Annotated in this window: 54 protein-coding genes (2 of these 54 cut by a window edge); 27 read left to right on the forward strand and 27 right to left on the reverse strand. The window is 64.5% G+C overall.

What is annotated here, in order from left to right:
- The 10 genes from HRU71_06020 to HRU71_06065 form a co-directional block, all read right to left on the reverse strand.
- On the reverse strand, positions 1 to 163 hold the start of the coding sequence (locus tag HRU71_06020; GenBank protein ID QOJ04934.1) for a 6-carboxytetrahydropterin synthase. The gene continues 245 nt to the left of window position 1, outside the view; only the first 163 of its 408 coding nucleotides appear in the window; its start codon is at positions 161 to 163; its stop codon lies off the left edge, out of view.
- 508 nt (positions 164 to 671) lie between these two features.
- Complete coding sequence (locus tag HRU71_06025; GenBank protein QOJ04935.1) at positions 672 to 1,184, reverse strand: NADAR family protein; 513 nt, start codon at positions 1,182 to 1,184, stop codon at positions 672 to 674.
- 97 nt (positions 1,185 to 1,281) lie between these two features.
- A complete protein-coding gene (locus HRU71_06030) occupies positions 1,282 to 1,452 on the reverse strand; it encodes a hypothetical protein (GenBank protein ID QOJ03067.1) in 171 nt (56 codons plus the stop codon).
- A gap of 84 nt (positions 1,453 to 1,536) precedes the next feature.
- Positions 1,537 to 2,004 carry a hypothetical protein gene (locus HRU71_06035; GenBank protein QOJ03068.1) on the reverse strand — a complete coding sequence of 156 codons (468 nt, stop codon included), beginning with the start codon at positions 2,002 to 2,004 and terminating at the stop codon, positions 1,537 to 1,539.
- A gap of 17 nt (positions 2,005 to 2,021) precedes the next feature.
- Entirely contained in the window at positions 2,022 to 2,465 is a 444-nt protein-coding gene (locus HRU71_06040; GenBank protein QOJ03069.1) for a DUF1320 domain-containing protein, read from the reverse strand.
- A gap of 147 nt (positions 2,466 to 2,612) precedes the next feature.
- Entirely contained in the window at positions 2,613 to 3,527 is a 915-nt protein-coding gene (locus HRU71_06045) for a Mu-like prophage major head subunit gpT family protein (GenBank protein ID QOJ03070.1), read from the reverse strand.
- A 54-nt stretch (positions 3,528 to 3,581) separates the two neighbouring features.
- Positions 3,582 to 4,337, reverse strand: coding sequence for a hypothetical protein (locus HRU71_06050; GenBank protein QOJ03071.1), 756 nt, complete (start codon positions 4,335 to 4,337; stop codon positions 3,582 to 3,584).
- A gap of 97 nt (positions 4,338 to 4,434) precedes the next feature.
- Positions 4,435 to 5,415 (reverse strand): hypothetical protein, encoded by a 981-nt coding sequence (locus HRU71_06055; GenBank protein ID QOJ03072.1) that lies wholly within the window; start codon positions 5,413 to 5,415, stop codon positions 4,435 to 4,437.
- Between the two features lie 75 nt (positions 5,416 to 5,490).
- Complete coding sequence (locus HRU71_06060; GenBank protein ID QOJ03073.1) at positions 5,491 to 6,834, reverse strand: DUF935 family protein; 1,344 nt, start codon at positions 6,832 to 6,834, stop codon at positions 5,491 to 5,493.
- Positions 6,835 to 6,933: 99 nt separating this feature from the next.
- Complete coding sequence (locus tag HRU71_06065; protein QOJ03074.1) at positions 6,934 to 8,319, reverse strand: hypothetical protein; 1,386 nt, start codon at positions 8,317 to 8,319, stop codon at positions 6,934 to 6,936.
- Between the two features lie 408 nt (positions 8,320 to 8,727).
- Between HRU71_06065 and HRU71_06070 the strand changes: the two genes are divergently transcribed.
- The gene (locus HRU71_06070; GenBank protein QOJ03075.1) at positions 8,728 to 9,528 is read left to right on the forward strand and encodes a DUF1264 domain-containing protein; all 801 of its coding nucleotides are present in this window, start codon (positions 8,728 to 8,730) and stop codon (positions 9,526 to 9,528) included.
- A gap of 358 nt (positions 9,529 to 9,886) precedes the next feature.
- The gene (locus HRU71_06075; GenBank protein QOJ03076.1) at positions 9,887 to 10,204 is read left to right on the forward strand and encodes an RNA-binding protein; all 318 of its coding nucleotides are present in this window, start codon (positions 9,887 to 9,889) and stop codon (positions 10,202 to 10,204) included.
- A gap of 207 nt (positions 10,205 to 10,411) precedes the next feature.
- Here HRU71_06075 and HRU71_06080 read toward each other — a convergent pair whose 3' ends face one another.
- From HRU71_06080 to HRU71_06090, 3 genes are all read right to left on the reverse strand, one after another.
- A complete protein-coding gene (locus HRU71_06080) occupies positions 10,412 to 11,191 on the reverse strand; it encodes an enoyl-CoA hydratase/isomerase family protein (protein ID QOJ03077.1) in 780 nt (259 codons plus the stop codon).
- Between the two features lie 227 nt (positions 11,192 to 11,418).
- Positions 11,419 to 12,279: a 3-hydroxybutyryl-CoA dehydrogenase gene (locus tag HRU71_06085; GenBank protein ID QOJ03078.1), complete on the reverse strand. Its 861-nt coding sequence runs from the start codon at positions 12,277 to 12,279 to the stop codon at positions 11,419 to 11,421.
- Positions 12,280 to 12,566: 287 nt separating this feature from the next.
- The gene (locus tag HRU71_06090; protein ID QOJ03079.1) at positions 12,567 to 13,781 is read right to left on the reverse strand and encodes a glycosyltransferase; all 1,215 of its coding nucleotides are present in this window, start codon (positions 13,779 to 13,781) and stop codon (positions 12,567 to 12,569) included.
- A gap of 237 nt (positions 13,782 to 14,018) precedes the next feature.
- Between HRU71_06090 and HRU71_06095 the strand changes: the two genes are divergently transcribed.
- Entirely contained in the window at positions 14,019 to 15,512 is a 1,494-nt protein-coding gene (locus tag HRU71_06095; GenBank protein ID QOJ03080.1) for a hypothetical protein, read from the forward strand.
- Here HRU71_06095 and HRU71_06100 read toward each other — a convergent pair.
- From HRU71_06100 to HRU71_06110, 3 genes are all read right to left on the reverse strand, one after another.
- Complete coding sequence (locus tag HRU71_06100; protein ID QOJ03081.1) at positions 15,487 to 16,206, reverse strand: cytidylate kinase-like family protein; 720 nt, start codon at positions 16,204 to 16,206, stop codon at positions 15,487 to 15,489. The genes HRU71_06095 and HRU71_06100 overlap by 26 nt on opposite strands.
- A gap of 232 nt (positions 16,207 to 16,438) precedes the next feature.
- On the reverse strand, positions 16,439 to 16,894 hold the full coding sequence (locus HRU71_06105) for a DUF4440 domain-containing protein (protein QOJ03082.1): 456 nt from the start codon (positions 16,892 to 16,894) through the stop codon (positions 16,439 to 16,441).
- 19 nt (positions 16,895 to 16,913) lie between these two features.
- Positions 16,914 to 18,131 (reverse strand): ABC transporter permease, encoded by a 1,218-nt coding sequence (locus HRU71_06110; GenBank protein ID QOJ03083.1) that lies wholly within the window; start codon positions 18,129 to 18,131, stop codon positions 16,914 to 16,916.
- A 291-nt stretch (positions 18,132 to 18,422) separates the two neighbouring features.
- On the opposite strand from HRU71_06110, the gene HRU71_06115 reads away from it, so the two are divergent.
- Positions 18,423 to 20,471, forward strand: coding sequence for a thioredoxin domain-containing protein (locus HRU71_06115; GenBank protein QOJ03084.1), 2,049 nt, complete (start codon positions 18,423 to 18,425; stop codon positions 20,469 to 20,471).
- Between the two features lie 7 nt (positions 20,472 to 20,478).
- On the opposite strand, the gene HRU71_06120 is transcribed toward HRU71_06115, so the two are convergent.
- Complete coding sequence (locus HRU71_06120) at positions 20,479 to 21,240, reverse strand: glycosyltransferase (protein QOJ03085.1); 762 nt, start codon at positions 21,238 to 21,240, stop codon at positions 20,479 to 20,481.
- On the opposite strand from HRU71_06120, the gene HRU71_06125 reads away from it, so the two are divergent.
- The 7 genes from HRU71_06125 to HRU71_06155 all read left to right on the forward strand — a co-directional run bounded on the left by HRU71_06125 (position 21,229) and on the right by HRU71_06155 (position 31,287).
- Complete coding sequence (locus HRU71_06125; protein ID QOJ03086.1) at positions 21,229 to 23,739, forward strand: glycosyltransferase family 1 protein; 2,511 nt, start codon at positions 21,229 to 21,231, stop codon at positions 23,737 to 23,739. The genes HRU71_06120 and HRU71_06125 overlap by 12 nt on opposite strands.
- A 114-nt stretch (positions 23,740 to 23,853) precedes the next feature.
- Positions 23,854 to 24,642: an acylneuraminate cytidylyltransferase family protein gene (locus HRU71_06130; protein QOJ03087.1), complete on the forward strand. Its 789-nt coding sequence runs from the start codon at positions 23,854 to 23,856 to the stop codon at positions 24,640 to 24,642.
- A 54-nt stretch (positions 24,643 to 24,696) separates the two neighbouring features.
- Complete coding sequence (locus HRU71_06135) at positions 24,697 to 26,379, forward strand: hypothetical protein (protein ID QOJ03088.1); 1,683 nt, start codon at positions 24,697 to 24,699, stop codon at positions 26,377 to 26,379.
- Entirely contained in the window at positions 26,376 to 27,161 is a 786-nt protein-coding gene (locus tag HRU71_06140; protein QOJ03089.1) for a sulfotransferase domain-containing protein, read from the forward strand. Before HRU71_06135 ends, HRU71_06140 begins: the two co-directional genes overlap by 4 nt.
- A gap of 3 nt (positions 27,162 to 27,164) precedes the next feature.
- Entirely contained in the window at positions 27,165 to 28,688 is a 1,524-nt protein-coding gene (locus tag HRU71_06145) for an FkbM family methyltransferase (GenBank protein ID QOJ03090.1), read from the forward strand.
- The gene (locus tag HRU71_06150; GenBank protein ID QOJ03091.1) at positions 28,688 to 29,776 is read left to right on the forward strand and encodes a polysaccharide deacetylase family protein; all 1,089 of its coding nucleotides are present in this window, start codon (positions 28,688 to 28,690) and stop codon (positions 29,774 to 29,776) included. The genes HRU71_06145 and HRU71_06150 overlap by 1 nt, the downstream gene beginning before the upstream one ends.
- 29 nt (positions 29,777 to 29,805) lie before the next feature.
- A complete protein-coding gene (locus HRU71_06155; protein QOJ03092.1) occupies positions 29,806 to 31,287 on the forward strand; it encodes a glycosyltransferase in 1,482 nt (493 codons plus the stop codon).
- 12 nt (positions 31,288 to 31,299) lie between these two features.
- Here HRU71_06155 and HRU71_06160 read toward each other — a convergent pair whose 3' ends face one another.
- Positions 31,300 to 31,644, reverse strand: a complete 345-nt coding sequence (locus HRU71_06160) for a BlaI/MecI/CopY family transcriptional regulator (protein QOJ03093.1) — start codon at positions 31,642 to 31,644, stop codon at positions 31,300 to 31,302.
- Positions 31,645 to 31,984: 340 nt separating this feature from the next.
- Between HRU71_06160 and HRU71_06165 the strand changes: the two genes are divergently transcribed.
- Positions 31,985 to 32,515 (forward strand): peptide chain release factor-like protein, encoded by a 531-nt coding sequence (locus HRU71_06165; protein ID QOJ03094.1) that lies wholly within the window; start codon positions 31,985 to 31,987, stop codon positions 32,513 to 32,515.
- 25 nt (positions 32,516 to 32,540) lie between these two features.
- Here the strand turns inward: HRU71_06165 and HRU71_06170 are convergent, their stop codons facing one another.
- On the reverse strand, positions 32,541 to 33,599 hold the full coding sequence (locus HRU71_06170) for a PD40 domain-containing protein (protein ID QOJ04936.1): 1,059 nt from the start codon (positions 33,597 to 33,599) through the stop codon (positions 32,541 to 32,543).
- Between the two features lie 170 nt (positions 33,600 to 33,769).
- On the opposite strand from HRU71_06170, the gene HRU71_06175 reads away from it, so the two are divergent.
- Complete coding sequence (locus HRU71_06175) at positions 33,770 to 34,603, forward strand: YmdB family metallophosphoesterase (GenBank protein QOJ03095.1); 834 nt, start codon at positions 33,770 to 33,772, stop codon at positions 34,601 to 34,603.
- A 314-nt stretch (positions 34,604 to 34,917) separates the two neighbouring features.
- On the opposite strand, the gene HRU71_06180 is transcribed toward HRU71_06175, so the two are convergent.
- Positions 34,918 to 35,415 (reverse strand): VanZ family protein, encoded by a 498-nt coding sequence (locus tag HRU71_06180; protein ID QOJ03096.1) that lies wholly within the window; start codon positions 35,413 to 35,415, stop codon positions 34,918 to 34,920.
- A 403-nt stretch (positions 35,416 to 35,818) separates the two neighbouring features.
- Here HRU71_06180 and HRU71_06185 point away from each other — a divergent pair, with 403 nt between their 5' ends.
- The 5 genes from HRU71_06185 (at position 35,819) to HRU71_06205 (ending at position 41,480) form a co-directional block, all read left to right on the forward strand.
- A complete protein-coding gene (locus HRU71_06185) occupies positions 35,819 to 36,346 on the forward strand; it encodes a GNAT family N-acetyltransferase (protein ID QOJ03097.1) in 528 nt (175 codons plus the stop codon).
- 57 nt (positions 36,347 to 36,403) lie between these two features.
- Positions 36,404 to 38,125 carry an exodeoxyribonuclease VII large subunit gene (xseA, locus tag HRU71_06190; protein QOJ03098.1) on the forward strand — a complete coding sequence of 574 codons (1,722 nt, stop codon included), beginning with the start codon at positions 36,404 to 36,406 and terminating at the stop codon, positions 38,123 to 38,125.
- A gap of 50 nt (positions 38,126 to 38,175) precedes the next feature.
- Positions 38,176 to 38,406, forward strand: a complete 231-nt coding sequence (gene xseB, locus HRU71_06195; protein QOJ03099.1) for an exodeoxyribonuclease VII small subunit — start codon at positions 38,176 to 38,178, stop codon at positions 38,404 to 38,406.
- 80 nt (positions 38,407 to 38,486) lie between these two features.
- Positions 38,487 to 39,500 (forward strand): polyprenyl synthetase family protein, encoded by a 1,014-nt coding sequence (locus HRU71_06200; GenBank protein ID QOJ03100.1) that lies wholly within the window; start codon positions 38,487 to 38,489, stop codon positions 39,498 to 39,500.
- Positions 39,501 to 39,536: 36 nt separating this feature from the next.
- The gene (locus tag HRU71_06205; GenBank protein QOJ03101.1) at positions 39,537 to 41,480 is read left to right on the forward strand and encodes a 1-deoxy-D-xylulose-5-phosphate synthase; all 1,944 of its coding nucleotides are present in this window, start codon (positions 39,537 to 39,539) and stop codon (positions 41,478 to 41,480) included.
- Between the two features lie 9 nt (positions 41,481 to 41,489).
- Here the strand turns inward: HRU71_06205 and rpoN are convergent, their stop codons facing one another.
- Positions 41,490 to 43,043 carry an RNA polymerase factor sigma-54 gene (rpoN, locus tag HRU71_06210; protein QOJ03102.1) on the reverse strand — a complete coding sequence of 518 codons (1,554 nt, stop codon included), beginning with the start codon at positions 43,041 to 43,043 and terminating at the stop codon, positions 41,490 to 41,492.
- Between the two features lie 279 nt (positions 43,044 to 43,322).
- Here rpoN and HRU71_06215 point away from each other — a divergent pair, with 279 nt between their 5' ends.
- The gene (locus HRU71_06215) at positions 43,323 to 43,817 is read left to right on the forward strand and encodes a DinB family protein (GenBank protein QOJ03103.1); all 495 of its coding nucleotides are present in this window, start codon (positions 43,323 to 43,325) and stop codon (positions 43,815 to 43,817) included.
- 42 nt (positions 43,818 to 43,859) lie between these two features.
- Here HRU71_06215 and HRU71_06220 read toward each other — a convergent pair whose 3' ends face one another.
- On the reverse strand, positions 43,860 to 45,008 hold the full coding sequence (locus tag HRU71_06220) for a glycosyltransferase (GenBank protein ID QOJ03104.1): 1,149 nt from the start codon (positions 45,006 to 45,008) through the stop codon (positions 43,860 to 43,862).
- A gap of 157 nt (positions 45,009 to 45,165) precedes the next feature.
- Here HRU71_06220 and guaB point away from each other — a divergent pair, with 157 nt between their 5' ends.
- The 4 genes from guaB (at position 45,166) to HRU71_06240 (ending at position 48,006) form a co-directional block, all read left to right on the forward strand.
- Entirely contained in the window at positions 45,166 to 46,677 is a 1,512-nt protein-coding gene (guaB, locus tag HRU71_06225) for an IMP dehydrogenase (GenBank protein ID QOJ03105.1), read from the forward strand.
- Position 46,678: 1 nt separating this feature from the next.
- Positions 46,679 to 47,299: a hypothetical protein gene (locus tag HRU71_06230; GenBank protein ID QOJ03106.1), complete on the forward strand. Its 621-nt coding sequence runs from the start codon at positions 46,679 to 46,681 to the stop codon at positions 47,297 to 47,299.
- Positions 47,300 to 47,441: 142 nt separating this feature from the next.
- Positions 47,442 to 47,675, forward strand: a complete 234-nt coding sequence (locus HRU71_06235; GenBank protein QOJ03107.1) for a hypothetical protein — start codon at positions 47,442 to 47,444, stop codon at positions 47,673 to 47,675.
- Positions 47,676 to 47,760: 85 nt separating this feature from the next.
- Positions 47,761 to 48,006 (forward strand): CDGSH iron-sulfur domain-containing protein, encoded by a 246-nt coding sequence (locus tag HRU71_06240; GenBank protein ID QOJ03108.1) that lies wholly within the window; start codon positions 47,761 to 47,763, stop codon positions 48,004 to 48,006.
- A gap of 111 nt (positions 48,007 to 48,117) precedes the next feature.
- Here HRU71_06240 and HRU71_06245 read toward each other — a convergent pair whose 3' ends face one another.
- Entirely contained in the window at positions 48,118 to 49,455 is a 1,338-nt protein-coding gene (locus HRU71_06245; protein QOJ03109.1) for an amino acid permease, read from the reverse strand.
- Positions 49,452 to 50,402, reverse strand: coding sequence for a phosphoribosylaminoimidazolesuccinocarboxamide synthase (locus tag HRU71_06250; GenBank protein ID QOJ03110.1), 951 nt, complete (start codon positions 50,400 to 50,402; stop codon positions 49,452 to 49,454). The genes HRU71_06245 and HRU71_06250 overlap by 4 nt, the downstream gene beginning before the upstream one ends.
- 245 nt (positions 50,403 to 50,647) lie before the next feature.
- Here HRU71_06250 and HRU71_06255 point away from each other — a divergent pair, with 245 nt between their 5' ends.
- On the forward strand, positions 50,648 to 50,935 hold the full coding sequence (locus HRU71_06255; GenBank protein ID QOJ03111.1) for an HU family DNA-binding protein: 288 nt from the start codon (positions 50,648 to 50,650) through the stop codon (positions 50,933 to 50,935).
- Between the two features lie 102 nt (positions 50,936 to 51,037).
- On the opposite strand, the gene HRU71_06260 is transcribed toward HRU71_06255, so the two are convergent.
- Both HRU71_06260 and radA read right to left on the reverse strand, forming a co-directional pair.
- Entirely contained in the window at positions 51,038 to 53,590 is a 2,553-nt protein-coding gene (locus HRU71_06260; GenBank protein QOJ03112.1) for an O-antigen ligase family protein, read from the reverse strand.
- The gene (radA, locus tag HRU71_06265; protein ID QOJ03113.1) at positions 53,568 to 54,938 is read right to left on the reverse strand and encodes a DNA repair protein RadA; all 1,371 of its coding nucleotides are present in this window, start codon (positions 54,936 to 54,938) and stop codon (positions 53,568 to 53,570) included. Before radA ends, HRU71_06260 begins: the two co-directional genes overlap by 23 nt.
- 485 nt (positions 54,939 to 55,423) lie before the next feature.
- Between radA and HRU71_06270 the strand changes: the two genes are divergently transcribed.
- From HRU71_06270 to rplL, 3 genes are all read left to right on the forward strand, one after another.
- Positions 55,424 to 56,113 carry a 50S ribosomal protein L1 gene (locus HRU71_06270; protein ID QOJ04937.1) on the forward strand — a complete coding sequence of 230 codons (690 nt, stop codon included), beginning with the start codon at positions 55,424 to 55,426 and terminating at the stop codon, positions 56,111 to 56,113.
- A 17-nt stretch (positions 56,114 to 56,130) separates the two neighbouring features.
- Positions 56,131 to 56,670 (forward strand): 50S ribosomal protein L10, encoded by a 540-nt coding sequence (locus HRU71_06275; protein ID QOJ03114.1) that lies wholly within the window; start codon positions 56,131 to 56,133, stop codon positions 56,668 to 56,670.
- A gap of 174 nt (positions 56,671 to 56,844) precedes the next feature.
- On the forward strand, positions 56,845 to 57,267 hold the full coding sequence (gene rplL / locus HRU71_06280; GenBank protein QOJ03115.1) for a 50S ribosomal protein L7/L12: 423 nt from the start codon (positions 56,845 to 56,847) through the stop codon (positions 57,265 to 57,267).
- Positions 57,268 to 57,327: 60 nt separating this feature from the next.
- Here the strand turns inward: rplL and addA are convergent, their stop codons facing one another.
- On the reverse strand, positions 57,328 to 57,671 hold the 3' portion of the coding sequence (addA, locus tag HRU71_06285; GenBank protein ID QOJ03116.1) for a helicase-exonuclease AddAB subunit AddA. 3,532 nt of this gene lie beyond the right edge of the window; only the last 344 of its 3,876 coding nucleotides appear in the window; its start codon lies beyond the right edge, outside the window; it ends in the stop codon at positions 57,328 to 57,330.

A 57,671-nucleotide genomic window follows, 5' to 3' on the forward strand; every position in this document is an offset into this window, starting at 1 on the left:
CCGTCAACTCCCCCCCCACCGTCACCCGCACTTCGTAATTGTGTCCGTGACCGTTGGGATTATTACATTTGCCGAACACTCGCCGATTCGCCTCGTCCGACAACGACGCCACGTGCAGCCGATGCGACGCCGAAAACTCAAAACTCTGCGTCAGTTCCACCATGCCCGGTCGCCTCCCGTCGATCCGACTCGACAAATACGGCGTCGCCGCCAGCATCAGCGACTCCAGCCGACACCCGCCCGGAACCCGACCCGATACATCCGCGTATATCTCCGAAAGCAGCCGCTCGATCGTCAGCGACACGCCGCGAACCGCCAGCGCCCGCGCCGCCGCCGGGATCGCATACCGCCGCAGCAACTCATCCAGCACCTGAATATTGACAAGATACCCCGTTGTCGCGTCCGGCTCGCCGCTCACCACGATCCGGAGCTTCAGGTACGGCGCGACCCCCACCGCCGAGGGCCACCCCCCCCACGAATTCGTCACCGGCAACGCGCCCTCAAACCCGCTCGCCCCGTGCGCGGCACGCGCCCAGTCGCGATCGATCGAAAACCGAATCTCACGCATCAGGCAAATCGGGCCAGACAGGCGAACCGGATGAAATGATTCGGGCATGGACATCACGCTCCATTCTATGGACGCCCTTCCCCCGATGCCACCGATCCGCGCTTCAACCGCCCCCTTTACCCCGGCGAAGCTCCGACCGTACCTTCATCAGGATCTTGCCAAGATGGTTTTCTCCCCGGCCCTCACAAACGCCCCAGAACCGATCGCCCCAGTCGTTCCCCTCGACCAGTTCGGCCTCGCCCGTCGCCAGCAGCTTCGCACCCAAATCAGCGTGATTCAGAAACTTGTCGCGAACACACTGCTCCATCACACCGAGCTTCACCTGCTCCCAGTCGACGCGCACCCTCAATCCACGCCCGGCACGCTTGGCCTCCGATGCCGTCGCCAGCCCCGCGATTCGCGCCCGCTCACCAACATCGAGCGTCTTCGCCGCCTGGTACGCATGCTCAACCGACGGATACCGCTTCCCCTCATACGTCACGGCCGCCAGCCAAAAATTAGACAAATAACGATACTCACCGGAAAACGAATCAATCGCAGCCGCCCCCACGCCCGCCGATCCATCAATCGTCGGAACCCGCGCGGATTGAACACAAGGCCGGGCCACGCAGCCCATGAGGCCGCTGACACCCAGTCCGACCAGCGCTCCCGTAACCCGCCGCCGGACTGTGAATCCCTGCCAAACCGCTCGCGTGAGTCCCGCGCCGGTCATCTTACTTCTTCGGATAATCCCGCGGGTCCATCCCCTGGCGAATCATTTCCATCCGTTCGCGATGCTTGTGGCTCATGCTGACGAGTTGACGCACAATTCCGCCCGCCAGAACCACCACCGCGATCCACGCATACCAGGGCATGGCGTTGAGTAGCTGCTCAATCCCATTCATGCTCGCACACTCCTCTCGCGGGCGAATCACTCACGCTCCCGACGTATTGTGCGGCCCCCTGCCATTATTTCCACCACCGATCCCTTACCCCGGAATGGGTGTCGCCTCGAAGAACGGATACACACGATACATCAATTCGTAAATCACCGACCGATCATCCGCGTACTCAAAACTCACCGACAGACTGTTCAACTGGCTCAACCCGTCGGGAATGAAATTGTCCAGCGCCACCCGCACATGATCAATCAACGCCAGACCCCCCGGCGTCGAACCATCCTCCACCCGCGGGTCTGAACCCACCCGTAGCGTCCGCGCCGCCACCAGCACCGAATAAACCGGCCCGATCCGCAGAATGTTCGTCTCCGGAGCCGTCGGCTCGAACGTGAACCCCACGTACGCCCCCGGCAGCGCCTCGCGAAGCAATGCCTCCCGCAACGCCGGCCGCGCCCCACCGCTCACCCCGCGCACTGTCTTGAACACCGACTCGCCGCTGATCTTCAACAACGACAACTGTTCGACGATCGCCGCCTCCCAATCCCCCAACCGCGACATGCTTCACCCCCCGCCGCTCACAGCCCGTTCAGACTCTCGCGCGTCATCGAGCGATCCGGTCCCGCCGATTCGCCGCCGATTCCCAACGCCGAATTCTCACGCAGCGCCAGACTCGACGGCAACTGAACCAGCCCCGATGCCACCCGCGCAAACCACGTCACCGCCTCCTCACGACGTCTCACCACATCGCCCGGCACCGGCGGCTTGCGGCTGTGCAACCGGTACGCCGCGAGGTCCAGCACAAAGCACCGCAACACCGACCCAACCTCCGGCTCCGAGGTCAGATCAACCGGCACCGCGTACCGCGCCGCCAGGTAACTGTTCGCCTCGCCCTCCGCGCCCAGCCGCGCCTCGTCCACCCGCGACGTATTCGCCGTACCACTCCCGTCGTCATCGGTCAACTGAACGTACGCCGCCGGCCCGATCCACGACTCGATGTCGCCGTTCGTGATGTATGCCATCGCCCTTGCTCTCCGTTCCACCCAGCCAATGGGAACGGCCGGTCGGTGACCGATCACTCCGACACCGTACCGGCCGCGCACCGTCGCCGCTCCCCTTCACCGGCGACCCCCTCCTCCGCACGACTTCACTCCCTCAAGCCTCACGGCTCAAACAAAATCCGTCCGCACCGCGTACTGCCAGTACCCGTACGTCATCCGATACCGCGCCCGAACGCCGTACAGAAACTTCTCGCGCCGAAACGCCTCTTCCGAATCCTCCGACAACGCGCTGAACTCGATCGGTTCGCGATCCTGAAAGATGAACGGCCGCACCACGCCGTCCGTCTTCAACAGGTACCACTTCGACAGATCCGTCAGCCACGGCATTGAGACAACCTTCGCGATCCCCGCCAGCGCGTTGCTTGTATTATCTACTACCGTCGAATTGATCGCCTCCGTCGCCGTGAACAGCATCGTCGGCGGCACGACGCACACCAGCCCCGTCGTGTCGATCAGCATCGGCTCGCCCTGGTCATCCTTGAACGCCAGCATCGCCCCGATCGCCGCCTTCAACGCCTCCTTGAACTCCGCGACCGTCGGAGCATCCTCGTTCTGCGCCGACGCCGTCAGCAGATTGCCCTGGCTGCCCGAATCGCCCGACGCGTGCGCGCCATTGAAAAAGCTTACCCCGTCGTAGCTGTTGTTCCCGCTCGTCTCTCCCCCGATCAGCAATTGCGCGATCAGGTAATCCTTGTGCGTCGCCGCCCGCTGCGCCAGCTCCGCCACCCGCAACCGGATCTGGCCCGTCTGGTCATCCGCGATCTCGTCGCGATCCACCTCGATCGTCGCCTCGTACTTCAGGTTCGACACCGAGTAGCTCTCGCTTCGCAGCCCCTGCGTCAGCCGACCGCTGCCCCATTCGCGCAATTTCGGAACCGTCCCCAGCCACCGATACGTCTCGTGATCGCTCGTCGACACGATCCGCGTCGACAGCTCCCCGAAATGCGTCCGCGTCGCGCCGAACCGATTGAAAAACTCGCTCCGCAAACCCTTCGTCAACAACCCCGTATTAATCACCGCCATGGCTCACACCCCGCTTTTTCTTCGTCCCCGTTCCCTGTTCCTTCGTCTCCACGCTCACGGCAGCTCAATGAACCGCACCGTCAGCACGCCGCCCACGCCAGCCGTCGTCGTCGCCTGGCCCACCTTCGCCCAGATCCGCTGATTCTTCGACACGTCGCGCGTCTCCAGCGTCAGCACCGTCGGCGTATTCGCCGACAGCGTCGTCAGGTTGAACGCGTCGATCACCTCGTCCGGATCGCTGTTGTCCGTGCCCACGTCCAGCACCCCCGCACCCGGCACCGTGTTGAAACTCACCTGCGCCGTCAGGATGCGAATCGCCCGCTGCGTAATCATCACCGGATTCACCGTCGCGCCGGACAGCGAACTCGCCAGCGGCACGCTGATGAGCTGCTCCACGCGCGAACCCCCCAGCGGGTCGATCCGCACGATCCCCTTGCCAGACGACACCATCGACACCAGCGCCCCGCAATAGCTCCCGCCCGCCAGCGGGTTCACCGTCGTCGATTCGTTGTCCTGCGCGTACACCGTCACGCCCGCCAGCGCGGCCGCCACCCCGCTCACCGGCAGCACAAAATCGCCTTGTGTATACACGCGGACCGTCCGTGCACCGCCCGTGCCGCCGCTGTTGTCCACCTCCTCGTACGACACCCCCGCGAACGAATCCCCTGCCACGAGGTTCCGTACATGCCCCGTCGTCCGGTCGATTCCCAGCAACGCCCCCTTCCACACATGCGCCGACGCCGCCACCGAATAGCTTCGCAACTCCTGATCCACGTAACGACTCAACTCCCGATTCGCCGTTATCGCCATCGTCGCCTCGCTCCCTTCTCACGCTTCTCACGCGCTGAACAAACCACCCTTGCCCGTTGCCGAATTCCCCGGTTCATAAATTATACACTTGACTATACTACCCGCCATTCGCACGCCCGACTCGCACCGCCTCCGCCACATACGCCTCCTCGCTGCACAGCCGCTCCAGGAACGACCGATTCGCCCGATACTCCGCACGTGCCGACGCCTCGATCGCCGGCGGCCTCGCCTGCGTCGCGCATCCGACTCCCAATCGCGCAGAGGCGAACCGACCCATCGGAACCACCACCGGCGCTGACTCCGCCCACTTCCTGAACTCCTCCGGATCGCGCAGCGCCAACTCGAACGCCCACGACCGCTGCGACGGAGCGAGCTTCCCGGACGACGACGCCTCCGCCACCAGCGCCGCCGCCGCGCGACGCGCTTCCACGTCCTCCAACTGGGCGATCCGATCCGCTGCCGCGATCAGCACCACGTCCTGCGTCGCCGATTCATCCAGCACCAGCATCCGCCGCAGCCGCTCCCCCGCGGCGCCATCCCCGGCCCCCCCGTTCACCACCGGCTGCATCCCCACGATCGCCGGCTTGTTCGTCAACGCCGCCGAGTGCAGCCCCACCAGTCGCCGATCGCTCCGCCGCACCAGCGCAACAGGAGACAAATAGCGATATTGCCGGCTCGCCAGCTTCGATGCCGCTTCCGGCGTCCACTGAACCTCCGCCCACAGGCCGGCCGCGCGCCCGTCGGAAGCCTCCTCGGGACGCACCAGCTTCAGCGCCTTGATCCATCCCGCCGCCGGCGCCAGGCCGTCCGGCGAGCTGTACGCTCCGCCCAGCGTCTGATGCTCGTAATCGATCGGCACGTCCGTCCCGTGCGCCGCGAATGCCTCGATTGTGGCACGCGCCGACTCGTCGTCCAGCAAAAAATCCCCCGCCGTGCTCCGGACCCGGCCCCACGGCGCAATCAGCACCTCCCCCGGCGGCTCACCCAGACCGATCCCCGCCGCCTCCATCACCACTTCGCTCACCTCGCCCCGATCCGCCGCCGCTCCGCTCGCTACTATATCTACACCCGTCGCCATCGCTCCGGCCCTCCTTCTACCTGCCTGTTCGCCGATTCGTTGATCGCACCGCCGTCTCACCAACGCCGGACGCTTTCACTCTTGCCCGCTGTTCCCCCCGCCAGACCCCTCGCCATCCGCCCCGCCGGCCAGCACCGACTCGCCCGCCGACGCCACCGGCACCCCCAACGCCTGGTGCGCCCACGTCGCCGGCACCCGCGCCCCCAGCCGGTTCACCGCGATGTCCAGCACTTCCGCCAGCCGACGCGCGTCAAGCCGGCCCTCCACCTGCCGCTCGAAATACGGAACCGCCGCACCCGGCCCGAACTGCATTCGCACCAGCGGCCCCAGCAGATCGCGCCGCAGCGTCTGCGCCTCGCGACGAATGTCGTCATCACGCAGATCACGTCGCACGTGGTCGTGTACTTTCGCCGCGCCCGCGCTCGCCAGCATCCGCGCCGTGTCCGTCGTCAGCGTCTGGCCCAGCCACGCCTTGCTGATCTCGCGATCAAAATACAGGCACAGATTCTCGAACAGATTCACCTCGCCCGGCACGCGCGACTGGATGATCTCCAGTTGAATCGCCTTCGAAAACACGCCCGTTGCATCCGCCCCGAGCTGCTTCAGCATCGCCAGCATCTCACGCTTCTCTTCCGACGTCGCGCCTGGTTCGTACCGCGCGATCCGAACCGGCATCCCGAATGCCTCCGCGAAGATCAGCCAGTCCTTGATCGCGAACCGCTTCGCCAGGTACGCCAAACCCGTCACCCGCGCCAGGCCCCCGCGCAGCGGATGACCGCTCGCCGACTGCGGCGCGTGAACGACAAACTTGTTCGGCGGCAACGCCTCACCCTGATATTTCTCATCTTCCGTCAGCACCCGAAGCTCACCCGAATCGCCCAGCGTCAGCCGATCGAACGGCACCGGCACGATCTCCACCGGACGCACGCCGCCCCCGTCCGCCTCCCACACAATTTCTGCAACCGCAAGACCGCGACCGGTCGCCAGCGACAGATGCGCGAGCGTCTCTTCAAACCCCGGCAGGTCACGAAGCACCGACTCGCAATACGCCGCGGTTTCCTGCGCCGAAGCGCCGCCCCCGACCGGTCGCGTCGCCGCGCCTGCCGCCGGCCGCGCCAAATCCACCCCCGGCGGCGTCGCCGACACCCGCCACGGCAGCCCCGTCACCGCCAGCCGGCGCGTGGCGGCAACGCTAAATAGATGCGCGTCTTTTTCCTCCATCTGTTCCGACAGCGCCAGTTGCGCGCCCAGGTCTCCCGCGTCCGCCTCCCGAAAAATCGCCAGCAGCCGCTGCGGCGTCAGACCATCCGCCGGGTACGCCCGCAATCCCCAATCCCCCCCGCGGCTCACCATCACCCCGCTCGCCGGCCGCCCCGCCGCGCCCCGTACCGCGTTGACAATTCGATCCAAAAACCGCATGTCTCGCCCTCCCTTCGTCTGCAAGGATGAGTCGTGAGTCGTTAGTCATTCCGCTTCCCGGTTTCATCCGCGCGGTCGTACCGCCGTTTCGACGTCTCCTCACCAGATCCCCTGCCGCGCGAACCGCGCCGCGCCGCCCGTCAGATACTCCACCTCGCCGGTCCCGACGTGCCGCGCCGCCGCATGCGCCGCCAGCGCCGCCGCCCAGAATCGGTCCGCGTGTCCGCCCGTCGCCCGATCCGACTCGTATCGTACGTGCCCGCTTTGTGACACGACCCGGGTCAGCGAATGCCAATCTCGTTCGATGGCGTCATCCACTGGAATCCGAATCCGGCCCGTCTCCGACAACATCCGCAACCGCCCCGCCAGTTCAGATTTCAACCCCGCCGTAAACGTCAATCCCTCCACGCGATAGCTCCCGAACCGCCGCTCCAGCCGTTCCGCCAGGTGCATCCCCAATCCGGTCGCATCGACGCAGCACCGTCTCACGCTCCGCTGACCCAGCACCTCGCCGATCACCCGCTCCTGCTCTTCGAACGACGCACGCTCCAGCACCAGCACGCCCCGCGTCTCTAGCAACTCGCCGCTGCGCTCCACGATCCACACCGCCGTGACATCGCGCACACGCCCCACATCCACGCCCACGTACGCATCCGCCCCCGCGCGCTGCAACGCCAACCAATCTACAGTCGTCGACAATCGAACCTCCTGGCACCGCCGGATCAACTCGTACGGCATGAAGCTCGTCGCCTCGTCCACGAACTCGCAGCACATCTCCTGCCGCCAGATCAGCTCATCCCCGATCGCCTCGCGCAGCTCCGTCGCGTCCGCCTCCAGCCCCTCCGCGATCGCCTCCTCCAGCGTCACCGTCGTCCGTTCGAACCTCGCGTTGTCACGCAGCCGCGCGAACAGGTTCTTCACCCCGCGCGGCGTCGAACACACGTCCAGCTCGCCGCGCCCGCGCAAGATGGACGGATAAAGCGCCGCCCACACGGCCTCGTCCTCCTGGTGCATCGCGAACTCATCAAGAAACACGTCCCCCGTAAACCCGCGCGCGGTCAGCGGATTGGCCGGCAGCCCGATGATGCGCACCCCGCCGGGCAGGCGAATCTCCAACTGGCGATAGGAGGTGTTGCGAAAGTAGCCGTCACCGCGAAATTCCGCCGCGATCTTCAGCGCCTGGCAGTGCAGGTATGCTTTCTCCATCACTTCGCGGCTTTGCCGCTCGCCGGCGGAAAGAACAATCTGCGTCCGCCGCCGCAGCAAGCCTCGCACCAGGCGCCGCAGGCTGAAGGTGAAACTCTTGCCCGTCTGCCGCGCCCAGCAGTTCCACGTGAACCGCGACGCACTCTCCACCATCCGCCGCTGGTAGGCCGGCATCGGGAGTGCCGCAATGTTGGCATTCCCGGACGGTTCAGGACCATCCGACTGCCGATCGGCCGCCCCACGGATCTGCGAATTCACGTTGTCAGATTCGGCGCCCATTCCAACCACCCCGGGAAAATCGAAAAGCCCCGCGAACCGGCCCAGCGGCCGACGCCATCAGAAACTCATTCTTGCCCGGCGATCCGGTCGGACCGATTTCCGCCGCCACCCGGTTTCACGACCCGCGCACCGACCAATCCCCCAACCTCGAACGGGTTCCGGCTTCGCCGTTATGGCGCCGCCGGAAATTATTGATTATTGCATAGATACGGCTGGGGCTCGTCCCCTTTTCACGATCCTTCGGCCGCCTGCTTTCCGTCGGCTTCGTACGCCATGCCTTGACTGCGATGGCTCCACGACCGCGATGATTCACGCTCGCAATTCCATTCGACGGCGGTAACATTCCCCCAAACGACGCACGCGAAGAATCGGTTCTCCGCGTGCAATTGACCTCAATGGAGGATATCCATGTCCGCATCGAATCCCGATCGAACCACCGTCGTCGCGCTGTGCAGCCTGGTCTGCGGCGCGTTTCTGTGGGCACTCGTTTCGCCCGCGTTCTTGAGCGCGCAGCAAAAAGACGAACACGCCGGCCACCATCACGGCGACGCGCCGGCTGGCCACGACCATGGCGCGTCGGCCCGAAACGCCGAGAACTGGGCGCCGGTCAACAAGATGCACCTGTACCTCTGCGCGTTTCACGTCGCCAAGGAAAAGCCGGACTTCCAGGTCGAGGCGCACCACTACTGCTCGCCGCAGTCCAAGAGCGGCGATCTGCATCAGTGCGTGATCTACGATTCGCGCGGCCCGAACCCCAAGCTGCTCGGCACCGAGTACATCATCACCGACGAGGCATACCGGAAGCTGCCCGCCGAGGAGAAACGATTCTGGCACCCGCATGCGTATGAAATCCTTTCCGGCCAGCTCGTCGCGCCCGACATGCCCAAGATGGGCGACGACCTCTTCCCCGGCCTCATCAACACCTGGGGCAAGACCTGGCACACCTGGCCCGACCCGACGACGGACTATCCCACCGGCGAACCGCTGCTGATGTGGTCGGCCAACGGTGACGGACAAATCGACAACAAGCTAATCGCCAAGCGCGATGCGCAATTCAACATCAAGACCGATGAGATTCGCGCCCGGCGGAAGTTCATGGGCTTCGAGGTGCCACAGATTCCGCCGCCCAAGTCGATGAGCGACCTGGGCCGCCGCTGGACGGCGAGCGGCAAGGACGAGCCGACGAAGCTGAAAGGCGCGGGGGGTTGAGCCGACTTGAATCCTCCTGGGAAGCTATGACGGTCCTGTTGCGAATTCGGGCGATCGGCGCGCCAGCGACGTGCAAATGGCGCGCCGATCGCCCTTTTTACCATCAATAACCGCGATTGAGACGGCGAAATCGTTCCAAGCGAATTGTCGCTGGACTTTCCCCCGCACGGCCCTTACAGTACCGGTGGTTGGTTCGACGACCGAGCATTTGCGGCTACGTGACGGGTCCTTTCGACTTCTCTCGCTCCTGCACTCCTCTTTCGCCTTTCCGCCTTTCTGGTCCGAAACGCTGGACCCTTTCACTGTGTCCCTGAAAGTTCACACGGGCCACACAAGGCTATTTCGCAGGAGTTTGCACATGGCCAAGAAACTGTATGTTGGAAACCTGGGATTTGACGTCACCGACGCCGATCTCCAAACCCTGTTCGCCCCGCACGGAAACGTGGTCAGCGCGCAGGTCATCACGGATCGCGACACCGGTCGAAGCAAAGGCTTCGGCTTTGTCGAGATCGGTTCGGACGGCGAGGCCAAGACGGCCATCGCCGCGCTGGACGGCAAGGAGCACGGCGGTCGCACGCTGAAGGTCAACGAAGCCAAGCCGAAGGAGAATCGCTCCGGCGGCGGTGGTTACGGCGGCGGCGGCTACGGTGGTGGCGGCGGACGACGCCGGTACTAACCCAACGGGTTCCGCAGTTTGGATTTCGCGGGCTTGGTGCGGGCGATTCGCCGGCGCCAAGCCCGTTTTCATTGTACCGGGCGCCCCGCGCAAGGAGCGCGGCGGATGCCACGAACGCCTACTGAATCCAAGGCTCATCGGTTGATCGCCTGTGCGACAGGGATTTCGAGGCGATCACGTTGCCGAACTCGGGACCATCACGCGGAATCAGTCTCGCGCCCACTTCGGCGGGCGCTTTTCCATGAACGCCCGCAGGCCCTCGCGGCCTTCCTCGCCGAGAAACGCCTCACCGAACGCCTCGGACTCGCACGACAAGCCCTTCTCCAGCCAGGCCGATTCCTCGGAGCAGACTACGCGCTTCAGCAATCGAACGGCGCAGGGGCCGTTTGCCAGAATCTGTTTCACCAGATTATCTACAGTTGTCATCAATTCGCCCGGCGCGACCGATTCGCTCACCAGACCCGCCGCCACCGCCTCCGGACCGTGCAGCGCCTCACCCGTAAACAGCAGCCGCCGCGCCATCGCCCCGCCGACCAGGGCGAACGTCCGCTGGGTACCGCCCCAGCCGGGGATCAGCCCGAGCTTGACCTCGGGGAATCCGATCGTTGCGTCGTTCGACATGATGCGCAAATCGCACGCCAGCGCCACCTCGCACCCGCCGCCCAGCGCCGGCCCGTTGATCGCCGCGATCGTCACCGCCTGCTCAAACCGCGCCAACCGCGCCATGCACCGCTGACCACGCTGGCTGAACGCTCTGCCCGCGTCGCCCGGCGCGGTGTTCATCTCCGCGATGTCGGCCCCGGCCATGAACGTCCGCCCTTCGCCGGAGAGAATCAATACGCGCACCTGCGGATTGCACGCCACCTCGTCCAGCCGCGCCTCCAGCGCCGCCATCGTCGGCATCGAGAGCAGGTTGATCCCCCCGCTGGTGTTAAACGTGATTCGCCCGATCGGACCTTCCTGCTGATACAGCACTTCGGTGCTCATGCCGTTTCATCCTCCAGCGTCAAACGACCTCTCACGCTCCGATCATCGAGCCTCGCAAAGAGCCGCGGGCTTCAGCCCACTCGATCGCTCCTTCAAAGAGCCGCGGGCTTCAGCCCACTCGATCGCTCCTTCAAAGAGCCGCGGGCTTCAGCCCATTCGATCGCTCCTTCAAAGAGCCGCGGGCTTCAGCCCGCGCGGCCGTCAGACGATGCGCGCCGGCTCTGCAATCATTTTGAATAATCGTGGAACCCCCGGCCGCTCTTTCGCCCCATTCGCCCGGCGTCGACCATTTTTCGCAGCAGCGGGCAGGGGCGAAACTTCGGATCGCCCAGGTCCCGGTGCAGCACGTCGAGGATATTAAGACAAACGTCAACGCCGATGAAATCCGCCAGCGTCAGCGGGCCCATCGGGAAATTGCACCCCTGCTTCATAATCTCGTCGATTGTCTTCGCGTCGGCCACGCCCTCCATCAGCGCGAAGGCCGCCTCGTTGATCATCGGCATCAGCACGCGGTTGCTGACGAAGCCCGGCATGTCGTTGCAGCGCAGCGGGTTCTTGCCCATGCGCTGGGCCAGGGCCTCGACCGTCTCCACCGTCGCGTCATCGGTTGCCAGCCCGCGGATCACCTCCACCAGGCTCATCAGCGGCACCGGATTGAAAAAGTGCATGCCGATGAACTTCGCCGGCCGGTCCGTGGCCGCCGCCAGCTTGGTGATGCTGATGCTGCTGGTGTTGCTGGCGAGAATGGCGTCGGGCTTCAGGTTCGGCTGGATCTGTTTGTACAACGCGACTTTGGCGTCGAACTGTTCGAAAATCGCTTCAATCACGATGCCGACTTTGGACCAATCGATGTCACCAAGCGCCGCGCAGGTCTTGAGATTCGCCTTGGCCGCCGCGGCCGCATCGGCCGGAAGTTTGCCCTTTTCCACGAGCTTGCCGAGGCTCTTTTCGATTTCGCCCTTCGCCGCCTCAAGCTGCTTCGCGTTCGCGTCGAAGACCCATGTCTTCAGACCGGCGGTCGCGCAGACCTGCGCGATGCCGCGGCCCATCGTTCCCGAACCGATCACCACCGCCGAATCAATCGCCATGACCCGTCCTAACCGTGTTGAAGAATCACAAGAAGCCGTTGTTCGTCCAGACATCCTTGAACGTCACGCGATGCGTCGTGCCCACCTGCAAGCGAACGACGAACATGACGCCACCCGGTCGCACGCGGAACCGCCGCGATCGAAACGGACATTCTAACGAAACGGAGTGCGTAACGCCAAATCAATGGGAATTGGCATGATGGCGATCGGCGTTCTCACCGAGCGAGGAACATACACGCCGACGACGGCCTGCGAGACGCAGGCCGCTGCCTTCGTGTGTGCCTACTCTAGTTGGCAGCGGGAACAACATCGACGATGCGTGAGCCGCGAACGCGGTAGCTGGTTTTCCCCCAGCGAACGTGGCCCAGACCACAGGTGACGACCAGCGCCCAGAAAACGATGCCCATGCAGACCACCGCGCCGCGCAGGAACGACCAGAACGACGGCGGCTGCTCAAGCGTGATGGCGAAGAGCCGGCCGGTGACTTGCTGCATGGCCATCAATTGAACGGTGCAGACGGCCGCGTGGAGCCAGCCGACGGTCAGCTCCTGCGCGACGCCCAGATAGACCCCAAGCGGGATGAACAACAATGGGGAGCAGATTCCGCCCATGAGCAACTGCGTGCTGACGGCGAGGCGCCAGGGTTGCACCAGGCTGCCAACCAGGACGCGTGTCAACGAGTTGCACATCGCGCCGAAGGAATTGTCGCGCGAGGTGACGTACAGGCCTTTGCCCAGCCCGGCCCAGCGGCGAATCCCCAGCGCCGCGATCTTCTTCGCGAGGATGATGTCCTCGGCCAGCTCGGCACGCACGCCGGCGTGACCACCGACGCGCACGTACGCCGCGCGCGAAAAGAGCATGAACTGCCCGTTCCCCAGCTCGACCTGCGAATTGCTCGATCCGCGCGCCGAAAGCCACAGGCCCCACAGGCCCAACAGCCAGCTTGCCGCAGGTGAGACCGATTGCTCCCACGGGCTGACCAGATCCAGTCGGGGCCAGAGCGACACGAACTCCAGCCGTTCGCGCGTGACCTTTTGCATTACGGCCGCCAGCGCGCCGGGCACAAATCGACAATCGCAATCGGTAAACAGCAGGTACTCGCCGTCGGTCTCTTGAACCCCGCGCGCCAGGGCGTGGGTCTTGCCCGTCCAGCCCGCCGGCAAATCGGAAACATCGACCAGGCTGACGCGCGGATCCTGGGCCATGACACCCAAGACGCGCTCGCGCGTTCGATCATCACTGCGATCGTTCACCACCGTGACGCGCAGGTTGCCGTAATTCTGGGCGAGCAGCCGGCGCAGGCATGGCTCAATGCGCTCCTGCTCGTTGTGCGCGGCAATCACAACCGTCAGCCTCGGACCCGCTTCGTCGGTCTCGCCCGGCTGCGGCGCCAGCGTCATCTCCGAGTCATCGCGCAGTCGGCGGACCCATCCAAGCCCCCATCCCCACATGAAGACAATCACGATCTGGATGGCTAACAACGTCCAGAGTGTGAATTCCAAGCCAAGTCTCCTTTGCGAAGCGCCACGAAAATTTGATTCGCGACCTCCCGCTTCCTGATTATCGGCCATTCTGCCGCCCGACCGCAACTCGCCCGATCCCCCGGTCAACTCTCAACACTTGCCGAACGACCGCGACTCCCGAATACTGCCGCACGGCAGCGATTCTCGTGCAGCGGCCTTGTTCGTCGGTTCAATCCGTTCGGTGCGTTCCTTGCCGTGGTCATGGTCGGCTTTTCTATGACGACGCGACAAATTCGGCTTAATCCGTGCGATTATCTTTATTTTGCCCACCATCGGCACATGCGCCGCACCCGCGCCGGCGGGACCGTTGGCTTCCTCGTACTCGAATGTGACGGCCATGCACCGCCGGAACAGGTGCGGGCGGCACTTGCGGAGGCCCTCCTGGCGCACCCGATTGCCCTCGCCCAGGCCCGCATCGGCATTGTTTTGGGCAGACCCTATTGGCAACTGCCAGACCCGGAACATGTCACGCAACTTGCATGCCGCGCGGCCGAGGCGTGTTTTGTCCACGACGACCTGCGCACTGCCCCCGACCCGACGCGAGCATTTCACGATCTGCTGGAGCACCGGTTCCTTCCGGACTGGGACCTTTCAAACGGACCGCAGGTGCGCTTGGAACAATACACGCTCCCCGAAGACAAGACCTGTTTTTGCCTTCGGTTTCCGCACGCCTTCATGGACGCGGGCGGCGGGCAATGGTTTCTCGCTGAACTTGGGCGATATTCGCCACCCGCCGCTGCGGCCGACGGGAAAACTTCCACCGCCATCGGCGCACTCGCGCCGCGCGAATTGCCGGACGAACTTGCGCCGGATGATCGCCCCCTCGCACCGCTGCAAGACTATTCACTGTTCGAGCGAATCAAGTTGTGCCGCGCTGGGTTCAAGCTGGGTTCCGAGTTTCGCGGGCTGCGCTTCGCGCCGCTCGCGCCGATGCCGGCGCCGCCGCTGGCTTCGCAGGGCATCGTGTATCGATCGTGGCCCGCTGCGAACGTGAGACAGATGCGCGTCAACGCGGATCGCTTTGCTCCGGCGGGACCCGCGCCACATGCTCGTTACCTGGCCGCGTGCGTCATCCGCGCGCTGCACGCGCTGTATACCGAGCGCGGATTGCATGCCGACGCCTATCCGGTTTCGCTGCCGCTGGGAATCCTTGACGATGCGGACAACGACGAATCCCCAGCAAAGGAGTTCGCCGGTACTGCTCGCCCGCGAAAGGACGCCGTGCCGGCAGCCGCGCGACCGATGCCGGGCAATTACCTCGTGGCGCCGACGCTCTACGGCCGGCGCGAGCTCGTGCATGATCGGGTCGCACTGGGGCGCGATCTGCTGAACCAACTGGAGCATTATTACGCGCAGCGCGGCCACCTCGCGCAATGGGCGATGGTGTACTTCGCATCGTGGCTGCGCGTGGGGATGTATGATTTTGTCTTCAAGCGCGGGATCGGCGTCGAGCCGCTGGCGTCGGGGTTTTCCTATTACGGGCAGATTCCGCGTCCGGTGCGGCGGATCTGCGGGGCGAAAGTGACCAATCTCTGGGGGACCGCACCGCTTGGAACGCCGCCGGGCATGAACCCGATCTTCAACAAGCACCAGGGCAAACTGAATCTCGGACTGGCGTTCAATCGCCCGGCCATCAGCGACGAACTCGCCCGGCGGTTCACCGACTTGATCGAGCGGGAAATCTTCAGCGAGACGGAATCACCCCCTTGACGCGCGCGGCGGCGACGATGAGCTGCGCCAGGCCGTCGACGGTCCATCGCTCGCGATTGAGAACCAGATCGTATCGTTCCGAATCATCGGGGGAGACGTGAAAATGCCGCCGGATCAGAGCGGCCCGTTCGGACTCCAGCTCGGTGATCCGGGACTTGGCCTCGTTCTCGCTGATCTGGTTCGACTGGGCGAAGCGTTCGAGGCGCCACGCCAGCGGCGCGATGATCCGTACGCGCAGCCCCAGCGCGCTTGGAAGAATCAGGTCCGCCGCGCGGCCCAGAAAGATGCCGTGGCTCTTGCGCGCCAACGCCAGCACCACCTCGACCAGCCGGTGGAAGTAGTCCATCCGCGTCGGACCCTCCGGACCCATCATGCGCACCATTTCCTCCAGCCAGTTCACGTCGCGCTCATCCAGCGCCTGGTACAGCCGGCGGCGCATCTCATCCTCCCCCGCCATCAGATCCAGAATCTGGCGATCAAACACCGGCCACCCCAGCAGCTCACCGACCCGCTCCGCGATCTCGTGCCCGCCCGCGCCCACCTGCCGGGATATTGCGACAAACGTCTGAACTTCAGGCTGTTGCGCGTCCGCGGCCGACGGCGGCTTCTGCTGTCGCGACAACTCCCAGTTCCGCATTTGCCGCTCGGCCAATTTCCAGGCCGCCGATTGGGATGTGGACAGTTTGATGGTCATGGTCAGCCTCCCGATGGGCGACCTGCCACGGCGCGGTGACGACGCACGACCGGCCCCGACCGGGGCAGGCCCCACTCCTCGTCCAGCAATCGGCGCGCCGATCGCAGCACGCCGCGCGGCGAGGTTGCTCCCCCATCGCTCCATCGGGAAAATGCCGGGAAGCCGGATTGATCGGAGGACGTTGTGGAATTTTGCTATCGGGCTTGCGCGGGAACCCACCCTTCGCCGGAGCCTAATCGCTGGTCGTGCGATCCTTCACAATCACCCAAGCGCCGTCGATCTGCCGCATCGTGAGGTAGAAATGCCCGGAGGAGCGACCGTCGACCGCGCGGACTTCCCACCGGCCCGACGCCTCGGCCGCGTCCGGCCCGGTGCGAGAGATGACCAAGTCGCGAAAGCGTAGGGTGCCCATCTGATCGCGCGTCGCGTAACGCTTCCGGTAGCGCTCGAGCACAGCCTGCCAGCCCTTTGTCACTCCGCCGGTCGTTTCGAACGTGAGATCGTCGCTCTTCCAGTAACCGGCCATGAAGCCGTCGAGATCGCCGCGGTTCCATGCGGCAATCTGGTCGTCGAGCACGCGAGCGATTTCCGGGTGAGCCTGCCGGGCATTGCAAGCGCCAACGAGAGCCATCGCCAGGATGGCCCCCACGCGAACGAATCGATGGCAAACGGATTGGTTCGCGTTCATGGACGGGCCTGGTGAAGCGTCACTCGTAGCGCAGGGCTTCGATGGGGTCGAGCCGGCTGGCGCGCCACGCGGGATAGAATCCGAAAAAGACGCCCGTAGCAAACGCGAACCCCAGGGCGATGGCCGCGATCCAGTAAGACACGTACGTTTCGTAGCCCTTCCACGACGTGAGCAGGAGCGAGAAGCCCCAGCCGGCGAACATGCCGATCACTCCGCCCATCGCGCAAAGCACGATCGCCTCGATGAGAAACTGCGACAGAATCTCGCCGTTGGACGCGCCGATGGCCATGCGCAGACCGATCTCGCGCGTCCGCTCGGTCACGCTCACCAGCATGATGTTCATGATGCCGATGCCGCCCACCACCAGCGACACCGACGCGATCATGCCAAGCAGCCAGCCGAACGATTCGCTCGATTCCTCCTTGACTGCGGCCGATTCACTCGTGGCGAAAATGCGAAAATCGTCCGGCTCGTTGTCGCGAATGTTGTGCCGCTGGCGAAGCAGCCGGCGGATCTGATCCTCCGCCACGGCCGGGTCGGCGTCGCGCGCCGCGGCCGCGAGGATCGTGCCCGATATCTCCTCGCCGGCGATCTTGCTGGTAAACGTCGAGAACGGAAAAATGATGATGTCGTCGTTGTCGCGCTGATCGCTCTTGCCCTTGAAGTCCAGCACGCCCACCACGCGGAATCGCCCGTTCTTGACGGTGATCTCCTCCCCCACCGGATTGATCGAACCGAACAACTCGCGCCACGCCGTCTGGCCGATCAGGCAGATCGGGCGCTTCATCAGTTCGTCGGCGTCTTCCATCGACCGGCCGGCGATGACGCCCCATCGACGGATGTCGTGATAGTTCGGGTACACGCCGATCACGTTCGTCTGATAGTTGCTGTAGCTGCTGCGGACCTGGAGCGTGATGCGGTTCGACGGCGTCGCCGCGCGCACGGCCGGGCACTCGCGCATGATCGCGTCGGCGTCGTCCTTGGTCTGGAACTTCTTCTTCTCGACGTCGCCCTTGCGCACCCCGCTTCGCGGGATGCCCCAGTTGCCGATGAACATCCAGTCGTCGCCCATGCGCGCGATCTCCTCCTCCACGCGCATCTTCGTCGCCTGGGCCATCGCCACCAGCGTGATCACCGCCCCCACGCCGATGATGATCCCCAGCATCGACAGGGCCGTTCGCACTTTGTTCTTACCGAGGCTCAATACCGCCTCGGACACCAGCGTGAGGAGATTCATGAAGCGCCTTCCATCCGTTATCGACCGCCGCACTGACGGCCCGTCATTATAGAGCAGCCGCCTCGCCGAATCATCCATGAGGCCATAGCACATCTAAGTAGAGCCGCAGAATGATTCATCGGGTGTGGTACCGGCGTTCCGCCGGTGAATCACAGGCGAGACGCCTGTGCCACACGTGAATGAACATTGCGGCACCACTTAGGCGCGCGCTGGCTTGCATCACGAAATTGGCGTATCTTGAACAGCTTCGGCGGCGCGAGCCGCTTCGCAAACTCGTGAGGTAAGAATCACATGCCATCCAAGAACCCCCCCGCAGCGGAGAACGCACCAGCCGCTCGATTCGCCGTCGCCATGCCACTGTGGCTGGTCGGGTTCGTCGCGCTGGACCTGGCGGTCGTGCTGACCGCCCTGCTCACGGCCGAAAGCCTGATCGGCCTGGGTCTGCCGGGCTGCGGGATCAACAGCGCGTGCGCGGCCGCGGCGGCCAGCGTGTATGGAAAAGTGCCTGGCCTTCAGATGCCGGTGTCGTATGTCGGGCTGGCGTACTTTCTCTCGATGCTGCTGGGCTGGCTGCTGGCGGCGCAGCACGGTGTGACGAAGGGCTATCGCAACGCGGCGCGGCTGGGCGTCGCGGCGTCGATCTTCTTCGTGGCGATGCTGATCCGCGAGGGGCATCTGTGCTGGTATTGCGTCCTGTCCCATGCGGCGAACTTTGTCTTCTGGCTGATGGTGGAGATCACCTCGGCGTCGAAGGTCTCCGTGCGCGGCGTCATGAGCAAGGTCGCGGTCGCGTTCGTCGTGCTGGCGGTCGGCCTGCAAGGCGCGCACACGGTCGTTAAGAAACAAGAGAACCAGAAGCAGGAAGACAAGCTCGCCGAATCCACGGCCGCCATCGCCGCCGCAAGCAAGGAGAAGGCCGCACAGATCGCGCAGTCACCAACGCCGACGCCGACCGAGCCGCCGGCCGCCACGAACGGCAACGCAGCGATGAACTCACCGAACGGCGCACCGGCGCAACCCCCGAAGAAGCCGGACGCCACGCCGCAGCCGCCCGCCGCCAACACGGCATCGGTCCAGCCGAAGGCGGCAGAAAATACACAAAAAGTTACATTCGAGCCAGGGGAGACCGGTGCCGATCGACCGTGGACCGGCGGGTTCACCGGGCGGTGGTTGCGCGGCCCCGAGAAGGCGTCGATCCGCATCGTGATGCTGTTTGATTACCAGTGCATCGACTGCCAGCGGATCGAGACGACGCAGGTGAAGCAGCTCATGCAGCAGCGCAACGATGTGTCGCTCTCGGTAAAGCATTTCCCGATGTGCGCCGATTGCAACCCCGGTTTCGCCACGCGCAATCTGCACCCCAACGCCTGCTGGGCCGCGCGCGCCGCCGAGGCCGCGGGCATCCTCTACGGCAACGAAGGCTTCTGGAAGATGCACGACTGGCTCTTCGAGCGGAAGGGCGCGTTCACCGATCACGATTTGAGCGAGGGGCTGGCGGCGCTGGGGTTTGCTCGCCCGAAGTTCATCGAGGTAATGAAGAGCGAAGAAACGCTGCGGCGCGTCACGTCGGACATCAACGAGGGCATGTGGCTCGGATTGTATTACACGCCGATGATTTTCATCAACGGCGTGGAACTGAAGGGCGTGTTCGCGCACAACGCGGTAACGCGCGCGGTGGAGAGCCTCGCCATGCAGAACCTGCCGCCGATGACGTGCGATCAGGATCAGCCGCCGCCGGCGATGGAGAAGGTTCTCGCCGACTGGCGCGAGGGGCCGCCGCGCATGCTCCCGCCCGATCCGCAGAGTTGGCCGCGGGGCGACGCGACCGCGCCGCTGCGCGTCGTACTCTGGGGCGACTATCAGGAGCCGTACACGGCGAAGGCCGACGCGCTGATCCGCAAGATCCTCGCGACGCTGCCGAAGAGTTACTACGAGTTTCGACATTACCCGGTGAACCAGTTGTGCAATCCGGCCGGCAGCACGACCAAGCACCCGCTGGCCTGTCGGGCCGCCGCGGCGGCGGAGGCCGCGGGCATGCTGGGTGGCGCCGAGGCGTACTGGCACATGCACGACTGGTTGATGACGAGTCAGCAGACGTTCAACGACGCGGCGCTGCGCGATGCAGCGATGGGCATGGGGCTGGACCCCGACGCGCTCTTTGCACAAATGGAATCGCAGGAGGTCAAGAATGCCATCGCCGAGGACGCGAAGACGGCCCGCTCGCTCGGGTTGCAAAGCATCCCGTTCATCTTCGTGAACGATCGGCACGTCCAACGATGGATGGTCGGAGACAAGTCCGTGATCGATCTGATCCTGAACGAAGCCGCCGGAAGAAAGTGACCTGTGTTTACAGCGCCAGCGCCCGCGCCAGTTGCTGATAGGTCGGCGCGGGGTCGGCGTAGCTGTTTTTCGGCGGCAGATTCCATTTCTCGAATAACTTTGCGTTGTCGGCGTCGATGACCGCGAGATCCGCCACCTTGCGCTCGTCGTGAAGCTCGTCGTGGTGAATCAGCGCCGCACGACATCCCAACACGCGCAAGCCCGCCTCGCGCTGCACTTTGAGCGACAGGTCCGGGTCCCACGCACAAAACCGATACCGCTCATCGAGGTACCCCAGCCCCCCCAGCAGGCCCGTCGGAAGCAGACCGAAATTGGCGTACGGCCAGCCACGCACGTTGTAGATGCTGTACGCCGCGCCCCCGTACACGACGGTGTCGAGTCTGTTCCACGGCCTGCGTTCGTTGTGATAGAACGCCACCATGCCCAGATCGAACAGATCGCTCCGACTGAACATCGCCAGGGCCGCGTCGATGGCGCCGGGAAGCGGACGGGCGTCGTCGTTGAGCCACATCACGAACGGAGCGGTCGCGGCGCGGAAGCCCTTGTTGTAGGCGCGCGTGGCGCCCTCCCGCCGTTCCTCGCGAATAAGATGAATGTCTCGCTGTGCCAGGCACCAGTTCGACGTGCCGTCGGGCGAATCGCCATCGACGACGATCAGCCGGTACGGCGCGGCGACCGTCGCACGGACGGCTTCGATCGCGCGCCGAAGGTGCGGTAGCCGGTTGTAGGAAGCGATCACGATATCGAGAAGCGGAGCGTGGGTGTTCATAATAGCGTTATCGACGCGATGGGGGATTCCGGCGGCGATCGGCAGCCGGGTCGGTCGATAACAGAACGTGAGAATCTCGCGCGGGCGCAGAACATGCGCGAATCGACCACCGGAGCCCACCGTGTGACACCGCCGCTTCAAGCTTCTGTGACGGTACGAAGTCAGGAATACGCCCTGCTGAACGAGGCGCTGGCGGCGCTGCCGGCGCAGCCCGACGCAGTGCATCAGGCAGTGTTATCGTTCGCCCGGATCGGGCTTTACGGCCCGGTCCGCGACCTGATCACCGACGCACGATGGGGCTTGTTGCGGCGCGACGAGTATCGCGCCTTGTTGAAGCGGCTCGAACATGCACCGACCGGCCGCATCGAATGGAGCAGCCTGACGCGACGGTTTGAGAACAACAGCCGCAGACTTCTGACCGCACGTCCACACCTGGCTGCCTGGGAGCAGAATTGGCGCAAACTACCCGAGCGAGCGGCGTTGTATCGCTCGCTGGATGGGAATCACCATTTGCTGATGCGCGGCGAAGACGGCGTCCCGCACGGCCGGGCGCCGCTGCTGGACGTGCGCGGGGTGCTGGATGGTTTGAAACTGCCGCATGGAGCGCACGCGCACACCTGCCCGCCCTATGCGCTGTGTGATGATCGGTTCGGTGCGTTGCTGTCACGCGTTTTCGATCTGACGCGTCGGATGCTTCACGGGTTCGCGCCGCGCTTGTACGCCCTCGAGCACGACGAGGAGGCGCTGGGCGCCGCGTTGTATCTTCTTGAGGACATCGAGCCGCTTTGCCACGAACGCGTCGAGCTGCTGATCGGGCCGGATTGCGTCGAGCGATTGCAGGCACTGCTCGACGCCGCGCCCGAGCGTGATCTGCCGCGACACGTCCTGGGATTTCCCGCGACGGGTGATTTGCAAGCGCGCGTGCTGGCTGCCGTGGAGAATCTCACCGCGCGCCGCGCGGCCGCTGCCACGTCGCACATGGGCGCCGCGCGACAGTGGTATGCCAACCATACGACACTCTACTGGAGCGAGCGCTTCGCCCGCCCACGGCGTGAGCCGCTGCGCGTCCTGGGCCTGACCAGCCGCTTCACGACCGTGCTGCAATACGCCATGCGCGATCTCCGCGCGGCCTTCGAGCGCAGGGGGCATCGGTTTCACACCCTCATCGAGCCGACCGATCACGACCTGCTGACCCCGCTCGAAGTGACGCGAACGATCAATGAATTCCGGCCTGATCTCGTCATCGCCATCGACCATACCCGCGCTGGGCAGAACGGCCTCATCCCGGATCGCGTGCCGTTTGTCTGCTGGGTGCAGGATCTGCTGCCGCACTTGATGACGCCGCGCGCCGGTGAATCGATGAACGATCTGGAGTTCTTCATCGCGCCCGAGTTGCACCAGTTTGTTACGACGTATCGCTATCCGGCGGAGCGCGGCCTGGCCTGGACGCTGGCAACGGATGCGGCGTTGTATTCGGCCGATCCGCTGCCCGAGATCGATCTCGCTCCGCACCGCTGCGACGTGTCGTATGTGTCCAATCAATCGCAGACGCCGGAGGCGTTTGTCGCCGACTACCTCGCGCGCTCGATGAATCACGACAAGGGGCGCGTATTGTGCGAATGGCTGTGGCGGCGTATTGAGTCGCAGGTGCGCGGCGGAGCATCCCCTCCTTCGGCGACGCTCCTGCTGCCCGAAGCGCGCGAGGCGACGGGAATCGCGCCGAGCGACGCGGCGGCGGCAGATCTGCTGTCGCGCACGTTCATTCATCCGCTAAGCGAACTCATTTTCCGGCAATCGACGCTCGAGTGGGTCGCGGCGTATTGCGAGCAAACCGGGCGAACGCTGCGTCTGTACGGACTGGGTTGGGAATCCCATCCGCGATTGGGTCGTTACGCCTGCGGCGTCGCACGGAACGGTGTAATGCTGCGCGCGGTGTACCAGGCATCGCGCGTCAATCTCCAGGTAATCGGCTCCGGCGCGGTGCATCAGCGTCTGCTCGACGGATTGGCCGCCGGGGGATTCTTCCTGATTCGTTCTTGCCCGCTGGATCACCTGCATGAACCGGTGACGGCGTTGCTCGACGAAGTAGATCGCCTGGGTCTATCAGGTGATGCAACGTTCTCGCCATCGGATCATCCGGTACTTGCTGCGGCCCTCGCCACAACGCGGTATTTGCGCGGCCTGGCGCCGCTTCCCCCGGGCGGCGATTCCAAACCGCCGGACGTTATGCGAATCACGTCGGACGAGTTGGCCTACTATCGCGATTTGGCCTCGTCGGGCTACCGCCGGGTGGCGGGCGCAGTTTTTGCGGATTACGCGTCGGTGAGTTTTTCCAGCCGCGAGGAACTGCGCGCGCGGCTGGATCGCTATCTGGAATGCCCGCAGTCCCGCGCGCCGGTCGCGGCGCGCATGCGCGAGGTTGTCTTGCAGCGCTTCACCTACGACAGTCTGATTGATGCATTACTAGACAAGCTCGCGCGGCATTTTCGCACGGATTGAAACCGCTTGAAGCGCTGCTTCCGGTCCATCAAGTCACCCCCATTTTCTCCCGATAACTACAGTGAATTACACACGTTACAGAGGCCGGTGCAACGTGCGCCGGGGCGAGGTCGGATGATGACGGGAAAAGTTCTGGGGCTGGTGACGGCGCGGGGCGGTTCCAAGGGGCTGATCGACAAGAACATTCGGCCGCTGGCGGGCAGGCCGCTGATCGCATGGACGCTGGCGGCGGCGCACGAATCGACGGGGAGCGGTCCCGGATGCCTGGACCGCGTCGTCGTTTCCACGGACAGCGAGCGGATCGCTGACATCTGTCGTCAACACGGCGCGGAAACGCCGTTCTGCCGACCGGCGGACCTGGCGCGCGACGATTCCCCTCACATCGACGTCGTGCTGCACGCCCTGGAATGGCTGCGCCGGCACGAGAGTTATGTTCCGGAATGGGTCATGCTGCTTCAGCCCACGTCGCCCTTCCGCACGGCTGCGGACATTCGTGAGTCGATTGAACTCGCGAACTCGCGCGGCGCGCCGGCCGTGGTCAGTGTGTGCGAGACGCATGCGCATCCGTACCTGGCGCGATCGCTGGGATCCGACGGGGCGATGACGGCCTTCATTCAGTGCCCGATCGGGTACGCACGGCGACAGGACCTGCCGGCGGCTTATGCCCTCAACGGCGCGATTTACCTCGTACGCCGCGAGATACTTTGCAGCAAGAAGACACTCGAACCACCGGGCGCGATCGGTTACGTCATGCCGCCGGATCGGTCGCATCAGATCGATACGGCGTGGGACCTGCGGATCGCGGAATTCATCGCGCGTGACCGGATGGGAGCCGACGAGGAAGCGTACGTCGGAGCGGGACGCGGCGTGGTCGAACCGCCGCGACGCATTTCAGAAAAGTAACGGTCCGGCCCTGCGCGGCGCATGGACCGGGTCGCCTTCAACGGGAACCATGGAATGTCCTTGAACGATCTTCACGCCGTGCGCGAACTGCGACGCAGGCAATCCCACGTGTTCGACGCGCCGCCGCCCCGCCTCGCCCAGCCGCGCCGCGTGTTGATTTATTCAATGGATCCGTGGCAGATCGGCGTCTTCGAGCAATTCCTGCATCTGGCGCTGCACCGCCGCGGCCATCTGCCCGTCAGCGTCTACTACGACGGTCTTCTTCCGCTTTGCGCCTGGGAAAACGCGCAGGTCGCCGCGCCGGCCGCCGACGTGATCGCTCGCCGATTTGAATTCATGTACGACTGCTTCGGCATCGCCGCGCGCGGAATCCGCCGCTATCTTGACGGCGCGATCGCGCGCCGCCGCGCCGAGTCGATTGTCGCCGCGACGTCCGACAATGATCTAGCGAGCCTTGCGCACGAAGGAATCGCCGTGGGCCGGATCGCCCGGCGCGATCTGACCCAATACACGCTCGGCCTGTTCGATCCACAGTCGTGCGACGATTGGACGCTGCTTCGCCGCCACCTCGTTCACGCGATCATGAGCGTGGATCTCGCGCGGGCCGTGCTGGCGGCCGAGCGGCCCGACCTCGTCGTGCTGGTGAACGGCAAGAGCGTGATGTACTCGTACCTGTACGAAGTGTGCCGCGCCGCCGGCGTGCAGGTGACGACGTGGGAGGAAGGCGTCTATTTCAAAACGGGCATCATCCTCGCGAACAACGCGCGGGCGATTGACTTCCCGGTGGACGATGCCGTCTGGGATGCAGCGCGGCAGCGTCCGCTGTCGCAGGCCGAATCGGACGCCGTGGACGATTACTTCGCGCGCTGGCGCGGTCAGACGGCCACGACCTACACTTACTACGACGCCGAGGAGCGCGACTTCGCTCGCATTCGCGCGGCACTGGACCTCTCGCCGTCGGCCGTCCTCACGTCGATCTTCACGAACATCGTCTGGGACACCAACGCCCTCGACAAAGACGACGCGTTCAAGAACATGCTGGACTGGGTCTTCGTGACAATCGACCTGATCTCGCGGCAGCCTGGCGGCGTGCTGATCGTCCGCGCGCATCCCGGCGAGACGCGGCTGCCTTTCCAGACGCGCACGACGGTCCGCGCCCTGATCGAACAGCGCTACGGCGGCGTACCCTCACACGTGCGGGTCATCGACGGCGCATCGCAATTCAGCTCCTACGAGATCGCACGGCACAGCCGGCGGTGCGCCGTTTACACGTCCACGCTGGGGATTGAATTCGCACTGATGGGGCTGCAACCGCTTGTCTGCGGCCTGCCGTATTACGCGCGCAAGGGATTCACCAACGACGTGACGGACCGCGAACAGTACGCCCGCTGGCTGCTGACCGATCCCGCGCCGCAGGGCAGTGACCCGGTCCTGCTGCGCCGCTTCATGCACCTGGTGCTGTTCCGGCTCGTGAAGCAGCCGGAGTTTTTCGACGGCATTCACGGCTCGCCGCAGCAGCCGCGCATTCGGATCGAGTCGTTCGAAGGCTGGCCGGAGTCCATGCCGATCTTCAACCAAATCGTGGATGATCTTCTTGCGGGTGGCAGCTTCATTCATCTGGACGACGCCGTCCCCGCGGCGGGCCGCGCGGCGCCGCTTCACCCGATGACGCAGCGTGCGCTCGTGCCGAATCGCCGAACCTGCCAGATCGCCGAAGGAAGTGTGTTGACGACGTGACGACCTACCAACCGATGTTTCGCGATGGCAGCCTGGGACTGGCCGTGCAGCCCACGATCCTGATCTACGCGCTGTGGCGTTCGGGCACGCACTGGTTGAGCGAGATGGTGTCGGACCTGACCGGTCTGCCGAGCTTCTACCACGCCGGCGATGGCGCCTCTTACGCCGACGAGACGCTCGCGCAGATCAATCACTATCGCGAGAACACGGTGCTGATTCGCCACCTTTGCACGTCGCCGGATCGGCTGCTGCGGCACACCGAGGCGCTGGGGATCCCGGTGATCCTGCTTTTTCGCGACCCGCGTGACGTCATTGCGTCACAAGTCAGCATGCGAAAACACCGCGAGGGCTACCGGCCGGGACTGCCGCCCTTTCCCGACATGCCGCTCGACGCAATTCTAGACTGGGAATTGGCACAACACAGCGACGTGTACCAACGGCTGCTGCCGCGCTGGGCCAACGCGGCGCATCCGATGCTGCTGACGGTGCGCTATGAAGATCTCCTGCGTGACGTTCTGCGCGAGCTGGCGCGCGTCGCGGTGTTCCTGAACATGGAGATTTCACCGAGCGAGATTCGCCGCATCGCCGCGCGGCACGTCCTGCCGGGCCTGATGCCGGCTGCCGCCGACGGCCGCCCCGCTGAATCGGCTCGCCGCGGCGCAATCGGCGACCATCGACACCAATTTACGCTCGCCCAGCAGCGACGACTGACCCGCTTCCTGTGGGACGCGCTGGTGACGCTTGGTTACGAATGCGAGTCCAAGGATCAAGACGCAGGCTGACGCATGTCATTTTCGAAGGTGGCCGCGGAATTGAATCGACTGCGCCGGGCGAGCGTCCCGTCGCCCGGGCGCGCGTGCGGTCGCACCATGCGGTTTGACAAGCCGCTGCCGCCGGTGGCGACCGATTCCGAATCCAGCGCCGGCAACGACGCAACGCAAGTCGTCCATTTCGACGGCCTCACGATCCACTACGCCGACCGGCCCTCACTTGAGACGCAGGTGAAAGACATCCTCGAACAACGAATCTACGACTTCACGCCGCGCCGGTCCGATCCGTTCATCGTCGACGGCGGCGCGTCGATCGGCGTGGCGGCGCTCACGTGGAAGCGCGCGTTGCCGGCAGCGCGCGTCGTCTGCTTCGAGCCGGACCCGCTGGCGCTCGCCCTGCTGCGGCGCAACCTCGCGGCGAACGGCCACGACGATGTCAGGATCGTCGAAGCGGGATTGTCGGATCGCGACGGGACGGCCGCGTTTCGATCCGATGGCGCCGACGGCGGCCGATTGACGACCGATCCCACGACGCGGCGCTCTGGCACCGCCGCCATCACGACGACGCGTTTAAGCCGGTTCATCGACGGGCCGGTCGATCTACTCAAGCTGAACGTGGAGGGTCAGGAGTTGCCCGTGCTGCGTGAACTGGAGGCCGCGTCGAAACTGCAATACGTCGAACGCATTATTCTCGAGTACCACGGCTGGCCCGATTCGCCGCAGGGGCTGGGGCAGATTCTCGACATGCTGGCGCGGCACGGATTCCGTTATTTGGTTCACGATTTCGATCGTGCGACCAATCCCGCGTCGAAGCCACCGTTTCGCCTTCGCCGCGCGCCGTGGTTCTGCCTCGTGTACGCCGAGCGAACGAATGAGCCATCGCCGCGACGAAGCGTGCAATTCGGCGATCTGCGTCGCGTCACGCCGATCAGCCGGGTCTTCGGACTGGATCGCGGCACGCCGATTGATCGCTGCTACATCGAGCGGTTTCTCGCGTCGCAGGCGGGGGACATTCGCGGCTGCGTGCTGGAGGTCGCCGACGACGCCTACACGCGACGCTTCGGCGGCGAGCGCGTCACGCAGCGCGAGATTCTCTTCGCGCCGCCGGGACATCGCCGCGCGACGTACATCGCCGATCTCGGCGCGCCGCGCGCGCTGCCGGCCGACGCGTTTGACTGCATGATCCTGACGCAGACGCTGCACTGCATCTACGGTATCAAGACCGCCGTCGAGAACTGCCGCCGGGCGCTGCGGCCCGGCGGGGTCCTGCTCGCCACCCTGCCCGGCATCAGCCAGATCAGCCGCTACGACATGGACCGCTGGGGCGATTTCTGGCGGCTCACCACCGCTTCGGCCCGGCGGCTCTTCGCGGAAGCCTTCGGCGCATCGCGCGTGCAGCTAGGTGCGTACGGCAATGCCCTTGCGGCGACGGCCTTTCTGCACGGCCTGTGCGCCGAGGAACTCGAGCCGTTTGAACTCGATCACGTGGATCCAGACTACGAATTGCTGATTACCGTCCGTGCCGAGAAGGGGGCCTGATGGCCATCGTGCTGCTTTATCACCGGGTGGCGAAGCTGGCGGTCGATCCGCAACGGCTCGCGGTGACGCCCGAGCGATTTGACGAGCAGTTGACCGCGCTGCGCCGCATCGCGCGAATCGTGCCGCTGGATGAACTGGTTCGTGGCGTGCGCGATGGAGTCGTTCCGGATCGCGCCGTGGCGATCACGTTCGATGACGGTTATGCCGATAATCTGACACACGCCGCGCCGTTGCTACAAAAGCACGATGCCCCCGCGACCGTCTTCGTGACCGCGCGCGGAGAGCGGGTGCGGCACGAATTCTGGTGGGACGATCTCGAACGCCTGTTCCTGCATGACGCGCCGTTGCCGACCGCGCTCTCGCTCCGCGTCGACGGCCACGAACACACCTGGTCTTTGCCCGACATCAATCAATCGCCACGGGTCGATCCGGCGTGGAATGTCCTGTGTGACCGCCCGCCGAGACCGCGCGAGGCGATCTATCTGTTCCTGTCGAAGTTGTTGCGACCGCTTTGCGAAGTGCGCCGCCGGGCAGCACTGGATTCGCTTGCGGCGTGGGCACATCTGCCCGTCACAGGCCGGCCCAGCCATACCACCCTGACCGATGCCCAACTCAAACAATTGGCCGCGAGCGGCCTCATTGAAATCGGCGCGCACACGGTGACGCATCCAGTGCTTGCGAATCGGTCGCGCGATGAGCAACGATTCGAACTGGAAGAAAGTCGCCGGAGACTGGAAGCGATCATCGGCCGTCCGGTCACAACGTTCGCCTATCCGTTTGGCTGCCGAGAGGATTTCAACGAGGTGACGGTCGCCTTGTCGCGCGAGGCGGGATACGCCTGCGCCTGCGCGAACACGGGGCGCGAGCCATCCCCTCGTTCGATCGTCACAGCCTCAAGCGACTTGCATCGGCTGCCGCGTGCCATCGTGCGAAACGTCAGCGGCGATGAACTCACGCGACAACTGACGCAAGTTTGGGATCTGCCGCCGATCGACTCGGTGCGAAACACAACTCGTTCCGAGGCTCGCACAAGCGCCTTGCGCGATCGAAAGTCGTCGCGTTTCGAATCACGCTGCGCTGCGCCGTAAACCAGTCGCCGCAAGCAGGCCATGGAATCATGAACCAACGATCGCGGGATATCCTGCAAATCAGCACCGCCGACCGGCTCGGCGGGGCGGAGCGCATCGCGCTGAACCTGCATCGCGCCTATCGAGCGGCGGGTCGCGGCGCGACGCTGGCCGTTGGGCGGCGATACACCGACGAATCCGGCGTGATGGAAATTCGTCATGATGTCGCCGGTTCGGTGTGGCGACGAACGATGTGGCGGCTTCATCACACGATGCAGCCGTACTATGGCCGGTCCCTGATCGCGCGGCGACTCGCGCGCGCGTCGCACCAACTGGCTGCGCCGCAGGGCCGGCGCGACGACGCAACGGGCCTGGAGAACTTCGATTACCCGGGAATCTGGAATCTGTTGAATCGTCTGCCCGCGCCGCCGGACGTGATTCAATTGCACAACCTGCATGGAGGCTATTTCGACCTTCGCGCGCTGCCGATGCTTGCTTCCCGCGCGCCGCTCGTGCTCACGCTGCACGATGCGTGGCTGCTGGCCGGGCATTGCGCGCATTCGCTTGGTTGCGATCGCTGGCAGACCGGCTGCGGCGCCTGCCCCGATCTGACGATCTACCCGGCGATCCGGCGCGACGCCACGGCCGACAACTGGCGGCGGAAGCGTGACATCTTTTCGCAGTGCAAATTGAATCTTGCAACGCCGTCGCGCTGGTTGATGCGGCAGGTCGAGCGATCGATGCTGTGGCCGGCCATCTCCGAGGCGAGGGTGATTCCCAACGGTGTGGATACCGACGTGTTCACACCCGGCGACCGCGCGGCCGCGCGGACGGCGCTAGGCCTGCCGCATGACGCCCACGTGTTGCTCTTTGCGGGGCTGGGCGCGACGACCAATCGCTTCAAGGATGTCGCGATGCTGCGGGCGGCGGCGGAAAGGCTTGCCGCGATGCGAGCGGCCACCGCGAAGGAGGGGATCGTTGCGTCCTCGCCGCGGGCGATCCTGTTCATCGTCCTCGGCGAGCGAGGCACACTCAAGCCGATCGCAGGCGCAACGGTTCAGTGCGTCCCACCGGAGCATGATCCCGGCCGCGTTGCAAAGTGGTATCGCGCGGCGGACTTGTATGTTCACGCCGCGCACGCCGATACGTTTCCAAATACCGTACTGGAGGCGCAGGCCTGCGGAACGCCGGTTGTCGCGACCGCCGTTGGGGGGATTGTTGAGCAGGTGGAGTCGCTCACGGTTCTGCCGGGCATCGTGGGCAGCCCGGCGGAGCGCGCGACGGGGCTGCTGACGCCGCCGGGGGATGCTGAAGCAATGGCTCGAGGAATAAAAAAACTGCTAACCGACGACGTGCTTCGCCGCCGGTTAGCAGCCAATGGTGTGAAACAAGTCGCCTCGCGCTACCGGCTGGTCGACCAAGTCCATCATTACCTGGACTGGTTCGACGCGCTGGCAACCGGGCCATGGCACCACGCGACCCGCCCGCTCGGAGCGATCGCGCGTCGGAATCAGGCGAGATCCCCTGCCTGATTGCCAAACCCCTTAGCGGGCGGCGCTGCGGACGGTGTTGATCATCGCGTTCACGTTGCCGTTGAAGACGCGGGTCAGCATGTCCTTGACGAGCTTCTTGTGGACGACTTCGGGCTTGTCCTTGCACTTGTAGATGAAGGCCTTGCCGACGGGGCCCTTCTCGCGGGTGACGTAGTTCTTGTGCTCGAGGCGCGTCAGCAGCGTCACAACCGAACCGTGCGCCATCGGGCGATACTTGAGCATCATCTGGCGGATCTGGCGCGCCGTCGTCGGACCTTGCTTCCAGATGCAGGCCAGCACGTCCAGCTCGGCAGGCGGCAACGTTCCCTTTGCGTTCGAAGATTTCTTCCTAGCCATGTGTTTACTACCCTCTCTGGTTGGTGTGGAACGGAAACACGGGATCGAATTCCTAGGATCCCCGACGGCGCGCCTTTTTGACACGCGTCGCTCGAAAGTCCACGTTTTTCTCTTTCGAGCAGGAAAGCATAAGGGATCAAACCAGACAAGGGAAGCGCTTCCGGCAAAAAATTTTTTCCGCGCGTCACAATCCAGTAAAACTAAGTAAAATCACGTGCGCCCCCCGGACGGAACGGGCTGTTTTGTTCGGGGCAAAATTCCCCATTATTGCCTATTCTGTCTTTCGTGTAATAATTCAAGCATTCGTCCCACAAGGCTCGTGCGGCGATCACACCCATTCATGACACGATCACACCGAAACGCAATCCTTACGGCGAGCGACGCACAATTACTGGCTCAATGCGAGGTCGATACCTATCGCGCCAGCGGACCGGGCGGACAAAAACGCAACAAGACCAGCTCGGCCGTCAGGCTCCGACACCTCGAAACTGGTCAATTGGTCATCGCCGAGGAAAGCCGCTCCCAGCACGACAATAAAGCTCGTGCATTACGAAGGTTAAGACTCGCACTGGCGCTCCGACTGCGTTGTGAAATATCGACCGATAACGCGTCGGATCATGTCAAATCGTTCCTGACTGCGGCCGGGCGAATCGAAATCAACCCGCGAAACGATCAATATGCCCTTGTTGTAGCCGATGTGCTCGATTTCGTAGCAGAAGCCAGCGGCCAGGTGCGCGAAGCAGCCCGGCAACTGGGGATGACAACCAGTCAGTTGTCGCGGTTTCTGGCCTCGGACGGGAAAATCCTGCACGCGGTGAACGAGCTTCGAAAGAAAGCCGGTCTGTCGCCGCTAAAACCTCCTGCGGATTAATCTCACACGTTGGCGTTTGCCGGAGTCAAAACCCCTCGGGCAGATTGAAATCCGCCAGGAATACCTGGCTGCGCCCGCTCGGGCCGCGCTGGCTCGTCCACATCAGCTTCGAACCGTCAGCATTGAAGACCGGCAAGCCGTCAAACCTCGCCCGATACGTCACACGCTGCTGCCGGCCCGTCTCGATATTGAGCAGGTACACCTCGTAATTGCGATGGCCGTGCAGGCTGGTTGTGAACACGATCGATCGGCCGTTGGGATGCCAGTACGGCGCCCAGTTGACGACGCTGCTGTGCCTGGTGAGTTGCCGCTCGCCGCTGCCGTCGGCATTGATGACAAAGAGCTGCAAATGATCGTCCTGCAAACGATCAGCGCGGAAGATGACGCGCTGGCCGTCGGGTGAGAAGAACGGTCCGCCGTCGTAGCCGGGTTTGTTCGTCAGTTGCCGCACGCCGGAGCCGTCGGCGTTCATGATGTACAAATCGGGATTCCCGCCGCGATCGGAGGTAAACACGATCTGCTTTCCGTCGGGTGAGTATGAACCTTCGGCGTCGTAGCCGACGGTGGTTGTAAGCTGTCGCGGGTTGTCGCCGTTCAGGTCGGCCGCGAGGATGTCCATGCCACCGGGCATGTTCCAGGTGTAATTGCTTCCGGTGCGGTGATAGAAGTTCGGATTCGGCAATGAGGGATTGAGGTAACTCGATGCGTAGAGGATGCCGCCGCCGTCAGGCCGGAAGTAGCCGCAGGTGCAGGCGCCTCCGGGCGGGCTGACGCGCCGAATCGTGTCGCGCTTCGCGGTGTATTGCTCCGTCAGTTCAAGCGTGTACATCTGATACTCGCTCTCGCCGGGCGGATACGATTGAAAAATAATGCGCCGGCCGTCGGGGGAAAAATAGGCTTCGCCCGAGTCGCCGATATTCAATTTCTCGTCGGTGAGCTGCCGGACATTCGTGAGAATCTTCGACTCGGCTTCGTCCCACTGCGCTTCGGGCGTCGCATCGACGATCAGCTCGTAGCCCGCCGGGCCGCAGCCGGTTGCCGCCGCGACGCAAAGAAAAAGAATACAAACGGTCAAGACACGCATTCGCATCACACGATCCCCTGTGCAGGCCGGGCAGTATAGCGGATTCGCAATTGAAATCGAACGCGGCGCAGACTAGACTGGCCACTGTGGATGAGGCCACTTGCACGCATCATGCCGGTCTCCGTGTGCAGATGTTCCGCGCAGCGCGCGGCTAGGAAGTTGGCGGTCGTTTGGAAATCACCCTCTTGTGCATCGGCGACGTCGTCGGCCGCCCAGGCCGCTCTGTTGTCTCGCAGGCGATTCCGCGCATCGTGAAGGAGCGCGGCGTCGATTGCGTCATTGCGAATGTGGAAAATGCCGCAGCCGGGTCGGGCCTGACCGAAGTGCTCTACCACAAGTTCATGCGCTACGGCGTGCACCTGATGACCGTCGGCGATCACATCTACCGCCGCGCGGAGATTCTCCCCGTGCTGGAGCGCTGCGAGAACATCGTGCGTCCGGCGAACTACCCCGCCGAGTCGGTCGGTCACGAAGTCGCGATCTACGAAACCGCGAAAGGGCCGCGCGTCGCGCTGTTCTCGCTGATGGGCCGGCTCTTCATGAAGCCGCCGTGCGACTGCGCGTTCCACGCGGCCGATCGCATGCTGGCGCGGATTCCGCCGGACGTGAAGATTACTGTCGTTGACATGCACGCCGAGGCGACGAGCGAAAAGGTCGCCATGGGCTGGCATCTTGCCGGCCGGGCGAGCGTCGTCTTCGGAACGCATACGCATGTGCCGACGGCCGACGAGCGAATCCTGAACGGCGGCACGGCGTACATCACCGATCTGGGGATGAGCGGTCCGTATGACAGCGTGCTGGGCCGGCGGAAGGATCGCGTGATGCGATCGATGATCACGGGGCTGCCGTGTCCGTTCGACGTGGCGACGGGCGATGCGCGAATGTGCGGAATCCTGGTGAACGTCGAATCCGAGACGGGCAAGGCGACGCACATCGAACGCGTCTGCATCCACGGTCCGGAAGGAGGCCATCTCGAACCCGAAGAGGGCAACGAGCGGGATTAAGATCGCGCGAGACCGGACTCACGGACGTTACTCGTGGACTCACGGACGTTACTCGTGGGTGAATTGCGAAGAGCAACCAGCGAAAGGTCCATGATTGGAGATTTGAAGCGGGAGAGCGCAATCGCGAAGACACCCCGGCCGACGCGAGTTGATCTCTTTCTAGAACCGGTTTCAAGACTCCTCTCCCCCTTGGGGGGAGAGGTCGGGTGAGGGGGAAAATGTGGTTCAAACGAAATGATTCACCCTCACCTCAACCCTCTCCCTGAATGGGAGAGGGAGTTTTGAACCAGCTTGTGCATTCTCAATTCTTCATTCTAATTCTTTCGCGCTACCAATCGCCAGCCTGACACCAACTCCTGACCCACGACGCGAAGCAAGGCAAGCCGTGCCATTGCGACGACCACCATCGCCCCCATCGCGCCCGCCAAGCATCCGATGCTGTTCATGCACACATCGCTCACGCCGGGGAAGCGGCCGGGTATGAACACCTGCGTCCACTCGATGGCGACGCTCAACAGCGCGCCCAGCGTCGCGGCGATGGGCAGCGCCAGCCCGCGACGGACGACCAGCGCTGTCGACGCCCACAGCGACGCTCCCACGGGAATGAACAGCAGCAGATTGTTCAGCATGTCGCGCGGGTTCGACAGCCGCCAACTCAAATAACGGTATCCGTCCAGGAATGACGCAGCCGGCAGGCGGCGATGATACGGCATCGGCCAGAGCGTGCAGACCAGCACGCCGACGATGACCAGGGCCGTGAACAGGAATACCCCAGAGCGCAGCGGCCTCCAATCGAAGGATGTTATTGACACCAGTAACTCCCCTCCCGAACGCAAACGCGGCATCCTCGCCGGCGCGATCGCCCTGCGGCAACCCGTGCGCCGCACCCGACATGGTACGTGATTGCGGACCTTGGAAACAAGAGAATCGCGCCGCCTCGGTCGCGGTCGGCGTGACTATCGGATCGGCGCTGCGATCAGTCGTCCGTCGGTTCATGCGGGGGTGTTGCCGGGCGACATCACATCAAGCTGCCATGTGGCCGCGAACCAGCGTTTGAAGTCGCCAACACAGCAGTGCGAGGTAGCTTGCAAGCGACGAATCGATTTCATCGTACGATCCCGATTGCTTGCGCGATCGGCGCTTTGGATGTTCACGTCACCCGCGATTCGATTGCAGTTTGACCGTAGATGTGCGACACCGCTTATCATATCCATTATGTGCGAACTGATTCCCTACGACCGTCGATTCCGCGATGGCGTGATCGCCGTCGTGCGAGCGGTGCACGACGAATACGGCTTCTCGTGGGACGAGGCGGGGTATCACCGGGACCTGTACGAGATTGATCGCGCGTACCTCCGCGCGGGCGGGGCGTTCTGGGTGCTGGTCGATGGGCCGCGGGTCATCGGGTGCGTCGGCGTGACCGTGCACGATGCCTCGAATCCGGCACACGATCCGCAGGGCGACGTGGCTGCGGAGCGGCCGGCGGGGTTTCGCTATTGCGAGTTGCACCGGTTGTACCTCGATTCGGCCTATCGCGGTCGGCGGCTGGGGCGGAGGATGCTCGACGCGGCGATGGATTTCGGCCGGGCGCACGGCTGCACGCGAATGATCGCCTGGAGCGACGTGAAGCTGCCGCACGCGCATCGGATGTACCTCGACGCGGGGTTGGTGCAATGCGGCTCGCGGATCTGCGACGACCCGGACAAAGCGACGGAGTACGGGTTCTGGAAAGAGCCGTTGTGAGCACCAGGCAGTGGTCTGTCGTCAGTGCTTACAAAGCTCTGACAGGTCGGTAGCGCCATGAGCAAGTCACGCCGAAAACCGGGTCGCGAATCGTTCGACCCGCGCCGCGCGCGCGGGGCCGACGCGAGCGAGGCCGTCGGCCTGTTCGGCCAGCCGCTCGATTCGCCGCCGAACGCAGCTCCGAGCGCGAGCGAGCGGGCACCGGAGACTCCCCGAACATGGCCGCCCAAGCCCACAGCCATGCCACCCGTCGAGGCCATGCAGGCAAATTCGCCGGACCTTGGGGGCGCGGTCACCATCGCACCGCTGACCGTTTCGCAGGTGACGCGGCTCATCAAGGGCGCGATCAATTCGGCCTTCGCCGGCACGATCCAGGTCGTCGGCGAGTTGTCGAACGTCTCGCGCGGCGGCGCGGGCGGTCATCTGTATTTCACGCTCAAGGACGCCGCCAGCGAGCTTCGCAGCGTGATGTGGCGGGCGGATGCGGCGCGCATGAAGTTCAAGCTTGAAGACGGCATGGAAGTGATCGCGTCGGGCACGATCGACGTGTACGAGCCGCGCGGGCAGGTTCAATTTTACGTCCGTCGTCTTGAGCCGCGCGGCGTGGGTGCCCTGGAGCTCGCGTTTCGCCAGTTGAAGGATCGCCTCCAACGCGAAGGCCTCTTCGACGCGGCGCGCAAAAAGCCCCTTCCTCGGCTGCCACGGCGAATCGCCGTCGTGACCAGCCCCACCGGCGCAGCGCTGCATGACATCCTGACGACGCTATCACGGCGATTTCCCGGCGTCGAGGTTCTCATCTACGGCGTGCGCGTGCAGGGCGAAGGTGCGGCCGACGAGATCGCCGACGCAATCGCCCGGCTGAATCGCTCGTCGGCGGATTTGGGCGGGATCGACGTGATGATCGTCGGACGCGGCGGCGGATCGCTGGAAGATCTGTGGGCGTTCAACGAGGAAGTCGTCGCCCGCGCGATCTTCGCCAGCCGCATTCCCATCGTCAGCGCCGTCGGGCACGAGGTGGATTTCACCATCGCCGATTTCGTCGCAGACGTGCGCGCGCCGACGCCGACGGCTGCGGCGGAGCTGGTCGTCCCGGTGCGCGCGGAACTGCTGGCGAATGTGAGCGAAACGGCGGCCCGACTGGACCGCGCGGTGGCACGATGCCTCGAACGGTGCCGGGCGCGGCTGGAGCTGGCCGAGCGGTGCGAGTGGTTTCGCGATCCGATCAGCCGCATCCGTCAGCGGGGGCAGCAACTGGACGAGGCGATGGGCCGGCTGCACCTGGCCAAGAATCGCTATCTTGACGCGCGTCGTTCACAAGTGCATCGCATGGAGATGCGGCTGGCGCGCGTGCAGCCCGCGTCGCAGCTCGCCGCGCGGCGCGAGATGCTCGGCGCGACGGCGCACCGGTTGCGCCTGGTGATCGAACGGCTCCATCGAACGCGCGAACGGCGCCTGCGCGACGTGGCGGCGCGCCTGGCGGCGTGCGGATTGCAGCAGGTGGTGGCGCGCGAGCGATCGGTGGCGCGGCAGGTGGAGACGCGGCTGTCCGTCGGGCTGACGCGACTGCTCGAGCGCCGGCGCGATGCGCTAAGCGCGATGGAGAAGCGACTGCTGGCCGCAAGCCACGAGAGCATCCTGCGGCGCGGGTTCTCACTGACACGCCGCGCAACCGACGGCACGTTGATCCGCTCGGCGGGCGAGGTGCGACCGGCGGAGGTGGTGGAAACGCAGACCGCCGAGGGAACCTTCCGCAGCCGTGTCACGGACGACCAGGCGTAGCCGACTTGGCGCACCGGGCACGTTGGGCCAACATGGGAGCGGAGCAACGCATGGCAGAATCGCAAACAACCCCTCCGAGTTTTGAGCAGGCGATGGCCCGATTGGAGAAAATCGTCGAGGCGATCGAGCAGGGGCGTATCGGTCTGGAAGATGCAATCAAGCAATACGAGGAAGGCATGGCGCTGATCCGCCAATGCCGCGACGTGCTCGCCGGGGCCGAGTTGAAGATACAACAACTGCAGGCGCAGGGGGCCGATCGCGCGGGGCCCGCGGCGGGCTAATCGCGACCACTCACGGCGCATCGTTGCGCGAAGCAAACCGCGTTCGACGGGGCGCGTTTTTCGACTACAATGTTCCATCTATGAGATCCGCCGACCCCGGTGCCCAGGCGACCGACGCCGAATCCCGATCGCCTGGTGCGCCCTCGCCATCTGATGCACCGCTCTCGGACCCGGAAGGTACGTCGGACCCGGCGGACATCCGGCGACAACTGGCCGCGACCGCGAAGGACATCGACGACGCCATCGGGCTTTTTTTTGACAAATATATTAATCGCCCGCCCGACGGCGGGCCGGACCAATCGGCCACGCTTGCCAAAGCCATGCGTTACAGCCTCGACGCCGGCGGCAAGCGCCTGCGCCCCGCACTGGTGCTCTGGAGTTGCGAAGCGTGTGGCGGCCAATCCGCCGTCGCCATGCCGGCGGCCGTCGCCATCGAATTCGTTCATACGTTCAGCCTGATTCACGACGACCTGCCGGCGCTGGACAACGACGATCTGCGGCGCGGGCGGCCAACGAATCATCGCGTCTTTGGCGAGGCCGCGGCGATCCTGGCGGGGGATGGCCTGCTCGCGCTGGCCTTTGAAACGATCGCGCGCGGCGTGAGCGATGCACGAATCGCAGCGGAGCAGATCGCCGAACTGGCCGGGGCGACCGGCGCAGCCGGCATGATCGGCGGCGAGGCGCTCGACCTGGAAGGCGAGCGGCAGCCCCCGAGTGAGCCGCTTTCGACTACAATCTCCCGAATGAAGACCGCGCGGCTGATCGAGTCGGCGTGCCGACTCGGAGCCATCGCCGCACGTGCATCATCGGCGCAGCGCGATGCATTGGGTCGCTACGGTCAAGCGCTGGGCATGGCGTTCCAGATCGCGGACGATTTACTGGACGCATCGGGCGACGGCGAGCGGTTGGGCAAGCGCGTGCAGAAAGATGCCGACGCGGGCAAACAAACGCTCGTGCGGGCCGTAGGGATGGAGGCGGCGCGCGAAGCGGCCCGGCGGTTCGCCGGGGAAGCGTCGGCGGCGGCGGCGGAACTGGGAGCCGGCGGCGTTCGGCTGGCCGCGCTGGCTGATTATGTAATCTGTCGCGATTCGTAGGGAGGCGGATCGCGCCCGTGGAGACTCAAGGAACGAATGGACCGAATCCTGTCGAATCTGCATGACCCGGCGTTGCTGCGCGACCTGAATCCGGCGCAACTCACCCAGTTGGCGGGCGAAATCCGCGAACGCATCATCGAAGTCGTCGGGCGAAACGGCGGCCACCTCGCCAGCAACCTCGGCGTCGTGGAACTCACCATCGCCCTGCACCGCGTCTTTGATTTCCGAAGCGATCGGCTGCTCTGGGATGTCGGCCATCAGGCGTATGTCCACAAGCTTCTCACCGGTCGCAACGAGCGCTTTGACACGCTTCGCAAGGCCGGCGGCATCAGCGGTTTTCCCAACATCGAAGAAAGCGAGTATGACCTGTTCAACGTCGGGCATGCCGGCACAGCCATTCCGACGGCGGTCGGCATGGCCCGCGGGTCGGCCGCGTTGCAGGATGGTCGCCGCGTGGTGGCGCTGGTCGGCGATGCGAGCATCTTCAACGGCGTGGCGTTCGAGGGGTTGAACCAGGCGGGCACGTTGCGCCGTCAACTGCTCGTGATTCTCAACGACAACTCGATGGGGATCGCCCCGACGCAGGGCGGCATGGCGGAATACCTCGCGAAGTTCCGCACGAGCACGATCTACGAAGAATTGAAGAAAAAGGTCAAGCGTTACCTGCCCAACGTGCCGCTCGTAGGCAAAGCCGCCTTTGACGCACTGGATCATCTGAAGGAAGGCCTCAAGGCGACGATCTCGCCGCACCAGATTTTCGAGCAGCTCGGCTTCCTGTACGTCGGCCCGACCGACGGGCACGACCTGCCGCACCTGATTGAATTGCTCGAAGGCCTGAAAGACGTTGACCATCCCGTGCTGCTGCACGTTCACACGCAGAAAGGCCGCGGGGCCGAGTGGGCCTGCGCCGATCCGACGACGTTCCACAGCCCCAAGCCGTTCAAGGTCGAGGGCTGCCGCGTGGAGATCCAATCGGGCGGGCGCAGCTACACCGCGGCCTTCGCCGACGCGCTGATCAACGTCGCGCGCGATGACCGCCGCGTGTTCGCGTTCACAGCCGCCATGCCCGACGGCACCGGCACGGCGAAGTTTCAGAAGGTGTTCCCCGAGCGCTATCTTGATGTGGGGATCGCCGAGAGCGCAACGGTCGATATCGCCGCCGGCATGTGCAAGGCGGGCATGCGTCCGGTTGTCGCGATCTACTCGACGTTTCTCCAGCGCGCGTTTGACCAGGTGTTTCAAGAAGTCGCGCTCCAACGATTGCCCGTCATCTTCTGCCTCGATCGCGCCGGACTCGTCGGCGGCGACGGCCCGGTGCATCACGGTTTCGCTGACATTGCGTACCTGCGCGTGATGCCGGGGTTCGTGCTGATGGCGCCGGGCGACGGCGACGAGATCGAAGCAGCGCTGCGCTTGGCGCTCACGCTCGACAAGCCCTGCGCAATTCGCTACCCGCGCGACAGCGTGCCGCAGGGTCTGTACGCCCCGAGCGCGACGCCGCCTTTTGAACTGGGGCAATCGGTCGCGCTCCGCACCGGTGTCGACGGGACGATCCTCGCCTATGGCGGACCGTGCCGGGCGGCTTTGGAGGCGGCCGAACTGCTCGCGGCGGACGGCGTGAATTTCCAGGTGGTCAATGCACGGTTCGCCAAACCGGTGGACCGCGACATGATCGCGCAGGCGATCGCACGCGGCGGTCCCGTGCTGACCGTGGAGGATCATTCCATCGCCGGCGGGTTCGGGTCGGCTGTTCTCGAAACTGCCGTGGACATGAGGCTGAACACGACGAACATCGTGATGCTCGGCATTCCCGAGAATCGCTTCATCGCGCACGGCCCGCGCGCCGGACAACTGGCCGAGGTTGGGATCGACGCCGCGGGCATTGCGGCGGCTGCCCGGCGCGCCTTGCCCGTTCCGCGCGAGCGCGCGGTCTCACCGATCGAACCACGCGCCGCCGCGCCGGTCGTCGTCACGCCCTAGCGATGTCGTTCAGTATTCCCGCCGCTCGCGAACCGACGGAATGTTGAGCTGCGCGCGGTACTTGGCCACGGTGCGCCGGGCGATCGGCGTGCCGCCGGATTCGGTGAGAAGCTTGACGATTTCATCATCGGACAGAGGGTTCTTCTTGTCCTCCTTGTCGATGATTTCCTTCACTTTGGCCTTGATGCTGTTCCAACTGACGGCTTCACCGCTGCCGTCGGTCGTGCCGCCGGTGAAAAACATGCGCAGCGGAAAGATGCCGCGGGGCGTCTGGATGTACTTCCCGTCCACCGTGCGGCTGATCGTCGACGCGTCGCAATTCAACTCTTCGGCGAGATCACGCATGCGCAGGACTTTCAGAAACTGCGGACCGAAATCGAAAAACTCTCGCTGTCGATCGAGGATGATCTTCGCGATCTCCAGCAGCCGCTGCCGGCGAAAGGCGATGGCGTCAATGATGGTGGTGGCCGCTTCCATGCGCCGGCGAATGAACTCGCGGGCTTCCTTGTCGGTCTCGCGGTCCTGAAGCATCTCGCGGTAGTGCGGGCTGATGCGCAAGCGCGGGGTATTGCCCCGCGCGAGGCGAACGTCGTACCCGTCGCCCTCTTCAGCGTGATCAACGATGATGTCCGGCGTGATCCCCTGCACGTCGCCCGGACGCACCAGATGGCCGGGATGGTGATTCAGCCGGCCGATGACCCGCAGGGCTTCCTTGATTTCTTCGATGCTGCGCCCGGTCGCCTTCGCCACGGCGGGAAAATTGTTCTTCGCCAACTCCACCAGATACTTGCGCACGATCTCTTCGCAGAGCGGATCGACGTTTTCCTGACCGGCGAGCTGAATCAGCAGGCACTCGGTGAGATCGCGCGCGCCGACCCCCGCCGGCTCCAGCGTCTGAACGAGCGTCAGCGCTTGTTCCAGCACCGCCACGTCGATCGGCGGCTGCACGCTCGCGCCGATCTCCTCCAGCAGCCGCCGCGCTTCCTCGGGCGTGCGCTGGATGATGAGCGGCGTGGTCTCCAGTTGGTCGTCGCCGTTGCCGCCCTTCGTGTGATGCTCCGCCTCGCTGCGCAGATAACCGTCGTCATCCATCCAGTCGATCAACACCTGCCCAGGCCGCCGCAGCGATTCGGGCATTTCCATGAGCGACCACTGGCGCGACAATTGATCGCGCAAAGCCTCCTCGCGCGAAGCCGTATTGGCCATCGCGTCCAGCTTTGCGTCGCGCTCGCCGCTGGCGGCCGAGCTGCCGGCGCGCCCGAATGGCAGATCACCCGGGTCCAGCTCCAGCTCGCGCGTCATCCGATCCAGACGCTCGAAGCTTTCGGCCTCTGCGAGATTGGTTTCCGTCGCGGGCAAGTCTTCCTTGGGGGGGCCGGCCTCTTCCTTGCCTTCCGGTTCCAGCAGCTCCAGGACCGGATTGGACTCCAGCTCTTCGCGCACCCGCGCTTCCAGCGCCATCAGCGGCAGCGTGAGAATCTCCATCGACTGGATCAGTTGCGGCGTGAGCCGCTGCTCCAGCCGCATCTGCTGCGACGGCATCATGGACATGTACTGGGACACGTGGGGTGCTAACCTCTCCTCGGCTTCGTCGGCGAATCGGGCCGGGCAAGAGCCAAAGACCGCCCGATCTGGTTTTCGGCCGTTGGCCTGCCCGACTCCATGTGATTATACATTACGTTTTTGACGCCGCAGCCTCTTTCTTCGGGAATTGGCACGGCAGTTGCTTGGCGGCCAGTATCGGCCGCTTCGGGCAGCTTTAACCCGAGCGAAATTCTCATGCAGCGGGAACGATTCAATCCCGAAAGGCAATTCGTCCCGACAACCCAAAGGAACAAACTCGTGTCAAGAACGGAATCTCGGGCCCCCGTCCCGCTGCTGCTCGAATTGGTCGCCGAAGTATTTAACGGAAAGAGCTGGCACGGCCCGAGCCTGCGTTCCACCGTCCGGCGCGTGTCGGCCGCGCAAGCAGGCTGGCGACCTGGGCGGGGCCGAAAGTGCATCGCCGAGATCGTGCTTCACGCCGCGTACTGGAAATACGCCGCGCGGCGGCGACTGCGTGGTGAACCGCGCGGGAGCTTCGCGCTGAAAGGCAGCAACTGGTTTACCGTGCCCGCCAAGCTGGGCGACGCGCAGTGGAAGGAGTATCTGAAACTCCTCGACGCCGAGCACGCGCAGTTGTTGGATGCGATTGCGGAACTGACGCCGGCCGACTTGCTAATCGTCCCCACCGGCAGCCGGGTGAACAACGCGAAGCTCGTGCGCGGCATCGCCAGCCACGACGTGTATCACGCCGGGCAGATTCAGACGATCAAGCGATTGTGCCCCATCCAGTAGCCGAGCGATCTCACGTTTCCGATTCGCCCGATGACGCGGCCATCATCGCCGCGCGACGGACTCATACATCGAAACGTATCGCGGGATCAACCCCCGCCAGTCGTAGCGCTCCGCCGCCAGCGCCCGGCCGCGCTGCCCCATCGCCCGCCGCGCTGCGTCATCGAGCGTGACCAGTTCCTTCAGTGCCGCCGCGATGGCGCGACGCTGCGGCGCGACAATCCGGCCCGCATCGGCCTGTTTCACTTCCGGCATGTTGCAGGCGTCGGAAATCACCACGGGCAGGCCCGCCGCCAGCGCCTCGAGGATCGACATGCTCAACCCTTCGCTCAAGCTGGGCTGAAGCAGAATGCTGGCCCGGCCCAGCGCCGCGCGGACTTCGTCGCGCGACAGGTGCCCCGTAAAGGTCACGCGCGACTCCAAGCCTTTTCGCCGAATCGCCGATTCCAGCATGCGCTGAAGGCCGAACTCGTCCGGCCCGGCGATCACGAGATGCCAGTCCTTGCCCGCCGCCAGAATATCGAAACATGCCTGCATGCCGGGCACGATGCCCTTCTGAATCGCGACGCGCCCCAGCATCAGCACCCACTTGCACGGCGCCGCGCTGGGAAATCGCGAATGCATCGCATCGGGCGAAGGAAGCGTCGCATACTCCGCCGTATGAAGACCGTTCGGGACCGTCGTCACGCGCGAATTGAATCCCAGCGCGCGAATCGCCTCCGCCTCGCCGTCGGCCAGTGCATGCAGCATCGCCGCGCCGCGAAGATTGCGATGCTCAAACATCCAGCCGGCCAGCAGCTTCTTCCACCGGCTGCGTTTCCACGCCCACGGCATCATCATGCTGTGCGGCGTCATGATGTACGGTCGACCGGTCTTTCGCGCGGCGCGACCAGCGGCCTGATTCTGACCGGTCCACAAGCCGTGCAGGTGAACCACCTCGCAGTCGTTCACGAGTCGGGCGATCTCACGATTGAACTGCGCGGAGCGGCCCAGGCGCGAATCGCCGGCATCGGAGAACGCGACCACTTCGACGCCGCCCACGTCCGGCGGCGTGCCGAATCGCCCCCCCGCCAGCGTCGCAATCCGACAGGAATGACCAGCCGCGACAAGACCCGACGCCAACTCCGGTACAACGCGCGCGATCCCACCCCAGGCCGGGTCCAGCGATTGAATGACGTGCAGAATCCGAAGCATCGTGCGGGTAGCCTAATCTGCTTCATTCAGGACGCAACGATCCTTTCAATTGAACCCGACCCATCAACCTCTAGGCCCGCCCCGCTCGCAGGTTAAACAAGCCCCGACTTGTACCGGAACGCCTTGCGGTTAGAATCCCCCAAAAGGGCAACCATCCATGCACCCCGGCCCCGCAGCCTCCAAGATCATCGGCGACGGTATCACCTTCGATGACGTGCTCCTGCTCCCCGCGCGCAGCAGCGTCGTCCCGAAAGACGCCGACGTGCGCACGCATCTGACGCGCAACATCACGATCAACATCCCGCTCGTCTCCGCGCCGATGGACACCGTCACCGAAGCCGGGCTGGCCATCGCCCTCGCGCAGGAAGGCGGCATCGGCATCATTCACAAGAACCTTCCGCCCGACGTGCAGTGCCGCGAGGTCGAAAAGGTCAAGCGCTCCGCCAATGGCGTCATCCTTGACCCGGTCACCCTGCGGCCGACCGATACGGTGGATCGCGCGGCCGAGTTGATGCGCCTGCACAACATCTCCGGCGTCCCGATCACGGACGAGTCGGGCGTTCTGGTCGGCATCGTCACGCGGCGCGACATGAAGTTTCTGCTGCACGCCGACCGGCAGGGTTCGACGGCCGGCGCGATGAAGATCGCGCAGATCATGACGAAGGACGACCTCGTGACCGCCCCGCCAGGGACCAGTCTTGACGAGGCCGATCGCATTCTTCAGCAGCACAAGGTCGAGAAGCTCCTGCTGGTTCACGCCGACCGACGGCTGGCAGGGTTGATCACAATCAAGGACATCGACAAGAATCGACAATTCCCGAACAGTTGCCGCGATGCGCGGGGGCGCCTTCGCGTCGGGGCGGCCGTCGGCGTTCACGAATACGATCGCGTGGCCGCGCTGATCGAGGCCGAGGTGGACGTGATCGCGGTCGACACGGCGCACGGCCATTCGGACAACGTGATCGAGACGGTTCGGCGGATCAAGCGCGAGCACAGCATCGACGTGATCGCCGGGAACATCGCGACAGCCGAAGCGGCGGTTGACCTGCTCGACGCGGGGGCCGACGCGCTCAAGGTCGGCATCGGCCCGGGTTCGATCTGCACGACGCGAATCGTGTCCGGCGTGGGCGTGCCGCAGCTTTCGGCAATCATGAACGTGGTCAGCGTCGCGCAGGATCGGCATGTCCCGGTGATTGCCGACGGCGGAGTGCGGTTCAGCGGGGACATCACCAAGGCGATTGCCGCCGGGGCGCACAGCGTGATGATCGGGTCGCTGTTCGCCGGTCTGGACGAGTCACCGGGCAGCGTGGTGCTCTGGAAAGGCCGCCGGTACAAGGAATATCGCGGGATGGGGTCGCTGGGGGCGATGGTTTCGGGCAGCGCCGACCGATACAAACAAGGCGGCGAGACGCAGCGGGACAAGCTGGTGCCCGAGGGCGTCGAGGGGCGCGTGCCCTATCGCGGCCGCCTGGCGGAGCTGACGTACCAACTGGTCGGCGGGCTTCGATCGGGCATGGGTTACTGCGGCGCGGCGTCGATCGAGGCCCTGCGGCATGACGCACGATTCGTGCGGATCAGCGGCGCGAGCATGGTCGAGTCGCACCCGCACAACCTGGTCATCACCGAGGAAGCGCCGAACTACGCCGTGGAACACATTGTCGAGGTTTGAGATGAGCATGATACGTCTGTCTGGTTATTTCGCGATCGCGGCGATGGCGCTGGCGCTCACTGGCTCCGCCGGGTGCGCGCACGTCAACAATCCGTACGAGGACTCCGGCGCGACGATCAACTCGGAGATGAAGACAACCAGCTCCGAGAGCTACGCGAGGGGCCATTCCGAGTTCGGCCGGCCCGTCCGTCGGCAGGCGCCCGAATCCGAGGTGCGGTATGAGAACGGCGCGGTCACGCATTGGCCGCTCTGGTTTGAAGATCCCTTCGAGGACAAAGGCAATCGGTTCATCCCATACGGCAACGCCGACGCCGAGCGCGACCTGCCCGACAATGAGTTCGCCTGGAACTGGGTGGATTACTTCCACATGGCCTACGGCCCAGCCCGGCTCGTCACCAACGCCGTCGGCTGGCCGGTCAGCGCCGTCGTGCAGCATCCGGGCATGTTGCTGGAGAGCAACGGGCGCATCGACCGCAATCTCCTCGGATACGATCACGACGCGACGCGCAGCGACAGCGTCACGCGCGAACCGCCGCATGTGAGCATCATCAACAAGCAGGTGCTCGAGTCCGACGCCGAGGCGACCGACGATGCAGCCGATGCAGCGCCGTCCGCGAATTAAGGCCGGGGCGTCGTCGAAACAGCGTCGTTTGGCCGACGACGACGCGTTTGGTATCATGTTCCTGAAGTGGAACCGCTTCGACAGGCGTACGCCGAGGTTGCGTGTGCCGGTTTGCCTCTTGGTAGAAAAAGGAAGGAACCCCATGAACGCCCTGCGAACCAAGCTCTCGAAAGTGGCCTGCCTCGCCTGTTGTGCCGTCGCCCTGCTCGTCGGCTCGGCCTGCTCGCAGAACACCTGCGGCGATTGCTCGTCCGACAAGTGCTGCATGGCCAAGTGCGCGGCCGGCTGCTGCGACGCCAACTGCAAGAGCGAGACCTGCTGCAAAGAGAAGAAGTGCGCCGCCAACTGCGACGCCCCTTGCTGCAAGAAGGCCTGATCAACACCGGAAAAACGCTCATTCGGCATGACCGGACGGCATGATCAGCCGCCTGGTTCGGCCCTGTTGCGCGGAGGAACGCCTGATGAACGCCAAGCACGACAACAAGCCGATCGTCATTGAAGAAACGCCGGGCAAGAAGGCCTACTGCCAGTGCGGCCATTCGGCGAAGCTGCCCTATTGCGACGGCGCGCACGCGCGCCTCGGCACGGGATTGGCCCCCATCGTGTGTGAAATCAGCGAGGCAGGGAAAAAGGCGGTCTGCCAGTGTCACCGCAGCGGCAATCTGCCCTGGTGCGACGGATCGCACAAGTCAATGGCCAGTGGTTAGTAGACAGCGGCCGGTGGGAAGTGGGCAGAGAAGTTAAGAATGGAGAATTGGGAATGGAGAGAGCTTTCTGGAAGTCACCCCAATTCTCAACTCTACATTTTTCGCAATTCGCTATTGGCGCTTCGCAATCTTCCGCCACAGCGGAAACGCCCCCGCCACGATCGCGAGCACTCCCAGCGTATAGAGCCAGTCGTGCCCGCCACGGCCAATCTCCTCCATCGCGACGAAAATGGCTATCAGCATTTGAACGCTCGTGACGAACAGGGCCGTCCCCACGCCGCCGGGCGCCAGAAAGACCTCGTCCCGGCGAATCCCCGCGCGGCGATCCCGCGCGCGGAACACGATGAGGCTGACGTACGCCATCCCATAAAGAATCGTGCTGGCGACGAAGTAAATGCCCAGAATCTCCGTGAACGATCGCTGCAACACGAAAACCGCTGCGATCCCCGCCGCCAGCATCTGCGACCAAACCGGTGACTGCCCCGCGTTCATCCGCGCCAGCGCCGCCGGCGCCAGGCCATCCCGCGCGAGCGCAAACGTCACGCGCACATTGGACAGAATGGTCGAACTGATCGAGCCGAGGCAAACGAGGATCCCGGCGATCAATACGACCTCGCGAAATCCCGTCAGGCCGACTCGGCTCAACGCCGCGGCGGCCGCGCTGCCCGATCCGCGCATGGCCTGCGGCGTTGCCGCGCAGAGCAGACCGTATTGATACAGAACATAGACGGCTGTCAGAAAAATGGTCGTCGATGCCAGCGCGCGGGGCAGCCGTTGGCGAGCGTCGCGCATTTCCTCGGCGAGCTTGGCGCTGTCGGTTGCGCCGGCGTACGACCACATCACGCTGACGAGGCCGAGCAGGAATCCTTTTGCGGTAACCGCATCAATCGGCGTCGTCTCGACCTGCGGTGTCCAGCGTCCCGCCCCCACCCACGCGACGATCCCGATTCCAACAACCGTCGCGACCTTCAGAATCGTCAACAAATTCTGGAACACCGCCCCCGCGCGAAGCCCGATGACGTTGGCCGCCGTCACCAGCGCCAGCGCGGCGCAGCCGAAAACGGATTCCGCAGCGGGAACGCTCCAACCGAACAGTTGCGATGCAAGGCGCCCCAGCCCGGCCGCGATGACGCCCGTCCCGGCGCCGGTGACAAAGATGGTGAACGACCAACCGAAGAAGAACGCGGCAAAGTCTCCATACGCCGCGCGAAGATACTGATACTCCGCCCCCGCCTGCGGAAACCGAGTGGCCAATTCTGCCGTCACGAGAGCCTGAAGATACGTGATTGCTCCGCCGGCGATCCACGCCACGAGCAGCCACCCGGGCGAGGGAATCCATCCCGCCATGTCGCCCGGCGTCGTGAAGACGCCCGAGCCGATGGCGACGCCGAGGCCGACAAAGACAATCGTCCATGTCCCGAGGAGGCGCTTCAGCGCGCATCCGTTCACGCACCGCCCCCGCGCGACGAACCGATCGTCGAAACGTCAAACCGTCGCTCGGTCAGCCGCTCATAGGCCTCGATGTACCGCGCGCGGGTCGCCGCGATGACCTCGGCCGGCAGCGGCGGCGTCGGCGGCGACTTGTCCCACTTGCCCTGATCGCAAAGTGCCTGAAGGTGATTGCGAACGTACTGCTTGTCAAAGCTCTCCTGGTCGCGGCCGATCTCGTACGTATCGGCCGGCCAGAAGCGGCTGCTGTCCGGCGTCAGGATTTCATCGATCAGGAGAATCTCGCCGTCCACGATGCCGAATTCGAACTTGGTGTCGGCGAGGATAATCCCGCGGCGCCGGGCATACTCGGTGCCTTCGGAATACAACTCCAGCGTCCGCTTGCGAAGGTGCTCCATCGTGTCGCGGCCGACCAGTTCGCAGGCTCGCTCAAACGAAATATTCTCGTCGTGGCCTGATTCCTCCTTGGTCGCAGGGGTGAAAATCGGTTCTGGCAAGGCCTGGCACTGTTTCAGACCAGGGGGTAGCTCGATTCCGCAGACTCGTCCGGTCTTGCGGTATTCGGCCCAGCCGCTTCCGGCAAGATACCCCCGGGCCACGCATTCGATGGGGATTACTTTCGTCTTCCGGCAGAGCATCGTCCGGCCGGCAAGGACCTCCCGGAACGGCTCGAACCCGGCTGGGGCACTTTCACCCACCACCCCCAGCAGGTGGTGCGGCCGGGCGGCAGCCAGCCGGTCGAACCAAAAGGCCGACAAAGCGGTCAGGACGCGGCCTTTGTCGGGGATCGGGTCGGGTAGGACGCAGTCAAAGGCACTGATCCGGTCGGTTGCCACGATCATCAGGCGGTCGCCGAGGTTATAGACGTCGCGAACCTTTCCCCGTTTGACCTCCACCCCGGGGATTTGAGTAGTCTTGACGGCTTGCAGAACGGGTGCTTCCGGCATGGGTCGCTCCGTCAGTTCAAAGAGAGGGTTTCATGGGCTGCACCGACCGCGCTCGGCCAGCTTGCGGCGGCTAGTGTAAGGGAATCCGGGGTCGTAAAAACCGCTGATTTTTTTAGGAATCTCGCGCGGGACCCCATTGATTTCCCTGATTTTCTTGCTATTTTGTCCAGCCTAAACGGCGGGCGGAGGCTCGCCGGGAGTAGGAAATCGAAACAAGCAGAAACCCACACACAAGGAGTCGCCCCATGGCAGCAGGTATGAGCAAGAGCGCGTTGATTCGACATCTGGCGGAGAAGAACGATCTGTCCCGCAAGCAGGTCGTGATGTTCCTCGATACGCTGACGGCGACGGCCTACAAAGAGGCCAAGAACAGCTTCACGCTGCCGGGCCTGGGCAAGCTCGTGCTGGTCAATCGCAAGGCGCGCATGGGCCGCAACCCGGCGACCGGCGAGGCGATCAAGATTCCGGCGAAGAAGGTCGTGAAGTTCCGCGTCGCGAAGGCGTGCAAGGACGCGATTCTCGGCAAGAAGTAAGCCGTGCGATCGCCCGGCGCCGTGCCGGATTCAGATGTTTGTCTCAAAAAAAATCGCAGTATGTTTAATGGAAGGACCCGCGCGTCGCAGCGCGGGTCCTTGTCATTCATGAGAACGCTCCCGCAGGTACGCTCGCTGCGCTTCGGCCTCCTGATCTAGACCGGCCGACTCCAGCACCCGAAGCCGCACGCGGCCCAGCGCGCCGGGCTGCGGATCGCTCGGTGAGACGGGAGCCCCCCACAGGATCGACGCGGCATCGGCCAATTTGCGCAAGTTTGCATCCGCGTTTGATCCGCCGTGCGCCGCGACGTCGTACTCGACCCATTCGCTGATCGCCGCGACGCGCGCGGCAAACAGGCCCGGCCCGGCCCGCTCGTACATCTCGTCTGCTTTCGCGGCCAGGTTCATCGCACGCGGCGATTCGTCGTCGCGCCGCGCCCGCATCGCCGCCAGGCGCAGCGTCTCGGGGCTGAAGCGATCCCGCCAATCAGCGGCCTTCGACCGGGTCGCGTCCGACAGCGCGACATTTGTCAAGTCTTCGATGATGGCGGGCAGGTCCGCCGACTTCAACAGCTCCTGCGCCATCTCGGCGGTCATCGCATCGACTAACCCGCCTCGCAGCAGCGCGCGCAACCAGTCGATCCGCTGCCTCGCCGACGCCGCGGGGCTGACGCGCCACAGCGTCCAGACGATCTGCGACGAAAACGGCTCGTCGGCATGTTGTCGCTCCAGCGCCTGAATCCATCGACGCTGATATTCGGCGGCCGCTGCCCCGTCGCCGCGTCGCTGCGCCGCTCGTCCGAGGTTCAGCGCCAGGTCCGCTTCGAGACGCGAGAGCTGAAGAAATCGCGGTACGTCGGCCCTCAACTGGCTAAGCCGGATCACCGCGTCGCTCGCGCGGTTCAGCATCGCACCATCGGGCGGAGCATCCCCCGCATCCAGACTCATCTGAAACGCCAGCGCCCGCGCGCGAATCGCCATCAAGCGCGCCAAATTCCGCTGGAACGGATCCATCGTGCGCGCGGCGGCGTAGTCCGCATGCGCCGCAGCGTCCTCGAAATCTCCTTCCGCCATCGCGGCGTCAGCCTGCGCGCGGCCGATTGACGCGTGCCAGTCAGCCAGCGCCGCGCTGCCGAACCACGCCACCGCCACCAGCAGCGCCACGCCGGCCAGCCGCACCACACCATTCGACAGCCGATGCGCTGCCTGCATCTCGAACCGCTCCGTCCGACCGCGCCGTACGGCCGCCCACGCCAACGCCCACACGGTGAGAAACACAGCCGGCCCCCCCGGCTCACGGACGGAAGGCTCTCCGAAATGATCGACCGCCAGTCCGACCAGCGCCGCGCCAAGCCCCGCGATCACAAAACGATTCGAACACGATTCGTCGCCTCGACGATCGCACGCGCGCGCGACATAGATCAACGTCAAAATCATCGCGACGAGGTACGCCCCCGCACCGACGATGCCGATCTCCGCCGCCTGTTCCAGGTATTCGTTGTGCGCGTGGCCGGTCCAGAATTGTTCGTCAAAACGAAGCGTCATCGGGTCTTCCAGCTGATCTTCCCGCGCGAACTGACCCGCCAGCATCGAATACGCCCCGTCACCATGTCCCAGCACCGGTTTGTCCATCAACAATCGCATCGCATAGGGCCACTCGAAATTGACGCGAGTCCGAATCGAATGCGACCGGGTCGCCGTCCCGCCCTCGCTGGCCAGCCGGTTGAGAATCGCCGCCCCACCCAGGCCGCCGACCAACGCGATCAGGAGCAGAACGCGCCGCGCCTTCTTGCCGATCAGCAGACAGACCATCGCCAGCCCCGCCGCCACCAGGCCCGCCAGCCCCGAACGCGAACGCGTCAGCAGCAGCCCAATCAGGATCAGCACGGCAACCACAACCCACGCGACGCAAGCCGCCCATCGCGCGACGGGCCGTCGCGCACTCGAACCCACGCCACGGTCCAACGCCAAGCCGATGGCGATCGGTACTCCCGGCAGCAAACAGGCCGCCAGCCACAACTCGTTTCCGAACGGATACGACAATCGCGCCGTCCACGGAGATGGTCCGCCGCGCACGGCCTGATACGCCAGCGCCAGCGCCGCCGTCGCCATCAGCGCGATCGCCAGCGCCGCCGTGAGGGCGCGAACGTGCCGCGTCGTCAGCATCGCCGCCAGCGGCCACCACCACGCCAGCCACAGAATGTGCGCCATGGCCTGCCCCTGGCAGACCGCCGGCGCGTGTGAAAAGTAGGAGCTCAACCCGCACGAGACCATCCACAGCGCCCACCAGAAATAGGGACTGCCGGCGCGCGCGCGATAGTCGAGCAGGTCATCGAGGCTGTAGCGGGGCCGGCGCCCGGTCGTGAGCAGTCGAATGGCGCTCACCGCCAGGATCAGCGCCGCACCACCGTAGAAGACGAGATTGCGAACTTCCACGCCACGGGCCGTGCCGACGCGCCCGCCCAGGCCCAGCGCCGTCACGATCGGCTTGAGCAGCGTCGTGTCGGTCGTGTGTTTCTCCGAGAAGCGCGACGGCGAGTTCAAGAGACAGTTGGCGAATACGAGGACGGCGGCCAATCCCGCCAGCGCACCGCTCGCCAGCCTCGCCCCGCGCGAGTCATCCACCACGACTTCAGGCAAGTTGTCGGATGGCATCCGCCAGCCTCTCGCAGCGCATCAGACGCATCGTCTCATGCTTGGTAGACGTTTCTCCCGAACGACTGGTTCGCGGCAAGATGAACTGACGGAAGCCCACCCGCGCCGCCTCGGTCACGCGCTGCCGCAGATGCGTCACCGGTCGAAGCTCCGCACCCAGGCCCAATTCCCCGCAGACCACCGTCCCCACGTCCAGACACCGCTGCGTCATCGCCGAGACGACCGCCAGCGCGATCGCCAGATCGGCCGCCGGCTCGCTCACGCGCACGCCTCCGACGACGTTCACGAACACGTCCTGGTCGCCCAGGACGATCTCCGCGTGCTTCTCGATCACCGCCAGCAGCATCGCCACGCGCCCGGCATCGACCCCCGTCGCCTTGCGCTTCGCCGAGCCGAACACCGACTGCGCGCACAGCGCCTGCACCTCCACCAGCAGGGTGCGCGTCCCCTCGCATGCCGCGAGGATCACGCTGCCGGGCCGTGACTCACGGTTCTCCTGAAGAAACAGCTTGGAGGGATCATCGACCGGGCGCAGACCCGTGTCGCCGATCTCAAAGACGCCCAATTCGTCCGTCGAACCATAACGGTTCTTCACCGCGCGAATCAATCGGTGCGCGTGAAAGCGGTCGCCCTCGAAGTACGCCACGCAGTCGACCAGGTGTTCCAGTATCTTCGGCCCCGCGATCGCCCCGTCCTTCGTGACATGCCCCACCAGAAACAGGGAGAACCCCATCTGCTTCGCCAGCCAGATCAGCCGCGCCGCCGCCTCGCGCAACTGCGACAACGACCCCGGCGGGCTGGCGCCGTCGGGTCGATAGACCATCTGAATCGAATCAATCACGACCACCTCGGGCCGCTCCTTGCTCGCGAGATTGCAGATGACATCGAGATTGGCCGTCGCCGCGACGAGCAACGCCGAATCGCTCGCGCCCAGTCGCTGCGCGCGAAGCTTGATCTGCCCGGCCGATTCCTCGCTGGAGACGTACAGCGTCTTGCGCTTTGCGCGGACCAGTTGATCGCACACTTGCAGCAGCAGCGTCGACTTGCCGATGCCCGGATCGCCGCCGATGAGAACCGCCGACCCCGGAACGATGCCGCCGCCCAGGACGCGATCAAACTCGCCGATTCCGGTGACATAACGTGGGCACGACTCGGCGTCCACGTCCGACAGCTTCGCCATGACCGGCTGATCGACCGGTACCGCCGGTCGATGCCGATCCGGCACGACGCCGTCGACGACCTGCTCGGTCAATGAATCCCATTCACCACAGTCGGGACATTTGCCGGACCACTGGCTCTGCACCCGCCCGCAATGGCTGCACGCGAATTGTGAATGTTTCCTGGGCACCGATGCCTGCCGTTTCGACCGAATGTTAATACGTTCCCTCAAGATCGCCGGGCATCATACCGCCATCGCCGCAGCAAGGTGCCTCTCGAAAGCCCAGACATAACCACCTGTAAATGCTTGCCTTATGAAAACCGCTGGCGTCCATTCGGTATGGTTGCCACCCAATGGGCTTCGGTTATGATACTCGGCTCGGTCTTTTTCGAAGGGCCGGATCGTCTTCCCTCCGCACGACGAGCCATTTGCAGTGCGTGCCGCTCGACCACGCGCGTCAGCGTGGCAGACCTTCGGGTCGAAAGAGAGAAACCATGGCAAAAGAAAAGAAGAATCCCTCGGTCGAGGGCGAGGCGAAGCCGGGCGCGCCCGACGCGACCGCGGGTGGCGCTGCGCCCGACGACCAGGCCGGCGCCAAAGCGCCGAAGTCAAAGAAAGAAAAGAAAGCGGCTGCCGGGGAAGCCTCGGGCGGTCGAAAGCAGCGCGGTCGATCGATGCGCGGGCGCAGCAAGCGTCATGAGAAGATGTTGAAGGAAGTCGACGCCAAGCGGCGCTACCCCCTCGACGACGCGGTGAAGGTGCTCAAGAAGATCACGGCGGGCACCAAGTTCAACCAGACGATCAACGTCGTCATGCACCTGGGGATCGACCCGAAGAACGCCGATCAGATGATCCGCGGCTCGGTCTCGCTGCCCAAGGGCATCGGCTCGACGAAGAAGGTCATAGCATTCGTCGACGGCAACGAAGCCGACGAGGCCAAGGCGGCCGGCGCGATGGAAGTCGGCGTTGATGACTTGATCAAGAAGGTCAACGACGGCTGGACGGATTTCGACGTGGCGATTGCGCACCCGCGCACGATGGCCAAGGTGGGCAAGCTCGGGCGCGTCCTCGGCCCGGCAGGCAAGATGCCGAGTCCGAAGAACGGCACGGTGACCAGCGACGTGGCGACGGCGGTGAAGGAGTTCGCCGCGGGCAAGATCGAGTTTCGCAACGACGCCGGCGGCAACGTTCACGCGATCGTCGGCAAGGCCAGCTTCCCCGAAGGGGATCTGAAGGAGAACATCGACGCCTTCATCAACCACATCAAGCGCATGAAGCCTCCGACGAGCAAGGGGCTGTTCATCAAGAAGGCGTGCGTTTCGGGAACCATGTCGCCGGCGATTGAGTTGGAGGTCGCCCAGTAAGACGGGCGGAACAAGCCATGAGTCGATTCACGAAAGAGCTGGTCGAAGCCGATCTTCGAAAAAAGTACAAGGACTTGGACAACGCACTGGTCGTTTCCGTCCACGGGCTGACCGGCGTCGAGGTCAACACCGTCCGCGGCGCCCTGCGCAAGAAGCAGATCGAGGTGCACGTCGTCAAAAACCGCGCGATGAAGCGCGTGATCAAGGGCACACCGCTCGAGCCGCTGGGCAAGGTGCTCACCGGCCCGTGCGCCTTTGTCACCGGCGGCACCAGCCCGGTCGATACCGCCAAGCACCTGCTCGAGCTGGTGAAGGACTATCCCAAGCTTGAACTCAAGCACGGCGTGCTCGATGGCGAGGCCGATGTTCTGACCATCGACGAGATTTCCAAGCGGCGCAGCAAGGCCGAGATTCAGGGCGAGGTCGTCATGCTGTTCTGCTCGCCGGCCCGGCGCATCGCGGGTTGCCTGAACGTCGGCGGCAAGATCGCCGGCTGCATCAAGGCGATCGTCGACAAGCTGGAGAAGGGCGAGTCCATCGCCAGGCTGGCATCGTAAGCCGGCTGCCAGGAATTGAGTCAAGACACGCGTCGTTGACAGCCCCGTTGGCAGGTCGCTCGCGAGCGGCCGGGTTAAACGAAGTCATCGGGACTTCGGCTCTCAACACGGTGAAACGAATAGACGCCCCGGCCAGCTTGCCGCGGTCGTCGCAGAAAGTGAAGGATTGTGAACATGGCAGAAGCACCCGCAAAGGAATTCAGCGCAGCCGTCAAGGACCTTGGCGACAAGATCGTCAATCTGTCGGTCAAAGACGCCCAGAGCCTCGCCGACTACCTCAAGGCCGAGTACGGCATTGAGCCGGCCGGCGGCGGCGCGGTCATGATGGCGGCCGGTGGCGGCGGCGGCGGCGCGGCGGCCGAGGCCGAGGACGCTCCGACGATGTTTGACGTCGTGCTGGCCGATGGCGGCGCGAACAAGATCAACGTCATCAAGGTCGTCCGCGCGGCGACCAACCTGGGTCTGAAGGAGGCCAAGGACATCGTCGACGGCGCCCCGAAGACGATCAAGGAAGGCATGAGCAAGGAAGACGCCGAGAAGCTCAAGAAGGAACTCGAAGCGGCCGGCGCCAAGGTCGAACTGAAGGGCAAGGCGTAAGCCCCCTCGCTCGATTATTCCGTCTGACGTGAAAGCCCCGGGCATTTGCCCGGGGCTTTTTTATTCGTCTGCTCGGCGCGGCTCGTCCACATTGACGATCTCGCGCGCCGAAAGAAACACCAGCCAACACCGCAGGGCCGAGCCGGGAAACGTGGCTGCCAGCGCCTCGGCATAGATGGCGAGTTGTCCGCGATACAGCGCCGCCCGCTCGGCCACGTCCGCACCGCTGACCGCGTCGGTCTTGTAATCCACGATCTCCCAACCCTCGCCAGCGTCGAAAAAACAGTCCACGATGCCGCGCACCAGCATCCGATCGCCGGCTTGCGCCGCGTCGCCCGCCGGCACCGCGCCGGCCGTCACGATCGCCGGGTCATACCGTCGGGGGTCCACGGCCATCACGAACG

The sequence above is a fragment of the Planctomycetia bacterium genome, assembly GCA_015200345.1.
Classification (GTDB): domain Bacteria; phylum Planctomycetota; class Phycisphaerae; order UBA1845; family UTPLA1; genus PLA3.

Coding starts and splice junctions, on each gene's coding strand:
- HRU71_06055 (QOJ03072.1), bottom strand. CDS start 5,415: ATGGCGACGGGTGTAGATATAGTAGCGAGCGGAGCGGCGGCGGATCGG.
- HRU71_06100 (QOJ03081.1), bottom strand. CDS start 16,206: ATGACCATCAAACTGTCCACATCCCAATCGGCGGCCTGGAAATTGGCC.
- HRU71_06070 (QOJ03075.1), top strand. CDS start 8,728: ATGTCCGCATCGAATCCCGATCGAACCACCGTCGTCGCGCTGTGCAGC.
- HRU71_06260 (QOJ03112.1), bottom strand. CDS start 53,590: ATGCCATCCGACAACTTGCCTGAAGTCGTGGTGGATGACTCGCGCGGG.
- HRU71_06230 (QOJ03106.1), top strand. CDS start 46,679: ATGAGCATGATACGTCTGTCTGGTTATTTCGCGATCGCGGCGATGGCG.
- HRU71_06170 (QOJ04936.1), bottom strand. CDS start 33,599: ATGCGTGTCTTGACCGTTTGTATTCTTTTTCTTTGCGTCGCGGCGGCA.
- HRU71_06035 (QOJ03068.1), bottom strand. CDS start 2,004: ATGTCGCGGTTGGGGGATTGGGAGGCGGCGATCGTCGAACAGTTGTCG.
- HRU71_06250 (QOJ03110.1), bottom strand. CDS start 50,402: ATGCCGGAAGCACCCGTTCTGCAAGCCGTCAAGACTACTCAAATCCCC.
- HRU71_06080 (QOJ03077.1), bottom strand. CDS start 11,191: ATGAGCACCGAAGTGCTGTATCAGCAGGAAGGTCCGATCGGGCGAATC.
- HRU71_06145 (QOJ03090.1), top strand. CDS start 27,165: ATGTCATTTTCGAAGGTGGCCGCGGAATTGAATCGACTGCGCCGGGCG.
- HRU71_06040 (QOJ03069.1), bottom strand. CDS start 2,465: ATGGCATACATCACGAACGGCGACATCGAGTCGTGGATCGGGCCGGCG.
- HRU71_06270 (QOJ04937.1), top strand. CDS start 55,424: ATGCGCGGGCGCAGCAAGCGTCATGAGAAGATGTTGAAGGAAGTCGAC.
- HRU71_06115 (QOJ03084.1), top strand. CDS start 18,423: ATGCCATCCAAGAACCCCCCCGCAGCGGAGAACGCACCAGCCGCTCGA.
- HRU71_06185 (QOJ03097.1), top strand. CDS start 35,819: ATGTGCGAACTGATTCCCTACGACCGTCGATTCCGCGATGGCGTGATC.
- HRU71_06205 (QOJ03101.1), top strand. CDS start 39,537: ATGGACCGAATCCTGTCGAATCTGCATGACCCGGCGTTGCTGCGCGAC.
- HRU71_06065 (QOJ03074.1), bottom strand. CDS start 8,319: ATGGGCGCCGAATCTGACAACGTGAATTCGCAGATCCGTGGGGCGGCC.
- HRU71_06275 (QOJ03114.1), top strand. CDS start 56,131: ATGAGTCGATTCACGAAAGAGCTGGTCGAAGCCGATCTTCGAAAAAAG.
- HRU71_06155 (QOJ03092.1), top strand. CDS start 29,806: ATGAACCAACGATCGCGGGATATCCTGCAAATCAGCACCGCCGACCGG.
- HRU71_06200 (QOJ03100.1), top strand. CDS start 38,487: ATGAGATCCGCCGACCCCGGTGCCCAGGCGACCGACGCCGAATCCCGA.
- HRU71_06120 (QOJ03085.1), bottom strand. CDS start 21,240: ATGAACACCCACGCTCCGCTTCTCGATATCGTGATCGCTTCCTACAAC.
- HRU71_06105 (QOJ03082.1), bottom strand. CDS start 16,894: ATGAACGCGAACCAATCCGTTTGCCATCGATTCGTTCGCGTGGGGGCC.
- HRU71_06135 (QOJ03088.1), top strand. CDS start 24,697: ATGTCCTTGAACGATCTTCACGCCGTGCGCGAACTGCGACGCAGGCAA.
- HRU71_06050 (QOJ03071.1), bottom strand. CDS start 4,337: ATGGCGATAACGGCGAATCGGGAGTTGAGTCGTTACGTGGATCAGGAG.
- HRU71_06150 (QOJ03091.1), top strand. CDS start 28,688: ATGGCCATCGTGCTGCTTTATCACCGGGTGGCGAAGCTGGCGGTCGAT.
- HRU71_06030 (QOJ03067.1), bottom strand. CDS start 1,452: ATGAATGGGATTGAGCAGCTACTCAACGCCATGCCCTGGTATGCGTGG.
- HRU71_06110 (QOJ03083.1), bottom strand. CDS start 18,131: ATGAATCTCCTCACGCTGGTGTCCGAGGCGGTATTGAGCCTCGGTAAG.
- HRU71_06045 (QOJ03070.1), bottom strand. CDS start 3,527: ATGGCGGTGATTAATACGGGGTTGTTGACGAAGGGTTTGCGGAGCGAG.
- guaB (QOJ03105.1), top strand. CDS start 45,166: ATGCACCCCGGCCCCGCAGCCTCCAAGATCATCGGCGACGGTATCACC.
- HRU71_06025 (QOJ04935.1), bottom strand. CDS start 1,184: ATGGGCTGCGTGGCCCGGCCTTGTGTTCAATCCGCGCGGGTTCCGACG.
- HRU71_06130 (QOJ03087.1), top strand. CDS start 23,854: ATGATGACGGGAAAAGTTCTGGGGCTGGTGACGGCGCGGGGCGGTTCC.
- HRU71_06235 (QOJ03107.1), top strand. CDS start 47,442: ATGAACGCCCTGCGAACCAAGCTCTCGAAAGTGGCCTGCCTCGCCTGT.
- HRU71_06095 (QOJ03080.1), top strand. CDS start 14,019: ATGACGACGCGACAAATTCGGCTTAATCCGTGCGATTATCTTTATTTT.
- xseA (QOJ03098.1), top strand. CDS start 36,404: ATGAGCAAGTCACGCCGAAAACCGGGTCGCGAATCGTTCGACCCGCGC.
- HRU71_06160 (QOJ03093.1), bottom strand. CDS start 31,644: ATGGCTAGGAAGAAATCTTCGAACGCAAAGGGAACGTTGCCGCCTGCC.
- HRU71_06165 (QOJ03094.1), top strand. CDS start 31,985: ATGACACGATCACACCGAAACGCAATCCTTACGGCGAGCGACGCACAA.
- HRU71_06220 (QOJ03104.1), bottom strand. CDS start 45,008: ATGCTTCGGATTCTGCACGTCATTCAATCGCTGGACCCGGCCTGGGGT.
- xseB (QOJ03099.1), top strand. CDS start 38,176: ATGGCAGAATCGCAAACAACCCCTCCGAGTTTTGAGCAGGCGATGGCC.
- HRU71_06255 (QOJ03111.1), top strand. CDS start 50,648: ATGGCAGCAGGTATGAGCAAGAGCGCGTTGATTCGACATCTGGCGGAG.
- HRU71_06075 (QOJ03076.1), top strand. CDS start 9,887: ATGGCCAAGAAACTGTATGTTGGAAACCTGGGATTTGACGTCACCGAC.
- HRU71_06240 (QOJ03108.1), top strand. CDS start 47,761: ATGAACGCCAAGCACGACAACAAGCCGATCGTCATTGAAGAAACGCCG.
- HRU71_06085 (QOJ03078.1), bottom strand. CDS start 12,279: ATGGCGATTGATTCGGCGGTGGTGATCGGTTCGGGAACGATGGGCCGC.
- HRU71_06060 (QOJ03073.1), bottom strand. CDS start 6,834: ATGCGGTTTTTGGATCGAATTGTCAACGCGGTACGGGGCGCGGCGGGG.
- rplL (QOJ03115.1), top strand. CDS start 56,845: ATGGCAGAAGCACCCGCAAAGGAATTCAGCGCAGCCGTCAAGGACCTT.